Annotated in this window: 54 protein-coding genes, 1 tRNA gene and 1 pseudogene (1 of these 56 running past the window's edge); 37 read left to right on the top strand and 19 right to left on the bottom strand. The window is 68.1% G+C overall.

Annotated features, from left to right (window positions below):
- A protein-coding gene (locus F4Y45_10075; GenBank protein ID MXY24854.1) for a beta-propeller fold lactonase family protein crosses the window boundary here: on the top strand, positions 1–904 show its 3' portion. It extends 131 nt beyond the left edge of the window; the window shows 904 of its 1035 coding nt (coding positions 132–1035); its start codon lies beyond the left edge, outside the window; its stop codon occupies positions 902–904.
- 17 nt (positions 905–921) lie between these two features.
- Complete coding sequence (locus tag F4Y45_10070) at positions 922–1359, top strand: cytochrome c (GenBank protein MXY24853.1); 438 nt, start codon at positions 922–924, stop codon at positions 1357–1359.
- 52 nt (positions 1360–1411) lie between these two features.
- On the opposite strand, the gene F4Y45_10065 is transcribed toward F4Y45_10070, so the two are convergent.
- The gene (locus F4Y45_10065) at positions 1412–2740 is read right to left on the bottom strand and encodes a spore maturation protein (GenBank protein MXY24852.1); all 1329 of its coding nucleotides are present in this window, start codon (positions 2738–2740) and stop codon (positions 1412–1414) included.
- Here F4Y45_10065 and F4Y45_10060 point away from each other — a divergent pair.
- Positions 2655–3626, top strand: a complete 972-nt coding sequence (locus F4Y45_10060) for a sigma-70 family RNA polymerase sigma factor (protein ID MXY24851.1) — start codon at positions 2655–2657, stop codon at positions 3624–3626. The two genes, F4Y45_10065 and F4Y45_10060, sit on opposite strands and share 86 nt — an antisense overlap.
- Positions 3620–4402, top strand: coding sequence for a hypothetical protein (locus F4Y45_10055; protein MXY24850.1), 783 nt, complete (start codon positions 3620–3622; stop codon positions 4400–4402). The genes F4Y45_10060 and F4Y45_10055 overlap by 7 nt, the downstream gene beginning before the upstream one ends.
- 9 nt (positions 4403–4411) lie before the next feature.
- Here the strand turns inward: F4Y45_10055 and F4Y45_10050 are convergent, their stop codons facing one another.
- Genes F4Y45_10050 through F4Y45_10040 form a run of 3 tightly spaced genes read right to left on the bottom strand, consistent with a single transcriptional unit; the run spans position 4412 to position 8914 of the window.
- Positions 4412–6574, bottom strand: a complete 2163-nt coding sequence (locus F4Y45_10050) for a hypothetical protein (protein MXY24849.1) — start codon at positions 6572–6574, stop codon at positions 4412–4414.
- Entirely contained in the window at positions 6571–8463 is a 1893-nt protein-coding gene (locus F4Y45_10045; GenBank protein ID MXY24848.1) for a hypothetical protein, read from the bottom strand. Before F4Y45_10045 ends, F4Y45_10050 begins: the two co-directional genes overlap by 4 nt.
- 19 nt (positions 8464–8482) lie before the next feature.
- A complete protein-coding gene (locus tag F4Y45_10040) occupies positions 8483–8914 on the bottom strand; it encodes a cytochrome c (GenBank protein MXY24847.1) in 432 nt (143 codons plus the stop codon).
- Positions 8915–9080: 166 nt separating this feature from the next.
- Here F4Y45_10040 and F4Y45_10035 point away from each other — a divergent pair, with 166 nt between their 5' ends.
- From F4Y45_10035 to F4Y45_10005, 7 genes and pseudogenes are all read left to right on the top strand, one after another.
- Positions 9081–9626 (top strand): hypothetical protein, encoded by a 546-nt coding sequence (locus tag F4Y45_10035; GenBank protein ID MXY24846.1) that lies wholly within the window; start codon positions 9081–9083, stop codon positions 9624–9626.
- 48 nt (positions 9627–9674) lie between these two features.
- On the top strand, positions 9675–10193 hold the full coding sequence (locus F4Y45_10030) for a hypothetical protein (protein MXY24845.1): 519 nt from the start codon (positions 9675–9677) through the stop codon (positions 10191–10193).
- 36 nt (positions 10194–10229) lie between these two features.
- Positions 10230–10709, top strand: coding sequence for a hypothetical protein (locus tag F4Y45_10025; protein MXY24844.1), 480 nt, complete (start codon positions 10230–10232; stop codon positions 10707–10709).
- 282 nt (positions 10710–10991) lie between these two features.
- Positions 10992–11702, top strand: a pseudogene (locus F4Y45_10020) (hypothetical protein).
- 211 nt (positions 11703–11913) lie between these two features.
- Positions 11914–12345: a hypothetical protein gene (locus F4Y45_10015; protein ID MXY24843.1), complete on the top strand. Its 432-nt coding sequence runs from the start codon at positions 11914–11916 to the stop codon at positions 12343–12345.
- An 82-nt stretch (positions 12346–12427) separates the two neighbouring features.
- The gene (locus F4Y45_10010; protein MXY24842.1) at positions 12428–13993 is read left to right on the top strand and encodes a hypothetical protein; all 1566 of its coding nucleotides are present in this window, start codon (positions 12428–12430) and stop codon (positions 13991–13993) included.
- A 7-nt stretch (positions 13994–14000) separates the two neighbouring features.
- Positions 14001–14615 (top strand): hypothetical protein, encoded by a 615-nt coding sequence (locus tag F4Y45_10005; GenBank protein ID MXY24841.1) that lies wholly within the window; start codon positions 14001–14003, stop codon positions 14613–14615.
- On the opposite strand, the gene F4Y45_10000 is transcribed toward F4Y45_10005, so the two are convergent.
- A complete protein-coding gene (locus F4Y45_10000) occupies positions 14554–15225 on the bottom strand; it encodes a hypothetical protein (protein ID MXY24840.1) in 672 nt (223 codons plus the stop codon). The two genes, F4Y45_10005 and F4Y45_10000, sit on opposite strands and share 62 nt — an antisense overlap.
- Positions 15222–16910 (bottom strand): hypothetical protein, encoded by a 1689-nt coding sequence (locus F4Y45_09995; GenBank protein MXY24839.1) that lies wholly within the window; start codon positions 16908–16910, stop codon positions 15222–15224. The genes F4Y45_10000 and F4Y45_09995 overlap by 4 nt, the downstream gene beginning before the upstream one ends.
- Positions 16911–16936: 26 nt before the next feature.
- Between F4Y45_09995 and F4Y45_09990 the strand changes: the two genes are divergently transcribed.
- Genes F4Y45_09990 through F4Y45_09975 form a run of 4 tightly spaced genes read left to right on the top strand, consistent with a single transcriptional unit; the run spans position 16937 to position 21794 of the window.
- Positions 16937–17365 (top strand): VOC family protein, encoded by a 429-nt coding sequence (locus tag F4Y45_09990; protein MXY24838.1) that lies wholly within the window; start codon positions 16937–16939, stop codon positions 17363–17365.
- A gap of 51 nt (positions 17366–17416) precedes the next feature.
- Complete coding sequence (locus tag F4Y45_09985) at positions 17417–18088, top strand: ABC transporter ATP-binding protein (GenBank protein MXY24837.1); 672 nt, start codon at positions 17417–17419, stop codon at positions 18086–18088.
- Positions 18085–20670, top strand: a complete 2586-nt coding sequence (locus F4Y45_09980) for an FtsX-like permease family protein (GenBank protein MXY24836.1) — start codon at positions 18085–18087, stop codon at positions 20668–20670. Before F4Y45_09985 ends, F4Y45_09980 begins: the two co-directional genes overlap by 4 nt.
- Positions 20667–21794 carry a carotenoid 1,2-hydratase gene (locus tag F4Y45_09975; protein ID MXY24835.1) on the top strand — a complete coding sequence of 376 codons (1128 nt, stop codon included), beginning with the start codon at positions 20667–20669 and terminating at the stop codon, positions 21792–21794. Before F4Y45_09980 ends, F4Y45_09975 begins: the two co-directional genes overlap by 4 nt.
- Before the next feature lie 127 nt (positions 21795–21921).
- Here F4Y45_09975 and F4Y45_09970 read toward each other — a convergent pair whose 3' ends face one another.
- Together F4Y45_09970 and F4Y45_09965 are read right to left on the bottom strand one after the other, a co-directional pair.
- Positions 21922–22359 carry a VOC family protein gene (locus F4Y45_09970; protein MXY24834.1) on the bottom strand — a complete coding sequence of 146 codons (438 nt, stop codon included), beginning with the start codon at positions 22357–22359 and terminating at the stop codon, positions 21922–21924.
- Positions 22356–24281: a propionyl-CoA synthetase gene (locus tag F4Y45_09965; protein ID MXY24833.1), complete on the bottom strand. Its 1926-nt coding sequence runs from the start codon at positions 24279–24281 to the stop codon at positions 22356–22358. Before F4Y45_09965 ends, F4Y45_09970 begins: the two co-directional genes overlap by 4 nt.
- An 81-nt stretch (positions 24282–24362) precedes the next feature.
- On the opposite strand from F4Y45_09965, the gene F4Y45_09960 reads away from it, so the two are divergent.
- From F4Y45_09960 to F4Y45_09940, 5 genes are all read left to right on the top strand, one after another.
- Positions 24363–24776, top strand: a complete 414-nt coding sequence (locus F4Y45_09960; GenBank protein MXY24832.1) for a hypothetical protein — start codon at positions 24363–24365, stop codon at positions 24774–24776.
- Between the two features lie 149 nt (positions 24777–24925).
- Positions 24926–27490 (top strand): TonB-dependent receptor, encoded by a 2565-nt coding sequence (locus tag F4Y45_09955; protein ID MXY24831.1) that lies wholly within the window; start codon positions 24926–24928, stop codon positions 27488–27490.
- A gap of 14 nt (positions 27491–27504) precedes the next feature.
- On the top strand, positions 27505–27870 hold the full coding sequence (locus F4Y45_09950; protein MXY24830.1) for a copper resistance protein CopC: 366 nt from the start codon (positions 27505–27507) through the stop codon (positions 27868–27870).
- A gap of 42 nt (positions 27871–27912) precedes the next feature.
- The gene (locus F4Y45_09945) at positions 27913–28818 is read left to right on the top strand and encodes a hypothetical protein (protein MXY24829.1); all 906 of its coding nucleotides are present in this window, start codon (positions 27913–27915) and stop codon (positions 28816–28818) included.
- A gap of 67 nt (positions 28819–28885) precedes the next feature.
- Complete coding sequence (locus tag F4Y45_09940; GenBank protein MXY24828.1) at positions 28886–30166, top strand: DSD1 family PLP-dependent enzyme; 1281 nt, start codon at positions 28886–28888, stop codon at positions 30164–30166.
- 53 nt (positions 30167–30219) lie between these two features.
- Here F4Y45_09940 and F4Y45_09935 read toward each other — a convergent pair whose 3' ends face one another.
- From F4Y45_09935 to F4Y45_09920, 4 genes are read right to left on the bottom strand one after another with little or no spacing between them, the layout of a single operon-like run.
- A complete protein-coding gene (locus tag F4Y45_09935) occupies positions 30220–30585 on the bottom strand; it encodes a hypothetical protein (GenBank protein ID MXY24827.1) in 366 nt (121 codons plus the stop codon).
- A gap of 7 nt (positions 30586–30592) precedes the next feature.
- A complete protein-coding gene (locus tag F4Y45_09930) occupies positions 30593–32434 on the bottom strand; it encodes an acetyl/propionyl-CoA carboxylase subunit alpha (protein MXY24826.1) in 1842 nt (613 codons plus the stop codon).
- Between the two features lie 3 nt (positions 32435–32437).
- Positions 32438–34126: a methylcrotonoyl-CoA carboxylase gene (locus F4Y45_09925; GenBank protein ID MXY24825.1), complete on the bottom strand. Its 1689-nt coding sequence runs from the start codon at positions 34124–34126 to the stop codon at positions 32438–32440.
- Complete coding sequence (locus F4Y45_09920) at positions 34126–34347, bottom strand: hypothetical protein (protein ID MXY24824.1); 222 nt, start codon at positions 34345–34347, stop codon at positions 34126–34128. The genes F4Y45_09925 and F4Y45_09920 overlap by 1 nt, the downstream gene beginning before the upstream one ends.
- A gap of 59 nt (positions 34348–34406) precedes the next feature.
- On the opposite strand from F4Y45_09920, the gene F4Y45_09915 reads away from it, so the two are divergent.
- The 4 genes from F4Y45_09915 to pheA all read left to right on the top strand — a co-directional run bounded on the left by F4Y45_09915 (position 34407) and on the right by pheA (position 37070).
- Positions 34407–34946, top strand: coding sequence for a hypothetical protein (locus F4Y45_09915; GenBank protein ID MXY24823.1), 540 nt, complete (start codon positions 34407–34409; stop codon positions 34944–34946).
- A 65-nt stretch (positions 34947–35011) separates the two neighbouring features.
- Positions 35012–35308, top strand: coding sequence for a YtxH domain-containing protein (locus F4Y45_09910; protein ID MXY24822.1), 297 nt, complete (start codon positions 35012–35014; stop codon positions 35306–35308).
- Positions 35292–36179 carry a YihY/virulence factor BrkB family protein gene (locus F4Y45_09905; GenBank protein ID MXY24821.1) on the top strand — a complete coding sequence of 296 codons (888 nt, stop codon included), beginning with the start codon at positions 35292–35294 and terminating at the stop codon, positions 36177–36179. The genes F4Y45_09910 and F4Y45_09905 overlap by 17 nt, the downstream gene beginning before the upstream one ends.
- 3 nt (positions 36180–36182) lie before the next feature.
- Positions 36183–37070 (top strand): prephenate dehydratase, encoded by an 888-nt coding sequence (pheA, locus tag F4Y45_09900; protein MXY24820.1) that lies wholly within the window; start codon positions 36183–36185, stop codon positions 37068–37070.
- Positions 37071–37139: 69 nt separating this feature from the next.
- Here pheA and F4Y45_09895 read toward each other — a convergent pair whose 3' ends face one another.
- The gene (locus F4Y45_09895) at positions 37140–37808 is read right to left on the bottom strand and encodes a TetR/AcrR family transcriptional regulator (protein MXY24819.1); all 669 of its coding nucleotides are present in this window, start codon (positions 37806–37808) and stop codon (positions 37140–37142) included.
- Positions 37809–37894: 86 nt separating this feature from the next.
- On the opposite strand from F4Y45_09895, the gene F4Y45_09890 reads away from it, so the two are divergent.
- From F4Y45_09890 to F4Y45_09870, 5 genes are all read left to right on the top strand, one after another.
- Positions 37895–38833 (top strand): MBL fold metallo-hydrolase, encoded by a 939-nt coding sequence (locus F4Y45_09890; protein MXY24818.1) that lies wholly within the window; start codon positions 37895–37897, stop codon positions 38831–38833.
- Positions 38834–38913: 80 nt separating this feature from the next.
- On the top strand, positions 38914–41157 hold the full coding sequence (locus F4Y45_09885) for a thioredoxin domain-containing protein (protein ID MXY24817.1): 2244 nt from the start codon (positions 38914–38916) through the stop codon (positions 41155–41157).
- Positions 41154–41507 (top strand): hypothetical protein, encoded by a 354-nt coding sequence (locus F4Y45_09880; protein ID MXY24816.1) that lies wholly within the window; start codon positions 41154–41156, stop codon positions 41505–41507. Before F4Y45_09885 ends, F4Y45_09880 begins: the two co-directional genes overlap by 4 nt.
- Positions 41508–41518: 11 nt before the next feature.
- Positions 41519–41605, top strand: a tRNA-Leu gene (locus F4Y45_09875).
- A 23-nt stretch (positions 41606–41628) separates the two neighbouring features.
- Complete coding sequence (locus F4Y45_09870; protein ID MXY24815.1) at positions 41629–41808, top strand: hypothetical protein; 180 nt, start codon at positions 41629–41631, stop codon at positions 41806–41808.
- A 47-nt stretch (positions 41809–41855) separates the two neighbouring features.
- Here the strand turns inward: F4Y45_09870 and F4Y45_09865 are convergent, their stop codons facing one another.
- The gene (locus F4Y45_09865; protein ID MXY24814.1) at positions 41856–43946 is read right to left on the bottom strand and encodes a pyrroloquinoline quinone-dependent dehydrogenase; all 2091 of its coding nucleotides are present in this window, start codon (positions 43944–43946) and stop codon (positions 41856–41858) included.
- A 1-nt stretch (position 43947) separates the two neighbouring features.
- Positions 43948–44430 (bottom strand): hypothetical protein, encoded by a 483-nt coding sequence (locus F4Y45_09860; protein MXY24813.1) that lies wholly within the window; start codon positions 44428–44430, stop codon positions 43948–43950.
- A gap of 87 nt (positions 44431–44517) precedes the next feature.
- On the opposite strand from F4Y45_09860, the gene F4Y45_09855 reads away from it, so the two are divergent.
- The 4 genes from F4Y45_09855 (at position 44518) to F4Y45_09840 (ending at position 50943) form a co-directional block, all read left to right on the top strand.
- Complete coding sequence (locus tag F4Y45_09855) at positions 44518–44871, top strand: tRNA-binding protein (GenBank protein MXY24812.1); 354 nt, start codon at positions 44518–44520, stop codon at positions 44869–44871.
- 98 nt (positions 44872–44969) lie between these two features.
- Positions 44970–46757, top strand: a complete 1788-nt coding sequence (locus F4Y45_09850; protein ID MXY24811.1) for a PQQ-binding-like beta-propeller repeat protein — start codon at positions 44970–44972, stop codon at positions 46755–46757.
- Between the two features lie 199 nt (positions 46758–46956).
- A complete protein-coding gene (locus F4Y45_09845) occupies positions 46957–49698 on the top strand; it encodes a TonB-dependent receptor plug domain-containing protein (GenBank protein MXY24810.1) in 2742 nt (913 codons plus the stop codon).
- Between the two features lie 3 nt (positions 49699–49701).
- Positions 49702–50943, top strand: a complete 1242-nt coding sequence (locus F4Y45_09840) for a winged helix-turn-helix domain-containing protein (GenBank protein ID MXY24809.1) — start codon at positions 49702–49704, stop codon at positions 50941–50943.
- Here F4Y45_09840 and F4Y45_09835 read toward each other — a convergent pair.
- The 3 genes from F4Y45_09835 to F4Y45_09825 all read right to left on the bottom strand — a co-directional run bounded on the left by F4Y45_09835 (position 50940) and on the right by F4Y45_09825 (position 52046).
- Entirely contained in the window at positions 50940–51395 is a 456-nt protein-coding gene (locus F4Y45_09835; GenBank protein ID MXY24808.1) for a type II toxin-antitoxin system VapC family toxin, read from the bottom strand. The genes F4Y45_09840 and F4Y45_09835 overlap by 4 nt on opposite strands.
- The gene (locus tag F4Y45_09830; GenBank protein MXY24807.1) at positions 51328–51645 is read right to left on the bottom strand and encodes a hypothetical protein; all 318 of its coding nucleotides are present in this window, start codon (positions 51643–51645) and stop codon (positions 51328–51330) included. Before F4Y45_09830 ends, F4Y45_09835 begins: the two co-directional genes overlap by 68 nt.
- A gap of 116 nt (positions 51646–51761) precedes the next feature.
- Complete coding sequence (locus F4Y45_09825; GenBank protein MXY24806.1) at positions 51762–52046, bottom strand: hypothetical protein; 285 nt, start codon at positions 52044–52046, stop codon at positions 51762–51764.
- Positions 52047–52447: 401 nt separating this feature from the next.
- Between F4Y45_09825 and F4Y45_09820 the strand changes: the two genes are divergently transcribed.
- The 4 genes from F4Y45_09820 to F4Y45_09805 are packed head-to-tail and all read left to right on the top strand — an operon-like array spanning position 52448 to position 57000.
- Positions 52448–53575 (top strand): SidA/IucD/PvdA family monooxygenase, encoded by a 1128-nt coding sequence (locus F4Y45_09820; GenBank protein ID MXY24805.1) that lies wholly within the window; start codon positions 52448–52450, stop codon positions 53573–53575.
- Positions 53576–53587: 12 nt separating this feature from the next.
- Positions 53588–55216, top strand: coding sequence for a ferrous iron transporter B (locus F4Y45_09815; GenBank protein MXY24804.1), 1629 nt, complete (start codon positions 53588–53590; stop codon positions 55214–55216).
- On the top strand, positions 55207–55776 hold the full coding sequence (locus tag F4Y45_09810) for a hypothetical protein (GenBank protein ID MXY24803.1): 570 nt from the start codon (positions 55207–55209) through the stop codon (positions 55774–55776). Before F4Y45_09815 ends, F4Y45_09810 begins: the two co-directional genes overlap by 10 nt.
- Positions 55777–55779: 3 nt before the next feature.
- Positions 55780–57000 carry a GTP-binding protein gene (locus F4Y45_09805; protein MXY24802.1) on the top strand — a complete coding sequence of 407 codons (1221 nt, stop codon included), beginning with the start codon at positions 55780–55782 and terminating at the stop codon, positions 56998–57000.
- A gap of 90 nt (positions 57001–57090) precedes the next feature.
- Here the strand turns inward: F4Y45_09805 and folE are convergent.
- Positions 57091–57671: GTP cyclohydrolase I FolE (gene folE / locus F4Y45_09800; GenBank protein ID MXY24801.1), on the bottom strand; the 581-nt coding region annotated here is incomplete at its 5' end.

Below are 57671 nucleotides of genomic sequence, written 5' to 3'. Positions count from 1 at the left end.
CGTGATCGATCCGACGACCAACCAGGTGGTAGGCGAGATCAAGGGAATCGAGCGCGCGCACGGCGCGGTTCCGTCGCCCGACGGCAAGCTGCTGTACGTGGCGAACGAGTCCGACGACACCGTCGACATCGTCGACATGAGGTCGCTGGAAGTGATCGAGAAGGTCCCACTCAGCGGCCGCCCAAACAACATTGCGATCACGCCGGACGGGAAGAAGGTGTACACGGCGATCGCACAGGCGCCGGGCGCCCTCGACGTGATGGACACGTCGACCAACGAGATGATCGCGACGATCTCGGTCCATGGCGGCGTTCACAACACGTACGTCACGCCCGACGGCAAGTACGCGCTCGCCGGCATGATCGGTGCGCGGAACCTGACGGTGGTGGACACCGAGGCGGACCGGCCGGTCTGGACCACGTACTTCGACCGCGGCATCCGGCCGATGGCGATGGACGTCAACCCGGACGGCTCGACGCGGTACGTCTATGCGCAGCTTTCCAACTACAACGGCTTCGCGGTCATCGATTTCGCGACCCGCAAGGAAATCAAGCGGATCGAGTTCCCGACCCTTCCAATGGACGAGCAGACGCCGGGCCATGGCGGCAACACGGCGCATGGCCTCGGGGTCACGCCGGACAACCAGTACCTGGTGGCGAACTCCAGTCTGAACAGCAGCGTCTACGTCTATACGATCCCCGACCTGGAACTGGTCGGCGGCGTTCGCGTGGGCCACTCGCCCAACTGGATCACCATCACGCCGGACAGCAAGATCGCCTACATCTCGATCTCGGGTGAGAACCGCGTCGCGGCGGTCGACATCCAGAGCGTAGAGGTGGTGGCTGACATTCCGACCGGCGGCCAGGTGCCGAAGCGGAACGCCACCGTCGTCCTGGATCAGTAGCGCCCGGATCGGTTCGGATGCGCGTTGCCGCTTTCCTCCGCGGCGCGACCATGGCAGCCTGTGGTGTGGCGGGAGCCGCGTTCGCCCTGAAGATCCTGCCGACGTCTCCCGTCACCGCGCAGGATGGCATCTACGCCGATGCCCAGGCGGATGCCGGAGAGGCACTGTACGAGGAGCAGTGCACCGTCTGCCACGGCGAGTTGCGCGCCATCGTTCCGGAGATGGCCGCCCTGCTGGGTGACCACACTTTCCGGAATAACTGGCGAGGCCGCTCGCTCGGTGAGATGTTCGAGTACATCCAGGAAACCATGCCGCAGGATGCCCCCGGGACCCTGACTGCGGAGCAATCAGCCGCCATCGTCGCCGCCATCCTCCGGGGCAACCGTGTTGCCGCGGGGGAGACACCCCTGTCCGACGATCCGGCGGCGCTTCACGAGATTCCATTCGATCCCTAGGACGCCGAAATGGGCCGGCCTGGAGGCCGGCGCACCGTAGTGAAGCCGGTCGTCAGCCGAACAGCAGATTGACGATTGCCGTCGCGGCCAGGATGCCTGCGGCGTCCGCCAGCAGGCAGGCTGGCAGTGTGTGGCGCGTCTGCCGGACGCCGATCGCGCCGAAGTAGACGGCCAGCGTATAGAACGTGGTTTCCGTGCTGCCGTAGATCGTGCTGGCGAGATAGCCGATCAGGGAATCGGGGCCGTACGCGGTCAGTGTTTCCGACGCCACTCCCAGCGCGCCGGATCCGCTGAGCGGCCGGAGCAGCGCCACCGGCAGCACTTCCGCCGGGAGTCCAACGAGGCCGGTGATCGGTCCCAGCACCCCTACCAGCGCATCGATCCCGCCCGCGGCGCGGAACATGCCGACCGCGACCAGTATCGCCACCAGGTAGGGAATGATCCGCAGCGCGACGTCGAACCCCTGTCTTGCTCCCTCCACCAACGCGTCGTACACCCGAACCCGCCGCACCCAGCCGTAAAGCACGAACGCCGCGACGATCGCCGGCAACATCCAGAACGAGGTGATGCCGCGGATGGCCTCCGTCAGCGGTTCGGCGCCCAGGCGCGACAGCAAATCGCGTGCCGCCAGAGCCAATACGACGAGCCAGAAGCCCCGCGCGGCCCAGACGCGTGCCGGCGCCCGTTCCGGCGGTAGTGGAGGTTCGTCCACGGCGGCGTCGCCGGCCGGGTCGGCCACCGCGTTCAGCGCGGCGCCGCCTTCGGTGAGGGCGTCCGTGGCGACTGGAGGCGGCTCGCTACGCTGATAGCGTGGCAGTCGCGCCAGGAGGATCGCGGCGGTGATTCCGACCACCGTTGCCATCCCGCTGGCGAACCACGTGGTGGCGACGATTCCCGCCGGGTCGTTCGAGCCGAGGGCGGCGCGGACGCCGATCATCCCCGTCGGCAGCAACGCAAGCCCCGCGGTGTTGATCGCCAGGAACAACGTCATGGCGTTGGTCGCCGTCCCGGGACGGCTGTTCAGTCGGTCCAGCTCCTGGATCGCCTTGATGCCGAATGGCGTCGCGGCGTTTCCCAGCCCCAGCATGTTGGCCGAGATGTTCAGGATCATGGCGCTGATTGCCGGATGATCCGCCGGGATTTCGGGAAACAGCCGGCGCATCACCGGCCGGACCACGCGCGCGAGGGCCGACATCACCCCCCCCTGTTCGGCGACGCGCATCAGTCCGAGGAAGAAGGCCATCACGCCCACGAGTCCAATCGCCAGTTCGACCGCGCTTCGCGCGGACGTGACGATGGAACCGGTCAGCGCTTCCATCCGGCCGGTTGCCGCCGCAATGAGAACCGAGAGCAGCGTGACCGCGACGAAGAGGGCGTTCAGCATGGGAACTCACGCGCGGGCCGGCAGCCAGCCCGCCGGAGCGAATGGTATAGCAGTCGCTTCTCCAGCAGATCGCGCAAGAAGGTCGCGTGCCCGTCAGGGCCCCGAGACTTTCCGATCCGGCCGGTGTCCAACAATGAGGGGGGCACCGGCCCGAGCAGGCCCGCTGGGAGTTGCGCCGGCGCGCCCGCAAGGGCGCGCCAGCTTGCGCAAACGCGCGAGGCGTGCGACGCTTGCAGCGGGACGACGCTTCCGGGTCCAACGCGAGGACGAGCGAATGCGCACCACGTCGGCAGTCGAGTGGTCGGGCGTCACCACGGCGGAATCGTCGCTGGTCGAGCGGTGCGTTGCCGGCGACGAGGACGCCTGTTCCGAACTGGTCGAAACCCATCAGGGGATGGTGTTCCAGTTGGCGTGCGCGCTGCTGGGCGACCGGGAGGAGGCGCTCGACCTGTCCCAGGAGGTATTCCTGCGCGTCTTCCGGACGCTCCGCACCTTCCGCGGCGATGCCGCGTTGCGGACCTGGATCTACCGGATCACCATCAACCAGGCCCGAAACCGGCGGCGCTGGTGGGCGCGGCGCGGGCGCATCTCCCAGGTGTCCCTCGACGAAGCCTACGCCGAGACTAACGGCGAGCCGGCGGCTCCGAACGGAACGTGCGCCGATGTCCGCCTCGAGCGCCGGCGTCTTGCGGATCGGATGCGCGCGGCCATCGCGACGTTGCCATTCGATCAGCGGACCGCCGTGATCCTGCGCGAGCTGCACGGCATGCGCTATCAGGACATCGCCTTCTCGCTCGATGTTTCCGTCGGCGCTGTCAAGTCGCGCCTCGCGCGCGGGCGGGCGGCGCTTCGCCGCGCACTCAAGGAGGTGCGGCCATGCTGACCTGCTGGTTCAATCGGCGACGGCTGGCGGCGTACCTGGACGACGAATTGTCCATCCCTCGCCGGATCGCGGTGGACCACCACCTGGCGGACTGCCCGGGTTGCGCCCGCGTGGCGAGGAGGGAGCGCGCCCTCAGCCGGGCGGTTAAGCGGGCGGCGGGCGAACCGATCGACGCGAAGTACGCGGAGCGTCTTCGCGCATCGGGCAACATGGTGCTCAGCCGTGTCGCGGCCGAGCGGGAGGTGGCGCGTACGGCTGGCGTCCACCGTCTGGCGGAGTATCCGCATCTGGTCTGGGCGGCGGGTGCGGCCTGTGCGGTGACGCTTGTCTGCGCCCTGCTGGCGACGAGCATTGTCGGCTCGGTACCTCAGCCCGGCTCCCTTGCCGCGCGGCTGTTGTCGCTCTCGAACCCAGGCTCGAACGAGAATCCCCTCGGTCTGCGGACCGGCATGGTGACGCCGCAGCTGAGTCCCGACGCCCTGCTGTTGTCGCGGCCCGATCCGATCCCGCTGCCGGGGCATCCCACCGGGGTGACGTTCGCGCTCGTGCTGACGCAGGAGGGGACCGTTTCCGTCCTGGAGGTGCTCGACTCGAGCGGAGCGGAGCCTCCCAGTTGGGCCGGCCTGGTCGGGTCCGCGGCCGGCTCGCGGTTCGTGCCGGCGGAATACCGCGGCGCCCCGGTCGCGGTCAATATGGTCTGGGTGGTCGAAGAGGTGACCATCCAGGGTGATATGGCGGCCGACCTCGGGGCCGTTCCCGCGTCGCCGGCGGCGTGATCGACGCCGTCACCGCGCGCCGGCGGTCGACGTGTTGTTCATCCCGTCCGTGGCGCGCACCACCAGCCGATCGAGTTCGTCCACCGGCAGGGTGACGTCGAACTGTTCTTCGCGGCCATCCGGAATCCCGTCGATCGGGTAGATCGCTTGCCACGACTCCGCATCGAGCGTGTATTCCACGCGCGCGACGGCGGACTGCGCATCCGTGACGGTGACACGGACCACGGTCTCGCCACCGGCCGGCCCGTCCGTCGCAGCCACTTCGATCCTCGGCGGCGTGTTGTCGACATCGAACGGCGCCGTATCCCGCGTGGCGGTAAGCGCGTTCGCCGGGGCGTTGGCCGTAGCGTCGGAGGCGACTATCCGCACCACATACGTCCCGTCGGGCGTTGACGTGGTGTCCCACGTGAAGAGCCGGTCGGCCAGGTTCCGGGCGAGGACTCGCCAGGTGTCTTCCGTTTCAGCCCGGTACCGCACTTCGTAGCGGAGTGCGTCGTTGTTCGGGTCGGATGCTTCCCAGGCGAACGCCTGCAGGCCCTTGCGGTAAACCTGGCGGCCGAGCGGCGTCCCGATTGACGCCGCGCCGCCGTTCGGCTGCGCCGCGGGATCCCGGCCGCCATTCAGGCCGGCGATCGGCGGATCGCCTGCCGTCGCGGTCTGCTGGTAGACGCGTCCGGGTGCGTGCAAGGTCAGCCGCGTAATCTCCGGCGCGAGGTTGCGCGGGAGATAGGCGGCGGTGACGGAGCGCAGAATCGGCGTCTCACCCGATGCGCGCAGTTCGGCCCGCCATTGCAGGTAGCGCGCCCGGGGACTCGTGATCGCCGCGCCATCCGCTGCGTCATAGGGTTCGGACCACGCGCTCCACGTGTCCCCCGGAGTCGCCGTGTTGCCGGAGCGGGTCTGCAGCCGGATGCTGCCGCCCTCCGGCGTGGTGGCGCGCCAGCGGATCACTCCCCACGTCGCTATCGTCTCCGCGTCATGGACGGCGGAGAGATAGCTGCCCGTGCCGGCCAGTGTCGGCGCCATCCGGTAGACCGCCCCCGGGTTCGCGGTGGTCCAGGCAATGCGTCCGTCCGGCTCGGTGGCGAATCCGGTTACCTGCTGCGCCTCGGCGGTAGTGAGCAGGGTGGTGGTGGGCGGTTCGCCCACAACGCGGAAGAGCTTGCCGTCCGGGCCGGTGCCGATGACGATGCCGCCGCCCGCATCGTGCACCGCGTCGTAGGGCGTGGCCTCGGTCGAGTCCCAGACGATGTCCCAGACCCCATCCGGGGCGATCCGGTACACGGCCCCGCCGGGGCCGGCGTTGCCGGTCCCCCCGGCGGAGCTGGCGGAGATGACCGCCGTTGCCGCGGTGGCGGCGCTCGCCACGGCGCCGGGGGACGATGCGCCGCCGGCGGTCTCGGAGGCCTGGCCGGCTGCGGTGACCAGCATCACGCCGTCGTCACTCTCGCGGATCGACACGATCTCCTCACGTCCGGAGTCGAGCAGGACGAAAGCCTCTCCGTCGGCATCGATCCGGAACAGGTGCCCTGGCGAGCCGGCGCCGGCCAGCAGGCGTCCCGCCGAATCGATGGCAAGGGCGCGGACATGCGTCGCGCCCGTGTCGTAGAAGAGCGCCGCCGTTCCGTCAGGCGCTACCCGGTAGATGCGTCCCGGGTTGCCGGTACCGACGAACAGCGTTCCGTTGGACTGCGTGGCCAAGGCCCACACGTACGTCTCGTCCGGGTCGAACCAGTTCCGGGTCGAACCGTTCGCGTCGATGGCGAGGACCTGGCCGTCGGGCGACGTCGCGGCATACACGCCGCCGTCACCGTCAGGCGCGAGCGCATGCACATCGAATCCACTGTCCCGCCACGGCGTTTCCGCGCTGCCATCCGCATCGATCCGCCGGATCAGACCTCCGGTCTCGTCGCCCGATCCGCCTGCGATCCAGAGCACGTCGCCGGCACGCACCACCGTCCAGAGAAACGGCGCGTCCGCGTCGTGGATGGTCTCGGCGCCCGGACCGATCCGCAGGCGCCCGTCGGCATCGATGGAGATGTTCTCCGCATCTCCTTCCAGGAACTCCTCTTGCGTCGATACGCTCCAGAAGACCGGCGACGCGGCGTGGGCGGCGAACGCCGCGAAGACGGCGAGGAGCAAAGCGACTGGGCCGGCCGCGCGGTGGCTCATCCCGACCCGGCCGGCTCGACGGTCAGCGTGATCAGGCGAGAGCCGGAAACGACGTGGCCCGTCGGCACGTCCCACTCGCCGAGCGTGGCTTCAGTGAGCGGCGTCACGTCGCCGCCGGCGCGGTCGCCATCAAGAACGGCGCGCACCGACGAGGGGAGCGCCACCTGCGGCTGGCCGCGCACCACGGCGCCCGGCCGTGCCGCGAGCAGTTGCACGTAGAAGCGGTCCTGCTGGCGGGTCCGGTTCAGCGCACGGATCAACTGCGTTATCGAACGGGCTTGCTGTGGCTGCCGGCCGGCGGAAGCGTCGCGGGTCTGGAGAGTCTCCGCGTCCGCCACCAGGATCTGCACCCGGCCGGTCAAGTCGCGAGGCAGTCTTACGCTGACGGTCTCGACGATCAGCTCGCCCTCCGCGGTGCGGGCCGAGACCGTGACGGGCAGCGTGTCGCCCGCCCGCGGGCGGGGCGCATCGACGCGTACCCGCTCCAGCCGCGCGGTGCGGGGCGTTTCCCGCGTAGTGATGCCGAGTTCGATGCGGTCGAGCTCCACCGGCAGGAAGCGATTGCCGAGCAGCGTCGAGAGCGGCGCCGCGGCCGACACGGCGGCGCTGAGAGCGGCCCCGTTGCCGGCATAGACGTTGTGCAGCCGGATTGGGTCATGCCCGTCCCGGAGATGTATGGCGCCGGTAACCTCCAGCGTGCTGGCGGACGACAGGTCCTCCGTCCACGACAGCAGCGTGTTGAGCAGTCCGGTCAGCGCAAGCGTCGGCGTGAAGAAGGGGTCCTCGATCACTTCGAACGCGAAGGACTCGGTCAACTCCCGGTCCGCCGCGGCCAACGTGACGTCGATCGGAATCAGGGTCGGTCCGCCGCCCAAACTGCCGTAGATCCCGGTCGACCGGTCCTGATCGATGGTACCGACGGTGTCGCCGATGGCGGTGATCTTCGACGAGATCGCCAGGCTGGGCAGCACCGTGGTGACGCGGGCGCGCGTCATCGGCAGCGACGCGCGGCCCAGGTTGTAGAAGGGATGGCCGAAGGCATAGACACGGTCCTCGTCGACCATCGTGACGGTGCCGGTGCCGGTCATCGCGAAGTCGCCGCGCATCAATGTCGCCCCGACCGCGTCGCCCGGTTCGAGCGGCGCCCCGTCGCCGTTCGATTGCGTGGCCGCGCCCGCCGCGGCTCCGCCGATGGTGGTGACGAAGCCGCTGCCATCGAACGCGCTGGCCCACAGGTCGATCACTTCCGGGACGAATCCGCTCAGGAGCACTGGGGTCGCGATAGGCTGGAGCTGCGTGCCCAGCCGCGCGGCCTCGCCGGCGTTCAGACCCGTGGCGCGGACATCGTCCGGCCGCCCGGCGAACGGTTCGGTCCGCGCAAACGCCCGCCTCATGGCGGCCGCCAGATGCACGCGGTCACCGTCCGCGAAAGCAATGGCCGACGCGCGCCGCCGCGCCACCTGCATCGGCGTGGCGTCGGTGGCGACCATCTCTCCGATCGGCGTGATGCCGGCGATGGGTTCCTTCGCGAACGATCCGAGCGAGTAGGAAAGCGCTCCCGCCAGTCGTTCGTCGAAATAGACCGGGCTGCCGCTCATTCCCTGGATGACGCCAGTCTCGGCGAGCGGCCCGCCATCGAGGCGCACGATGATGAGCGATCGCCGGGGGCCCATCACGTTGTTGATGACGCCCAGCACCTCGACACCGAATTCCTCGCGCGCCGTGCCGCTGAAGACAGTGACGCCGACGCCCCGCATTCCCGGCTCGATCTCGTCGAGATCGATGCGTGGGGTGGCGGCGGGCAGGGCAGCTACCGCCAGCAGCGCGGCGACGACCATGCCGCCTGCCACGCTGGCGGCGTGCGGGACGCGGGCTGGTTGCGGTCTCATCGGTTGCCCGATGCCTCCGCTATTCGGAGGCGAGGTCGCGCAGGTAGTTGATGACGTGCCAGATCTCGTCGTCGGTGATCCGGCCTTCCCAGGCGTCCATGTCGTACTTCGGGGGCACGCCCTCGCGAATGACCTTGTACATCGCGGCGTCGGTATCGCCGTGATCCCACTGATCGTCGATCAGGTTGGCCGGCCGCGAACCCGCCGGCGCCGCCATCCCGCGTCCGTCTCCCCGCATGCCATGGCAGGAGCGGCAGAAGCGCCCGTAGACCTGCCGTCCGGCCGCAATCGACTCGTCCGTCGCCTCGACCGGGTTGTCCTGGGCGGCGGTGGTGGTCGCCGCGGGGGCATTCGCCGCCGCGAGCGGGGCCGATGACGCGGCCACCAGGATCAGGGCGAACGCCGCGCAGAGGGCGGCCAGAACAAGCACCTTACGCGTCAGATTGGACACGATCACGCCTCCTCGTTACCGGACGGACTCGCTGTAAGACTACACCGCACCGGTCCCGCTCCGCCAGCCGCCCGCGTTCAGGATCGTGTAAGTTGACCCCCTTTCGGAGGCCGGGGTACACTGCGCGCCGAGGCATCGGGCACAGTCTGTACGGAGGAGTCGACCAATGCGTGTACTGAGCGTGTTCGTGGTGTTGCTGCTGGGCGCCGTTCCGGTAGCTGCGCAGCAGGATCCCCCGCCGGAGGCGTCGGGAGATTTGGCCGAGGTGATGCGCAGCATCCTGTTCCCCAATTCCAACATCATTTTCGACGCACAGTCGGCGGATCCGGGCGCGCCGGTGGAGGCGGCGGCGGGGGATTCGACGACGGCACGCTTTTCCGGCATCTACACCGGCTGGGAGCAGGTGGAGAATGCCGCCATAGCCCTGGCGGAGTCGGCCAACCTGATCACGTTGCCGCGCCAGTGCGAGAACGTCGATGACGATCCGGCCCGCAACGGCGAGCCGGTTCCCATTGAGCGGGACGATTGGAAACAGCACACCGCGCGACTGCGCGAAGTGGGTCTGGCCGCGGCCGAGTGGGCGCGCCGCCGGGTATATGACGAAGACGAAGTGCTGTTCATTACGGGCGACGTCGCCGAAGCCTGCTCCAACTGCCACAGCGTCTATCGCGACAGTTATACGGATCCGCCGAAGGCGCGCTGCGTTCCCTAGCATCAACGCGATACTTCCCAGTTCCGCAGCGTTCCGAGAACACCCGACATGCGTGATCTCTTCGAATGGGCTGGCGCCCTGGAGTCGAGCGTGGCTCTCCGGGAGTCGCTCAATGCCTATCCGATCATGCTGACTTCGCATGTCATCGGCATGTGCATGTTCGCCGGTCTGATCCTGATGATGGACCTGCGCCTCGCCGGCATCGGCAACTTCAACAGCTCGGTCACCGACGTGCAGCGCCGCCTCTTCCCCTGGCAGATGCTGGGCTTCGCCATCAGCATCGTGACCGGTCTGCTGCTCCTCTACAGCGACCCGATGCGGTTCTATACGAATTTCTACTTCTGGATGAAGAACCTGCTGCTCGTGCTGGCGGGCCTCAACATGTGGTACTTCCACGCGACTACGTACCAGTCGGTGTCGCGCTGGGACAATGACCGGACGCCGCCGCCGGCCGCGCGAATGGCGGGCGCCCTCTCAATTGCGTTCTGGGCATCAATCATCGTCGTCGGCCGGATGATCGCCTACGCCGACCTCGTACCGCAGTGGTGGAAGGATCTGAACCTCTAGGGTTTCACCACGGACTCCCAGGGCAGGAGCAGGCGCATGTCACTCGAACCGTTCTTCTTCTGGATGCAGGAACACGCGTTCAGCGCGTACATCCTCAACAACACCTGGTTCGCGCCAATCGTGCAGGTAATGCACCTGGTCGCCCTCTCGGTGTTCGCCGGCGCGGTGCTGGTGGTCGACCTGCGGTTGCTCGGTGTCGGCCTGACGCGCGTTCCTCTCGCCAAGGTCGCTTCCGACGCCATGCCGTGGATGATCTGGGGGATGGTGGCGCTTCTCATCACGGGCTGGCCGTCCGTGATGTCGACCGCCCTCAAGCAGTACTACAGTCCCTTCTTCTGGTGGAAGATGGAGTTGCTCCTGTTGGGCCTGGTGTTCACCTTCACGATCCGCCGGAAGATCACGCTCACCGACGAGGCGAAGCTCGGGCCGGTCTGGCCGAAGGTGGCCGGGATGTTCTCGATTTCGATCTGGACCGGAGTCGCCATCGGCGCGCGGCTGATCGGCCTCCTGTCCTAGGGGGCGACGGGCGGCCTCGGGGCGGCCGGCGCGGCCTCGGGGCGGCCGGCCTTGACACTGGTCGGCCTTGACACTGAGGGAAGCGGTTTATATCGTTCACCCTGAACGAACACTGGGCGAGACATTCCGGCTGCCCTTGCGGGGCGCCGGACCAGCGGCTGGCGGCCGGCGGCATGATGCCGTCTGGTGGACTTGGCCGGGAGACATCCTGAGATGCGAAATCGGAGCAGTTTCAACGGTACATTGGCCGCGGCCGCGGTAGCCACCGTCGCGGCGGTGGCGATGATCTTCTCGGTCGGGACTACGGAGTTGGAAGGGCAGGACTACCAGGCGCCGCGGACGGCGTTCGGGACCCCTGACCTGAACGGGATCTGGCAGGCGATCGGTTCCCATCACTGGAACATCGAGCCGCACGCCGCGAGCCACGGGCCGGTCGTCGAGCTGGGCGCGGTCTTCTCGGTTCCGGGCGGCCTCGGCATCGTCGAGGGGGGTGAAATCCCGTACACCGCGGCGGCGCGGGCGCAGCAGCAGGAGAACGCGCAGTACTGGGTGGAGCGCGATCCCGCCGTCAAGTGCTACATGCCGGGTATCCCGCGGGCGACCTACCAGCCCTATCCATTCCAGATCGTGCAAACCGAGGAATACATCCTGTTCGCCTACGAGTTTGCCAGCGCCAGTCGCGTCGTCTACATGAACCGGCCCGATTTCGAGGCGCCGGTCGACGCGTGGATGGGGCATTCTCTCGGCTCGTGGGATGGCGAGACCCTGGTCATCGACGTGACCGCCCAGGTGCCGGACACCTGGCTCGACCGGAACGGCAATCACCACAGCAACTCGATCCACGTGGTCGAGCGGTACACTGCCGTCAGCCCGAACCATCTGATGTACGAGGCGACCATCGAGGATCCGGAGGTTTACACACGGCCCTGGACCATCTCGATGCCGCTCTACCGCCGAATCGACGAGAACATGCAGCTTCTCGAGTACAAGTGCGTGGAGTTCTCCGAAGAGGTGATGTACGGGCATCTGCGGAAGGATCCGGACCTGACGCCGACCTATCGGCCGAGTGGTTACGGATCGGCTTTCGAGGGTGAGGCGCCCGGTCCGCGGTAGTTTCCCGTTCAGGACCGGCGGGTAGTTGACGGAATCGAGGAGACCAGCCATAATCTCCAAGTCGTTCGTGATTACACAGGAGGCGAAACCGATGCGAGCAAAGACAATCTTGGCACTGGTTGCTGCGGCGGTGGCTCTGGCAGGAGTTCCCGCGGTTGCTCATCACGCGTTCTCGGCGGAGTTCGATGCCGATCGGCCGATCCACCTCGAGGGCGTGGTCGTCAAGATGGAATGGATCAACCCGCACGCGTGGGTCCACCTTGAAGTGACCAACGAGGACGGCAGCACGACCGTCTGGATGGTCGAGGGCGGCACACCGAACACTTTGCTGCGCCGCGGATTCACGAAGAATTCGCTGTTGCCCGGCACGGAGATCATCGTCGATGGCTACCAGGCCAAGGATGGCTCCAACAAGGGCAACGGACGCGACCTGACGTTCCGTGACGGCCGCAAGCTCTTCATGGGTTCGTCCGGCACGGGCGCGCCGCGCGACGGCCGCGATCCGACCGAGCCTGGCCGCTAGTCTGCCGCCGGTCGTTCGTCTCGAACGACAGCGTTTCTGAAAGGGCCCTGCGCGTCTCTGACGAGACGTACAGGGTCTTTTCTTGTCTGCACTAATCCCGGTGCCCGCTCTGCTGATCGTTTTCCTCCTGGTTCCCGCCACCGTCTCCGCCCAGTTCGCGCCGCCCGTCATTGGTGAAATCGAGGTCGTCAGCCACGAGGTTTTCGAAACGGGCGGGACCGCTCCCTACCGGCTCGCCAACCGCCTTCACGTGCGGACGCGCGAGCGGGTAGTCCGAAACGACCTGCTCTTCGAGAGCGGCGATCCGGTCGATTACGAGCTGATCGAGCAGACCGAGCGCAACCTGCGGGATCTCCCGTTTCTTCGCGACGCACGCCTGGAAACGACCGAGGTGGACAGCGACGGCGATGGCGCCACTGACCGCGTGGATGTCCGCGTCACCACGTGGGATCGCTGGACGCTTTCCCCCCGGGTCGACTTCCAGCAGGTTGAGGACCGCACCATCTGGGAGTTGGGCGCTTCCGAGAAGAACCTGCTCGGCTTCGGCAAGGCAATCACCTTCTCTCATCGCCAGAATCTCGACCGAACGATCGATCGCCTCACGTACGACGACCAACAGCTCTTTCACACGAGAAACCGGCTCACCGCAACGCTTTCACAGTTGAGCGATGGCTACGACCGCCTGTTCCTCATCGACCGGCCGTTCCTCTCACTGCGGGATCCCTGGACCTATACGATCGGCGCCGGCGGATTCCGGCGAACCGATCCGATCGTCGAGCACGGCGTGGAAATCGACCGCCTGCCGCATCGCGGCCGATGGAGCGACCTGGCTGTCGGCCGCGCCATTGTTCGTCGCGACGCACATGCGGTCCGGCTCCTTGGCGCGTACCGTTTCCGCTCGGACCATGTGGGAGCGGAGCGGCGCGAGTTCGGAATCGCGGAAGTGGGCCTGCAGGCGGTGTCGCATCGGTTCGTGCGGCTGACCCATGTCAATCAGTTCGAACGGACGGAGGACTTCAACCTCGGAACCGAGTCCCATGTGACGCTCGGCTTGGCCTCCGAAGCGTTGGGCGGCGCGGCGGGGGCGACATTCGTAGCCGCCGGCCATCAGCAGGGCGTGGTCTTCGACGACGATCACTTCGTCATCCTGAACGCCGCCGTCGGGGGGCGCCGCGAGGGAGCGTTGTGGCGGAACCTCAGCGCATCGGCGGGCGCGCGCTATCTGCTGAAGCCATCGCCGCGCACCGCGCTCATCGGACGGTTGGACTACGTCCATGGCCACAGGCTCGATCCGGAGGTGCAGTTGCGGCTGGGGATCGAGAGCGGGTTACGCGGGTACCCGGTCCGGCAGTTTACGGGCGATCGATCGCTGCTGCTGTCTATCGAGGAACGATGGTTCGTAGCGGACGACGTCTGGCAACTTCTCTCGCTTGGCGTCGCCGGATTCTTCGACAGCGGGTTCGTCTGGCCGGAGGGAGCGCCGGTTCGTATCGGCGACCTGCGGAGCGCGATCGGCGTCAGCCTGCTCGTGGGAAGCCACCGGCTTGCGGCGCGTGGGGGTATCCGGTTCGATTTCGGGTACGCTCTGAACCCGATCGACGGCGTGAAGCGTTGGGTAGGCTCCGCTTTCTCCGATATTGGCTTCTGAGCATCCGTTGGCTCGTCGGCGCGGCGCGGCCCGGTTTGCTGCCGGGACGTTGATACCCGTTGCCGTCTGGCTGATCGCGTTGCCGGCGCTCGGCGCGGCCGGTTTCTTCACCGGCTCGTCGTTCGCCCGGCCGATCGGCCTGCTGCTGATCGCCAGCGCGGCGGGCGGCGCGGTGGCGGGCAGTGCGACCGGCCCCGGTTGGCGCGGGCCGCTCGCATTCGCCCTGGCGTTCGCGGCGCTGATCTGGGCGCCGTTGCTCGTGGTGAGCAGCCTGCCGGCGCTCGCCGGGAGAGAGTCGCTGCGGGAACTGGCAATCGGTCTGCCGCTCGGCTTCGTGCTTGCCTACGGTCTGATCGGCGCGTTCGGTTCGGCCCTGAGCGGCCATGGTGGCGGGGAGCCCCATCCTGGTAGTGGATGGGCACGGATCGCCATTGCGAGCCTCGTCTTCGCGGCCGCCGGTCTTCTGAGCGGGTTGCTGGTCGCCGTCGTCTCCTCGCTGGCCCCAGGCGCATCGGGGCTGGCCGGGTTCGCGATCAATCTGGTCGGGGGCGCCGCCTGCGTCACCGCGTCGGCGGCGGGAGGGTGGTGGATTGCCGGAGGGTCCGATCCATCCGGCAGATGATCATGCACGCGATCGCCGATGCGACGTGCCAGATCACGTGCGGCTGCACGATGTGGGTCGCGGCGCCGGTCACGCAGCCGATCCCCAGATGTCCGAGGCCGAGCAGGATGCTGCCTGGCAGCACGAGCCCGGCGATCCACCGGACGTCGTGCCGGACGGCGGGTGTCGTACCCGCCAGGCGCTGCCAGAGCGCCAGCGCGGTGAGCGCTTCGACCGCACCGATCACGTAGCCGAGCCAACTGAAGAGGAATCCGGCCACGGCGGGGATCGCCGCGATGGCAACTTCCATCGCGCGCCTGCGTTCCGCCGCGCCATGGCCGCTGCGGATCAGCGCCCACACCAACAGGTGACCGTTCAGCAGTATCACCGCAGCCAGGTCGAGGCGTTGCATGAAGTCGGTCCCGGTGGCGTGGAATCCCACCGCCATCACGCCCACGAGCGCAACTCGCGCGGCGATGGCGGGCGCAAGGCGCCGCGCGAGGATCGCAGTCAGCAGATAGGCGAGGGCCGAGACGGTGTCCGCCGGGTGCGCGATCCAGCCGGCGACGGCCGGCTCGCATGTTGTATGGACGGCCGGCGCGAATGCGCTCCAGGGACCGCTCGGCGTCACGGTACGCTACGCATCCGCGCTTCCAGCAGGTCGCGCCAGGCGCGGCGGACGCCTTCTCCGAACCGGGCGCCGATCGTCACCCATTCCTCGTAGTGGTTCGGGTGATCGAAGTTCCACCAACCGGTGTTGTCCGACGGCGGCATGAGGTACGACAGGTAGTCGTGCGCCGATCCGATGAATGCATGATGGCGGCCCGGCATGAGATGCACGACGCCGTCCATGGCGGGGAACTCCCAGATGCCCCATTCGCCGTAGTCCGCCGCGCTCGCGGGACGGCCCAGCGCATAGGCAGGGTCGATCTCGCCCGGCGCGGTGAGCATCGCGAGGTCGCCCACCTCGATCAGACTCACCTCGGCGCGTACGCATCCGAGAAGCCCCCAGCAGTCAGGCCAGGCGTAACGGGGGCGATCCTCCGGCTCGACGCCATGATGCCAGACCGGCCACGTGCCGAGCAGGTGGATGACGTTGTCGACCGGCGTGTAGAACGTGCTCGACGAAACGGCGACCCCGGGTGATGGCAGTCGTTGCGCCCCGGCGAGAGCGGTGACCGCGGCGTGGCCAATCTCGTAGCCGGTCGAGCGGATCTTCGCCCAGTCCTCCGTTACCAGCACCGGCTGGCGGCCGCCGCCGGGCGCCGGCTCCGTCACCCGCCGCCCCGCCTCGTCCCACAACGGAACCGGCGTGCCGCGCAGGCCGCTGATCTGGTTTCCGACCGTCCCGGCGACGAAGATCGCGACGCCGCCGCGCTCGCGCTCCACGTACGCGCGCAGGTAGTGCGGGTAGTCGCTCGAGATCAGCCGGTTCGCGCTGCCCAGGGTGTCCGGATGGTTGTGCCAGTTGATGAATGTCGCGATCGTCGCTCCGGTATCCGCGTCGTCGAAACCGGCGGCGACGATGTTCGTGTTGCCCACGATCGGATCGCGCAGGTCACGCTGGATCACGAAGCGGTCCCACGCGTCCGGCGAGTCGTTCATCTGGTGACTCGCGGCGGGGAGGCGGCAGTCGCGCGCGTGCTTCAGTCGTCCGGTTCGACGGTCGGCGCAAGCGACGTGCGTCGTCGTGGCGGTGGTCAGCGTCGCCGGCCGAAGCGCCGCGACCGCCCCGCGGATGGCTTCGGTGACCCGCTCGCGCAGCCAGGCGACGTAGTGATCGTTGTGATCGGAGCGGAGGGTAGACCAATAGCCGCTGGCGTCGGGCGCGGAGTGCGTGTGTGTCGAGTGGATCACCACCTGTTCGACCGGGATGCTCAGCTCGCGCTGGACTAGCCGTCGGATCGGGCCGGTATGTTGTCGGCCGATGCCGGGCAGGTCGAGCGCCACGAGCACCAGCGTGTCGCCTTCCGCATCCCGCAGCGCGAGCGCGCGCGCCCACAGGGGATCGTGAATCCCCGTCGCCAGGCGGATGTCCCCGCGGAACGGAACGAAGGGGGAGAATCCCGCCAGGTGGACCCAGCGAAAGCAGCCGCGCGTCGTATCGTACGGCTCCGGCGTCGCGTCGGGCGCCGCGTCGGGACAGAGCACCGGTGTGATTTCCACCGCCGCCGCGCCCGCTTCGAAACCCGCCGGCTGGGCCGCTCCCGCGGCCGGGAAGCTGGCGATGGCGGCGATGGCTGCCAGGCTCCACATCCGTCTCATTGCCCTATCGTAGCGCTCCCGCGTATCCTCCTGGCCAACGCGGACGTCCATCCTTACCACCAAGGAGTTTCCCGGTCATGCCTCTCGCGCTCAACACCTACCTCACCTTCGACGGCAACTGCCGCGAAGCCTTCGAGTTCTACCGGTCCGTCTTCGGCGGCGAGTTCGACACGATCGATACCTTCGGAAATGCGCCGGCGGACATGCCCCTTCCTGATGACGAGAAGGATCGCATCATGCATGTGTCGCTCCCGATCGGTTCCAGCATCCTCATGGGGAGCGATCGGGCCACGGGGTTCGGGTCGCCGCCGGTCACGGGCGACAACTTCTCGATCTCGATATCGGCGGAGACCCGCGAGCAGTGTGACGCTCTTTGCGCGAAGCTCTCCGAGGGCGGCGCCGTGACGATGCCGCTCGGCGAGCAGTTCTGGGGCTCGTACTTCGGCATGTGCACGGACCGCTTCGGCATCAACTGGATGGTGAGCTGCCCGCTGTCCCACGACTAGGCGGCCGTTATATCGTGAACTCATGACGCGGGGCTTCACCGCGGGCTGCTAGTGCCGGTCCTCGAGGCGCGCGGGCTGACGAAGCGGTACCGGCGGGGCGACGTCGAGGTGACCGGCGTCGATGGCCTGGATCTCGCGCTCGACGCGGGAGAATTCGTCGCGCTCGTCGGACCGTCCGGGTGCGGGAAGTCGACGCTGTTGCACCTGTGCGGCGCGATGGATCGTCCGACGGCCGGCGACGTGCGGTTCGAGGGCCGGTCAATCGGCGACCTCGATGACGACGCCCTGACCCGTCTGCGGCGGGCGCGCGTCGGTTTCGTCTTTCAGTTCTTCAATCTGCTGCCTTCGCTCACGGTGGGCGAGAACATCGCGCTGCCGCTGCTCCTGGCTGGCGTGGATCCGGCGGCAACCGCCCAGCGGGTGCAAACGTGGGCCGAGCGGGTCGGTATCGGCCACCGGCTGGATCATGTGCCGTCGCAGCTCTCGGGGGGCGAGGCGCAGCGGACGGCGATCGCGCGCGCGGTCGTGCACGAGCCGGCGCTCCTCCTCGCGGACGAGCCGACCGGCAACCTCGACAGCGCGAACGGCGCGCGCATCGTCGACCTCCTCCACGATGTCAATCACCAGTCAGGGGCGGCGATATTGCTCGCGACGCACGATGCTGCGGTCGCGGCCGCGGCCGGACGCGTCGTGACGATGCGTGACGGGCGCATCGTGTCGTGACCCTGTTCCGCGCGTTTATCGTCCGGCCGCTCCGCCGCCAGCGGCTGCGGACTATAGCCACCATTGCCAGCCTGGCAATCGGTGTCGGCGTTGTCGTCGCTATTCAGCTTGCCAACGCCAGTTCGGTGAGTGGATTCGCGACGGCCCTCGACGCGGTGGCGGGCCAGACGTCGCTCGAGATCACCGCGGACGGCGGGAGCGTCGACGAAGCGCGGCTCGCCCGGATGGAATGGCTGCGCGAGTATGGCCGCGTAAGCCCCGTGATCGATGCCGACGTGCTGCTTTCCGTCGGCGCAACCGCCGAGACGGTTCGTCTCCTTGGCGTCGACATTCTCCGCGACCGGCCGTTCCGTGACTATCCGCTGGTCGACGACCTGGCGGATGGGGCCGAGCTGAACCAAACGACGGACGACTTCCTGAACCGGTTGACGGATCCCGAGGCGGTGATGCTGACCCGCCGTTTCGCGGATCGCCATGGTCTCGGGATTGGCGGCGACGTCGCCCTTCTGATTGGTGACCGGACCGTGCCTCTCGGCGTCACCGGCCTTCTCGGGAACGGCGGTCCCGCCCAGGTGCTCGACGGCAACTTCGCCCTGATGGACATCGCCGCCGCGCAGTGGGCGATCGACAGCCTGGGTTACGTCGACCGGGTCGACCTCCGGTTGCGTGAAGGGGTTGCCGTCGCTGACGCCGAGCGGGCGATCGCGGCGCGGCTGCCGGCCGGCCTGAGCGTCCGCCGCCCGTCGTCGCGCGGGGCCGAAGTGGAGCGCATGCTCGGCGCGTTCCACTTCAACCTGACGGCACTGAGTCTGATTGCTCTGCTGGTGGGGTTGTTCCTCGTCTACAACACCGTGTCGGTTTCGGTGATTACGCGCCGGGCGGAAGTGGGCCTTCTGCGGACGGCGGGAGCGACGCGCGCGACGATCCTGGCGCTGTTCCTCGGCGAGGCGGCGGTGCTGGCGCTGATCGGTTGCGCGCTCGGCGCGCCGCTCGGCTGGCTGATGGCGCATGGCGCGGTGGGCCTGACCGCCTCCACGGTAAGCCAGTTCTGGATCGCGTCGGCGGCGCGGGTGCCGCCGCTGGATCTCCCGATGATTGCGCTTGCGTTCGGTGTCGGCGTTCCGCTGGCCCTCGTAGCCGCAGCGGCGCCGGCGCTGGAGGCGGCGGGTGTCCCGCCCCTCGCCGCGGTGCGCGGCGACCGGGACGTGGAAGCGCGTGCCCGTGTTCCCTGGCGGCCATTGGTGGGCGCCCTGGCGCTGTTCCTTCTCGGGGCCTGGCTGGCGACCTGGGCGCCGGTCGGGGGGCTGCCCCTCGGTGGCATGCTGGCGGCCCTGGCCGTCGTGCTGGGCGCGGCGTTCCTGATGCCTGTCGTTCTGTTCGTGTTCCGCCGGGTGGCGGGGCAGTCGATGAGTCGCTGGCTCGGTGTCGAGGGGCGTCTGGCGCACGCCAACCTGGGTAGTGCGATTCCGCGCCTGTCGATTTCGGTCGCCGCGCTCGGCGTCAGTCTGGCCATGATGGTGGCCATCGCGGTGATGGTGGGCAGTTTCCGCGAGACCGTGGCCTACTGGGTGGGGCAAACCCTGCAGGCGGACCTGTTCGTCTCCGCTGCGCGCGGCGGCCCGGTCGCGAGCCGCGGAGCCCTCTCGGAGGAGACCGAGGCGATCCTGCGGGCGCATCCGGCGGTGGTCGCGATCGATGGCTTCCTCGGGGTCGAGGCGCGGTACGAGGGATCGCTCATCACGGTCGGAGCGGGGCGCTTCGACGTGCTGCGCGAGCATGGCGCGCTGCAGTTCAAGGCGCCTGCCGACGGGCACGGTGCTCTCTCGCGGGCGGCCGGGAGCGGTGGCGTCGTCGTCACCGAGTCGTTTTCGCTGAGGCACGGCGTGGCGCCCGGTGATCGGATCACGCTGCCGACGCCGAACGGTCCGGCGACGTTCGGGGTCGAGGCGATCTACTTCGACTACTCGAACGATCGGGGCATCGTCGTGATGGACGACGCGACGTTCGCGCGCCACTTCGACCCGCAGCGTCCTGCCGGCTTGACGTTGTACCTGCGGGCGGATGCCGATCCCGACGCGGTGCGCGGCGAACTGCGGACCGCACTCGGACCGGAACGCCGGGTCTTCATCACGACGAACCGCACGCTGCGAGCCACCGTTCTGGAGATCTTCGATGCGACCTTCGCCATCACCTGGGCGCTGGAGGCCATCGCGATTGCCGTCGCGATGTTCGGCATTGCGGCGACCCTGCTCACGCTGGCGCTGGAGCGCCGGCGCGAGATCACCATGCTCCGCCTCGCGGGCGCCGAGCGGCGCCACGTCCGGCGGATGGTCGTGATCGAGGCGGTCGTGTTGGGTGCGGTGACCCAGGGCGTCGGCCTCGTGGTGGGTCTGGCGCTGTCACTCATCCTCATCTACGTGATCAACGTGCAGAGCTTCGGCTGGACGATCCAGTTCCACCTCCCGTTGGCCTTCCTGGCGCAATCGACGGTTGCCGTTATCGGCGCCACGGCCCTGGCGGGTCTCTGGCCGGCGCGTCTGGCCGCGAGCTTCGCTCTGGCCGGTCTGCAGGAGGAAGGATGATGCGGATTGCGAGGACGCTGGCAGCGGCGCTGCTGGCGGGAGCCGTTGCCGTGGGAGCGCAGGACGCCCCGGCGACCTGGCTGGCGGCCGATCCGGGCTACCGGCTCGCGTTCCCGCGCGACCACGCGTCGCATCCCGACCACCGAATCGAGTGGTGGTACTACACCGGCAACGTCGAGACGTCGAGCGGCCGGCGCTTCGGCTACCAGTTGACCTTCTTTCGCGTTGGTGTCGACCGGCGGCCCGTCAACCCGTCGCGGTGGGCGGTGCGGGATCTGCACATGGCGCACCTCGCGGTCACCGACGTCGCGGTCGGACGGCACCATGTCGCAGAGCGGCTGAACCGTGACGGCGTCGGCTGGGCGGGCGCCAGCACGGAGACGCTTCACGTCTGGAACGACGGCTGGTCGGCGCGGCTTGACGACGCCACCGGAGCGGGCGCCCACCTGCTGAACGCGGCAAGCGACGACGCGGGGCTCGCGGTTGACTTCCGCCTCGTACCGGAGCGGCCGCCCGTGCTGCACGGCGCCGACGGCTACAGCCAGAAGGGCGCCGAGGCGGGCAATGCGTCGCACTACTACTCGCTCACGCGGCTGCGGACGACCGGGCGAATCATGGTTGACGGCGAGGCCTTCGACGTCAGCGGCCTGAGTTGGATGGACCACGAGTTCGGCACCAGCTTTCTGGAGCCGGCGCAGGTGGGTTGGGACTGGTTCTCGCTGCAGCTCGACGACGGGAGTGACCTGATGGTCTACACCATGCGGAGAGACGACGGCATTCCCGACCCGCGTTCCAGCGGGACGTTCATCGCCCCCGACGGCTCCATCACGCGGCTTGCCGCGGGCGACTATGCACTGGTTCCCGGACGGCGGTGGACGTCGCCTTCGACCGGGGCGGCCTACCCGGTCGCATGGACGATCCACGTGCCTCCACTGGGGATCGAGATCGACGTGGAAGCGACAATCGACGCCCAGGAGCTGGAGACGGGGGAGTCGACCGGTGTGACGTACTGGGAAGGCGCGATCGACGCGCGCGGCACACGGGACGGCGCGTCCGTGTCGGGGCCGGGCTACCTGGAAATGACGGGGTACGCCGGGCAGCCGATGAGCCGCGTGCTCCGCTAGGAGACCGCGTGCTCCGCTAGCTGGGACCGCCGGCCGGATCTGGTCCGCCGGCCTCCAGGCCGGCAAGAGAACGACAGCCGATGCCGGCGCGGACGCCGGGGCGGCGCTGACGATTCGACGCGGATCTTCAGCGACCCTGTGCCCGGGCTCGCCGGGCCAGCTCGTCCGGTGGCACGTCTTCGATGTGGGTCCCAATCCACCACTGGTTGCCGAACGGGTCCTTCACGCCGGCGTTCCGGTCGCCGTAGAACGTGTCCCGCGGTTCCTGAACGGACGTGGCGCCGGCGGTCATCGCTTGCTGGTAGAACGTGTCGGTATCCTCGACGTAGAGATACAGCATGCACGGCATGGCGGGGTACTCCGGCGCCCTCGCCTGACCCATCATGACGTGGCAGTCGCCTATGACGACGTCGGCGTGGCTGGTGGCTCCGTCCTGCCCGCGGGACTGTTGGTGCACGGTGGCGTTGAAGGCCGCGCCCAGAAAACCGAGCAGCCGGTCGACGTCTTCCACCAGGAGATAGGGGACTACCTGCTGGTAGCCCTCGGGGATCGGCTTGACGGTCATCCATTCTCCTTCCCGGAACGCTTCGGATAGCCGAGACCGGCGAGCGCTTCCGTGATTTCCTCCAGGATCGCCGGATCATCTATCGTCGCCGGCATGGTGTACGGGTCGCCGTCGGCGATCTTCTTGACGGTCCCGCGCAGGATCTTCCCGGAGCGGGTCTTCGGCAATCGAGGAACGATGGCGGCCTGCTTGAAGGCGGCGACCGGACCGATGGTGCTACGGACCCGTTCGACCAGCTCCGGCACGAGCTCGTCCACACCCTTGGTGACTCCCGCTTTCGTGACGACGAAGCCGATCGGGACCTCGCCCTTGAGTTCGTCGGCCACGCCGACGACGGCGCACTCGGCGACATCCGGGTGGTAAGCAAGTACCTCTTCCATCGCGCCGGTCGAGAGGCGGTGCCCGGCGACGTTGATGATGTCGTCGACCCGGCTCATGATGTAGAGATAGTCGTCATCGTCGCGGTAACCGGCGTCGCCGGTAAGGTAGTAGCCGGGGTGGCGCGAAAGGTACGACCTCACGAAGCCGTCGTCGTTGTTCCAGAGGGTCGGGAGGCAGCCGGGCGGCAGCGGCAGCTTCACCACGATCGCGCCGATCTGGCCTGCCGGCATTTCCCCTCCGTCCTCGTTAAGGATCCTGACGTCGAAGCCCGGCACCGCCCGCGTCGGCGATCCCGGTTTCACCGGCAGCATGCCGAGACCGACACAGTTGGCGGCGATTGCCCAGGACGTCTCGGTCTGCCACCAGTGATCGATGACCGGCACGCCGAGGCGGTCGCGCGCCCAGATCAGGGTGTCGGGGTCGCACCGCTCGCCCGCGAGGAAGAGGGTGCGGAACCGGGACAGGTCGTAGCGCTGCATATGCGCGCCATCCGGATCCTCCTTCTTGATGGCCCGGAACGCGGTCGGCGCGGTGAAGAAGACGTTGACGCCGTGTTGCGAGATGACGCGCCAGAACGCGCCAGGATCCGGCGTTCCGACCGGCTTGCCCTCGTACAGGATCGTCGTCGCGCCGCGCAGGAGCGGTCCGTAGACGATGTAGGAGTGGCCGACCACCCAGCCGATATCGGAGCCGGCCCAGTACACCTCGCCGGCGCCGACGCCGTAGACGTGTTCCATGCTCCAGTGGAGGGCCACCGCGTGGCCGCCGTTGTCGCGCACGACGCCCTTCGGCACGCCGGTCGTCCCGGACGTATAGAGGATGTAGAGCGGATCGGTCGACGCCACGGGCACGCAGTCGGCCGGCTCCGCGCCGTCCACCGCGGCGTTCCAGTCGAGATCGCGGCCGACCGTCATCGCCGCTTCCGCCTGGGGCCGCTGCAGGATGACGGTGTGCGCCGGCTTGTGCGACGCCAGATCGATCGCTTCGTCCAGCAACGGCTTGTACGGGATGACGCGATTGACCTCGATGCCGCACGACGCGGAGAGGATCAGCTTCGGCTTCGCATCGTCTATCCGTTTCGCCAGCTCGTTGGGGGCGAAACCGCCGAACACGACCGAATGCACCGCGCCGATCCGGGCGCACGCGAGCATGGCGAAGACCGCCTCGGGCACCATCGGCATGTAGATGATCACCCGGTCGCCCGCTGACACCCCCTGCGCGGCGAGGGCGCCGGCGACGCGCGCCACCTCGTCGCGTAGCTCGATGAACGTGAACTGGCGGATGGCGCCGGTAACCGGGCTGTCATACACCAGGGCGAGCTGGCGGCCCCGGCCCCGGTCGATGTGACGGTCGATGCAGTTGTAGCAGGTGTTGAACCGGCCGCCGGCGAACCAGCGATGGAACGGCGGGCGACTGTCGTCCCGCACCGTTTCCCAGCGCCGGTGCCAGTAGAGCGGTTCGGCGGCGGCGGCCCAGAACGCTTGCGGGTCCGCCTGCCAGCGGCGGTACGCGTCATCGTAGCTGCTCAATGTCGGCGGCATGGGGGCGATCCTACCGCAGCCGCCGGGCCGGCGGCGCCGGGGGACCGAGAGCGCGGCCAGCGCGGTATAATCAGGTAGCGCATGGGATCACTCCGCAACCTGAGGGCCGGCACCGTCGCGGGCGTCATCGCCTGGAAACTGACCGCGCTGGCGTTGCTGCCCGCCGCACTTTGCTGTCAGGCAACGTTGATTGCCGCCGAGTCGCTGCCTTGTTGCGAGGGGGAGAGCCATGGCGCCATGTGTCCGATGGACAAGTCGCCTAACCGGGCCGCCCATGCGTCCGGCGGACCGGAAACCGGTCAGCCCGGCCAGGCCCGGATGATCGGCTGCAACTCGCTCGACGACGCGTTGATCGGTCTGGTCGGCCTGACTGGATTCACGCCTGACGCATTCGCGCTTGCAGCCGACCCGGCGGTCACCGGTCGCGTCGTTCCGACGCACGATGCCGCCGCCTCGTTCGCTGGCGCCCCCCACGCACCCCCGCCGCGCGCCTGATCACGGTCGCACGCCGGTACCCGGACTCCGTCGGTCGGAGCCTCTTCGGCGCCGATCCGGCCGGTCCGGAGGTACCACGCGCAGGATGCGGCGTCGGTCCGAGGCGTCGCACGAGGGTTTGCGGCGATTGATAGGCAGGGGGTGTTTTGATGAGTGGTTGCATAACATCGGCCCGGGCAAGGGGTCGGTGGTCGTGGCGGATGGCGGCGATGCTGCTGGCGGCATGGGCTGCGCTGCCGGCGGCTGCGCAGGCGCAGACGGCGAGTGTGCGCGGGACGGTAGCGGACGTGCAGGGGCTGCCGCTTCCGGGCGTGACCGTCGTGCTCCGGTCGGAGGCCGGACAGTTCGTGGCGTCGACTCAAACGGACCGGGACGGGACGTTTGTCTTTGCGAATCCCGAGGGCGGCGCCTATGTGGTCGAGGCGACGCTGCTCGGTTTCGTTCCCTCCGAGACGCCGGTCAATGCGCGCAGCAACGCACCGATCGCGATCACGCTCGACGTGGGGACGTTCGCGCAGGAAGTGACGGTCGTCGCGCTGATGCCGGAAGTGGCGACGGAGATGGTCGTGCCGGCGTCGGAGATCGAACGGCGGGTGACGCAGGATCTGGCGCAGTCGCTTCGCAGCCACGCCGGTGTTACGGCGCTTCGGCGTGGCGCCATCAACCTGGATCCGTCTATCCGAGGATTGTATGCGGAACAGATTGGCGTCTTCGTGGACGGCACGCGGACGTTCGCGGCCGGACCGGCCAGGATGGATTCGGGGCTGAGTCACGTCAGTCCGCATACGCTGCAGTCGCTTCGCGTGGTGCGCGGCCCCTATGCGCTCACCTGGGGGGCCGGGACGCTGAGCGCGATTCAGGCGGAGACGTTCAAGCCCGCTTTCGGATCGGGCCAGTTCCGCCTCGGTGGGCGCGTCGGCGCCAATTACGGCAGCAACGGCGCGGCGGGTGACGGTTTCGCCGGTCTGTGGGGAAGCGGCGACCGTCTCCGCTTCGCATTCCAGCACAACAGCCGGACCGGCAGCGACTACACCGATGGCAACGGCGACCTCGTGCAGGGCGACTACGAGTCGTTCGATACGCGCTGGGGCATCGGCGCCCGGCTGGGAACGCGGACGCTGCTGGAGTACAGCGGCGGGTTCCAGCGCCAGAACGATCTCGACTACCCGGGGCGGATACTCGACGCCACTTTCTTCGAAACGCAGTCGCACGCGCTTGACGTCACGCACCAGGCAGCGGGTGGAGTCCTCACGGAACTGGCGGGGCAGGTGTACTTCAATCTCAAGGACCACTTGATGAACAACGACGCCAAGCCGACGGCGCGGCCCAACCCCCACCGGACGCCGCCGTTCCCGATCCGGGTCGACCTGCCAACGTCGGCAGACACGGTCGGTGGTCGGGTGCACGCCGCTCTCGAGTCCGGAGCATTCCGCTACAAGCTGGGGATGGACGCCTATCGGCTGCAGCAGTCGGCGACGCAGACGGTGAGCGACCGCAGCACCGGCCAGATTCACCACAATATGCACCCCGTCTGGCCGGAGGCCGACCTGACGAACCTGGGTGGCTACGCCCAGGTGCTGTTCGAACAAGGGCGCAGCACGATCGGCGGGACGGTGCGGGTCGATCGGGAGCGGGCGCAGATCGGTCAGGTGACGTCCTTCTTCGCGCACAACGCGATTCCGGCCTACGACCTGCACGAGGCGCACGGCCACTTTCATTGCGTCACCGCCGTCTGCATGGGGCACACCGGCCATGGGACGGATGCCGGGCACATGACCGACCCGCATGCGGGGCATGGCGCCGCTACGCCGATGGGCGGTCAGGGCGCGACGACGGACCACGGCGCGACGCACGATGGGTCGGCCTCCCACGGTCAGGGTACGACCATGCTGGTTTCGGGCGAACGGTTCGCGCAGACCAACACGAACATCAGCGCCGCCGCGAATGCCAGCCTGCGCGTAACCGATACCTGGCTCGTGACGCTGGGCGTGGGCCGGGCCGTCCGCAACCCGTCTGCGCTGGAGCGCTACGCCGACCGCTTTCCGGCCGTGAAGTTCCAGACGGCGGCGGAGTTCGTCGGCAACCCTGGCCTGCGGCCGGAGAGGAGTCTGGAGTTCAATGTGGGCACGACGTTCCGTGTGGCGGCGGCCTCCGTCGGCCTCGATGTCTTTCATCGGCATATCGACGACTACATCACTGTTGCGCCCGATCCGAACCTGGAGAAGCGGCTGCCCCTCAGCCCGGACACGCTTTACCGCTACGTCCAGGCAGACGCGGCGCGGTTCGCCGGCTTCGATCTGACCGCCAGTTCGGCGGCCGGCCCCTGGATCGACCTGCGCGGCGGCTGGTCGTACGTCCGGGCCGAGGATTTACTGTTCAGCGAGCCGCTCTTCGGCGTGCCGCCGTTCGAGCAGCAGTACGCGATCGAGTTCCACGATCCGGCCCGGCAGGCCTGGTTCGAAGTCCAGGTGACGAATACCGCCCCGCAGGAGCGGGTTGCCGCGCGACGCCTCGAGCGGGCGACGCCCGGCTGGACGACGATCGATCTGGCGGCCGGCGTGCGCGTCGGCGAGGGCCTGACCTTCCGCGCCGGCGTGCAGAACCTGACGGACGAGTACTACGTCAACCACCTCAATTCGCTGAATCCGTTCAGCGGTCTGCGGATTGCGGAGGTTGGGCGCAGCGCGTACGTTGGGCTGGAGTACGGATTCTGAGACGGGGGACGACGATGCGGGTCTGGAGAATCGCGGCGTGTGCCGCCCTGCTGATCGCGGCTGCCGTGGCGGCCGTGTCCGCGCACATGGCGGTGTCGAAGACGATGCCGGAGGCTGATGCGGCGCTGTTGACCTCTCCCTCAGCGATTCAGGTCTGGTTCACGCAGGCGCCCGATCCGGCCGTCAGCCGGTTGGCGCTCAATGGCGCCGCGGGTGAGATCGCGTTGGGCGAACTGGACATACGGAGCGACAAGTCGCTGCACGCGGCAGTGCCGTCGACGCTGGCCTCCGGGTCCTACACCGTCCGCTGGCGGGCGGCCGGTGACGACGGCCACACGCAGCGGGGCGAGTTCTCGTTCACAGTTCGCGCCGCGAACTGACGCCACGGCGCCGGCATTGATCGGCGGACGGGCATCGATCTGATGGAAGATACTGTTTTTGTAATCGTCCTCCAGACGGTGGCCGCCTGGATCACTTTCCTGGGGCTGGTAGGCCTGACCGGCGCGGTCACCTGCCTGCCGCTGATCTCGCGGGCCTGCGAGATTGGTGAGGAGGTTGAACGGGTTCTCGGCGCCTTTGCGACCGCGTCCGCGCTGGCGCTCGTGCTGGGGACGGGGATGCGCCTCTACGCGCAGACGTGGTCTGTCTTCGGTCTGGACGAGGCGGTGACCATCGAGCTCGTACGCGTAGTGGCTTTCGAAAGCCGTTGGGGCGGGTTCTGGCAGCCGCAGGCGGGGATTTCCGTACTGGCGTTTATCGCCGTGGTGGGCTGGCGCCGCTGGCCGAGGCTCGGGTGGGGCAGTGCGGCCGTGGCGGTTGTCGCGGGCTGGTTGACCCTGCCGATGACGGGGCATGCGATGAGCTTCGATTCGTCGCTTCCAGGCGCTGTGTTGGCCGTGCACGGTCTGGCGGGCGGCCTGTGGATCGGTACGCTTACGGCGATAGTGGTAGCGACGCCGAAACTGATCCTGATCCTGGGGGGGCACGGATACGTCGCCCGACTGGTACGGAGCTTCTCGCCTCTGGCCATCGTTGCGGTGACCGCGGTGGCGCTTTCCGGCCTCGTCGCGGCCGTCGTCAATCTGGAGACGGTCGATCAGCTCTGGACCACGCGCTACGGCCAGGTGTTGCTGGCCAAAGTGGGACTGTTCGTGCTGACCGGCGCCATCGGCCTCCGCAACTGGCGCTGGGTCACGCCGCGTCTCGGGAACCCTTTCGGAACCTACGCTCTACTTCGGTCAGCCGGCGCCGAACTGGCAGTCGGCGCCCTGGTGCTTCTGGCCGCCGCCCTCCTGATTCACCTGGCGATGCCCTACGTCCCGATGTAGGCGCGGGCTGGCGAACCGGGGCGACTTGGGGTACAACACCTCCATGACTGCACAAGCTGCCGCCCCGATGCCGTCGTCACCCCAGCCGTCGTCCCTCTCCCGGCGTCGCTTCCTGCAGGCGTCCGCCGCCGGGGCGGGCGCCGCCGCGGTCTGGATTCCATCACCCGTGAAGGGTTACACCGCGGCCGAGATGGCCGGATTGGCGGCGGCAGCGGCCGAGCTGGGGGCGCCGCACGACCTGGGCGTCGCGGTCGAGGAAGTCGACACGCCGGCCCTCGTCGTCGATCTCGACGCGATGGAGGCGAATATCGCACAGATGCAGCGCACGGTCCGGGCGAACGGCATCGCCAGCCGGCCGCACGCGAAGACGCACAAGACGCCGGCGATTGCGCGGCGGCAGCTCGAGACCGGCTCGGTCGGGATCTGCGTTGCCAAGGTGGGAGAAGCGCAGGCGCTCTTCGATCACGGCATCGAAGAGATCCTGATGACGACGATCAACGTCACGCCGTTCAAGATCAACCGGGCGATGCATCTGCGCCAGCAGTGCCCGACGTTCATTCAGGCCACTGACACGGCGGACAACGCGCGCGACCTCTCGGAGGCGGCGGCCGCGCTGGGCATCGAGGCGGACGTCGTCGTCGACGTCGATCCGGGTGGCCACCGGACCGGCATCACGCCCGGGGCGCCGGCGCTGGAACTCGCGCAACTGGTCGACCGCCTGCCCAACCTGCGGCTTCGCGGGATCCTCTGCTACGACGGGGGATCGCAGCATGTGAAGGGCTTCGACGCACGGCAGGCCCAGACGCTCGAGCGGCTTGCGGCGGCGGCGGACACGCGCGGGCAGATGGACCGGTCCGGGCTCAATACCGAGATCTTCAGCGGAGGGGGGACCGGGACGTACAACATCGATCACCAGACACCCGGGCTCACCGACGTCCAGGTGGGCAGCTACGTCTTCATGGACGCCCAGTACATCGGGATCGGCGGCGCGGACGACCCGGAGGTGTACAGCGACTTCCAACCCGCCCTGACGATTCTGGCGACGGTCGTCAACGCGCAGTACGAGGGGCGGGCGACAACGGACGCGGGGGCGAAGGCCTGCACGATCAATCGGCCCTGGGCCATCGTCAAGGGTGAGACCGGCATGAGCTACACCTCCGGTTCCGACGAGTTCGGCACGATCCGCTACGAGGACGACGCCAGCCGCAGCTACCGGGCGGGGGAGAAGCTGGAGTTGATCGTGTCGCACTGCGATCCGGTGGTGAATCTGTACGACCAGATGTACGCGGTCAGGAACGGACGGGTCGAGGCGATCTGGCCGATCGCCGCGCGAGGACGGTCCACGTAGACGGGTAACCGGAACCTGGCGAGAGACGCGTCGCCGCCGTCGAGGGAACGCGCCTATGCGGTCGCGCCGCCCGCGGCCGGGGCGTCGCCCTCGGCCGGCTCCTCCGGCTCCGGGGGAACCACCTCGTCGTAGGCGTGCATGTCGATCGCGTCGTAGTCCGGCGGGCAGCCGAAGTCACGCGGCTGCGGCGCGGTCGGGTTGCCGACGGTCACGCACAGACCGCAACCGATGCACTTGTCGAGCCGCACGTCGCAGACCATTCGCCCGTAGGCGTCGGGCACCTCGATGATGCAGTCCTCCACCGGGCAGGCGGCCTGGCAGATGGAGCAGGCGAACGCCCCGAAGCACCGCTCCGGGTCGATGACGGCGATCTTCTTCGGCGGCCTCTTGCGAGGCCGGTTCATCATCTTGGTCCACATGACGGCGTCATTCTACCCGATCCAGCGTCACGAGCGGGCGGCCCGGCTGCACCAGATCGCCGACCGCGCAGTGGACGGCGGTGACGTGCCCGCCAGTCGGTGCGCGGATCGCCAGCTCCATCTTCATCGCCTCGAGCCGGATCAGCGCGTCGCCGGCCGTTACCGTATCGCCCGGCGCGATTGCGACGGCGGTCACCGTCGCGGGCATCGGCGCACAGAGCGCATCCTCGTCCGGTCGCGGCGCCGAATCACCTGACGTCCCGTCGAGCGCATCCGCGGGGGGCGGGCCGACTCGGCCGGCGCCGCCACCGGCGCCAGCTACGCCGCTACTGCCACCGGTTCCGCCGCCACCCAGGCGCCACCCGGCGAGGCGGCTCCAGACGTCTTCGCCGCCGCGCGGTCCGGTCGCCCGGTCCGCAGCCCGCTCCCGTTCCGCGAGGGTCTCGACCTTATCGGCCTCACCGGCCAGCTCTGCCGCTGCCGTCGCCAGCGCTTCGGCGTGGTCCTGAAGGAAGCTCGTCTGGACGTCTCCGGCCTCGAACGCGGGGTGCGCGAGCGCCGCGCGCAGGAACGGGATGTTCGTCGTGATTCCGGTCAGCACGAATTCGCCGAGCGCCGCCTGGGCGCGGCGCCGTGCCTCGTCCCGCGTCCGGCCGGCGGTGATCAGTTTGGCGAGCAACGGGTCGTAGTGCACGGGAACGTCGCTCCCCGCACCTACGCCCGAGTCGACGCGAACGCCGGGTCCGGACGGCTCCATGTAGCGGTCGATCCGGCCGGCCTGGGGAAGGAACCCGCGCGCGGGATCTTCCGCGTAGATGCGGCATTCCATCGCGTGGCCCCGCGGGGCCACCTCGCTCGCGGACCACGGCAGGGCATCACCGGCGGCAATCGCGAGCTGCGCCGCCACCAGATCGATTCCGGCCACCATCTCGGTCACCGGATGCTCCACCTGCAGTCGCGTGTTCATCTCGAGAAAGTAGAACCGGCCGTCCGCGTCTTCGCTACCGCCACGCTCCACCAGGAACTCGACGGTGCCCGCGTTCTCGTAGCGCGCATGACGCGCCAGGTCGGCTGCCGCCGCCGCCAGGCGCCGGCGCAAGGAGTCCGTCAGACCGGGCGCCGGCGTCTCTTCGATCACCTTCTGGTGCCGGCGTTGCAGCGAGCAGTCGCGTTCACCTAGGGTCACCACGCGGCCACCGCGATCCGCAACGATCTGGACCTCGACGTGCCGCGGCCGCTCCAGCCGCCGCTCGACGTAGAGGGTGCCGTCGCCGGTGGTCGCGACCGCTTCGCGCCGCGCCCGCGCGATCGACTCGGCCAGTTGATCGGCGGCATCAACCACCACCATTCCCTTGCCGCCGCCCCCGGCCGACGGCTTCAGGAGCACGGGCACGCCGACCGCGCGGGCGGCGGCGGTGATTCCGGCGGGCGTCTGATCGTCCGGAGCGCTGCCCGGCACGACCGGCACGCCTGCTTGCTCCGCCGCCTGCCGCGCCTCGATCTTCGAGCCGAACCGCGCGACTACACCGGCCGGCGGACCGACCCAGACCAGTCCCGCGTCGCTGCACGCGCTCGCCAGCTCCGGGCGTTCGGAGAGGAACCCATAGCCGGGGTGGATGGCGTCGGCGCCGCTCGCCCGTGCCGCATCGATGATCCGCTCCACCGACAGGTAGCTGGCGCCGGCGGGCGCCGGGCCGATCGTCACCGCCCGGTCGGCCGCACCGACATGCGGTGCGTTCCGGTCTGCGTCCGAACAAACCGCCACCGTCTCGATGCCGAGGGCGCGGCAGGTGCGGATGATGCGGACGGCGATCTCGCCGCGGTTGGCGATCAGGACACGCCGGAGCATCGCCTACATCCGGAAGACGCCGTAGGCTGGTGGTCCGCCCGGCACGCGTCGCGCGACGGCGAGACCGAGGGCGAGGGCGGCGCGCGTCTCGGGAGGCGTGAGGATGCCGTCGTCCCAGAGCCTCGCGGTCGCGTAGTAGGGAGAGCTTTCCTCGGCGTACTTGGCGAGGATCGGGGCGCGAATCGCCTCGATCGCCGCCTCGCCCAGGTCGCGCCCCTCGCGTCGGGCGCGATCGGCGGCGACTGTCGCGAGGACGTTGGCCGCCTGCTCGCCTCCCATCACCGAGATCCGCGCGTTCGGCCAGCTCCAGAGGAAGCGCGGATCGTAGGCGCGGCCGCACATTCCGTAGTTGCCGGCGCCGAACGAGCCGCCGATGATGACGGTCAGCTTCGGCACGACGCTGTTCGCTACCGCGTTCACCATTTTCGCGCCATCCTTGGCGATGCCGCGCTGCTCGTAGTCGCGGCCGACGATGAAACCGGTGATGTTCTGCAGGAACACAAGCGGCGTGCCGCGCCGGTTGCAGAGCTGAATGAAATGGGTTGCCTTGAGGGCCGATTCGGAGAACAGCACGCCGTTGTTCGCGACGATCCCCGCGAGCTGGCCGTGGATGCGCGCATGGCCGGTCACCAGCGTCGGACCGTAGCGCGCCTTGAACTCGTCGAACCGGGAGCCGTCCACCAGGCGTGCGATCACCTCGCGCACGTCGTACGCGGTTCGGGCGTCGGGAGGCGTGACGCCGAGCAGCTCGTCGGGGTCGTAGGCGGGATCTTCCGGCGGCGCGTCGGTCGCCGACGGATCCCACGGCGACGCGCCATGAGCCGGCGTGTCCGCCGGCTCGCCGGCGCTTCCCGCCGCCAACCCCGCCGACGGCGCGTCGCCGGGTCCGTCCGGCAGCGTTGACACCACAGTGCGGGCGAGCCGGAGCGCGTGATCGTCGTCCTCCGCGAGGTAGTCGGCGACGCCGGAGATCCGCGTATGGACATCGGCACCGCCCAACTCCTCCGCCGTCACTTCCTCGCCGGTCGCCGCCTTCACGAGGGGCGGGCCGCCGAGGAAGATGGTCCCCGCGTTCCGCACGATGATCGTCTGATCCGACATGGCCGGGACGTAAGCGCCGCCGGCCGTGCACGAACCCATGACGACCGCGATCTGGGCGATTCCGGCGGCCGACATCCGGGCCTGGTTGTAGAAGATCCGGCCGAAATGCTCCCGGTCGGGAAAGACCTCGGCCTGCAGCGGAAGGTAGGCGCCGCCCGAGTCCACCAGATAGATGCAGGGCAGCCGGTTTTCCGCCGCAACCTGCTGTGCGCGCAGGTGCTTGCGGACGGTGATCGGGAAATAGGTGCCCCCCTTGACGGTCGCGTCGTTCGCGATGACGAGCACCTCGCGTCCGGCAACCCGCCCGATGCCGGTGACGAGCCCGGCGCCGGGGGCCGCGCCGTCATACATCCCGCCGGCGGCGAGCGGCGAGAGTTCCAGAAACGGCGAGGAGTCGTCGAGGAGCCGATCGATCCGCTCGCGCGCCGTCCGTTTGCCCTGCCCCCGCTGCCGCGTCGTCGCGTCGTCGCCGCCGCCCGCCCGCGCCGCGGCGCGGCGTTCTTCCAGTTGGCGCACCAGCGCCGACATCGCCGCATGGTTCGCGCGGTAGTCGTCCGATTCGGTCCGGATGGAAGAGCGCAGCCGGTCCATCACCAGCCGCAGCAGTCGGTCTTGTACCGGCAGTTGGGGCAGCGCCAGACCGCGTGCATCCGGAACATCTCCGCGCCGCACCGCTCGCAGATCACCGCGTCGTCGGACGGCGCCGAGCGCGCCACGGAACGGATTGGCGTGACCTGCCGGCCGGGACGCGCCGGATCGACGGCGGGTGTTACGGGGGCGGAAGGCTGCGCGAGCTTCGGCGGACCCGGCACACGTCGATTATACCGGCCGCTCGGAGCCGCCTAAGTCCGACATGCGGTAGGCTCTTTACGTGCGCCGTCGCACTCGGTTTGCCGTAGGGACTGTCGTCCTGCTGGCGTGGACGCTGGTTCCGGCGGCCGCGGTCCATGCCGACACCATCTTCACGCCCTACGTGGGGCGGTCGGCGGGATCGGACGATCAGGTCCAGGCGGAGACGCTCGGCATCTCCGTCGCAGCGATGGCGGGCGGCATCATCGGTTTCGAAACCGACTACGCTCGAATTGCCGATGCGCCCGATACCGGGGTGTTCGCCGGCCAGGGACGTGTCACCACCGTCTTCGGGAACCTGATGCTCGGCCTGCCGTTGGGTCCGGGGCGCCCTTATGTCGCGGGTGGCGTCGGCTGGTTGCGGGCGGAGTCGCCCGATCAGCAGACGGACGGTGTCGCGTTCAACGCCGGAGGCGGCGTGATGGGGTTCATCGGTCCCGTGGGCGCGCGGTTCGATATCCGCTATGTCCGCGGCCTCTCGACCGGCGGTGGCCTGCGCGACTTTGAGCTTACCGAGTTGCAGTTCTGGAAGACCTCGGTCGGACTGGCCATTCGGTTCTGACGCGCGTTCCGACACGGCGCGACCGGCCGCAACAGGTATCATGCGTAAGGACATTGGAGGCAAACGTGGATGAACGCTCGCGGGTACTGCTTTCGGTTGCACTCGGCGCGGTGGCCGGCGGACTGGTCGGCTTCCTGTACCTGACGCGGCGCGGCCGCGACGTGCGGGAGCAGATGGAACCGGCGCTCGACAGCTTCGTCGACGAGATCAACTGGGCTCGCGCCACGGTCGAGAAGGCGCGCGACGCGGTAGCGGAAGGACGCCGCGCCTTCGACGACATGATGGCCGCCGCACGGGCGCCCGAGCCGGCGTCCGGGGAACCCGCCGGGATCGAACGGCCCCCGGCTGGTGTGGTTCAGTAGCGCGGGGGTGGCGCGGAGGGTACGCCGCTTCGCGCGCGCCTTCCGGGTGGCGGCAATCCGCCTGGTTTCCGGCAACGACCTCACCTATGCCTCGTCCATTGCCTACTACGCGCTGATTTCCCTCTTCCCGCTGCTGCTGCTGTCGGCCGCCGCCCTCGGCCGGTGGACGACGGATGAAGCGGCGCGCGCGGACGTCTCACGGTTCCTGATTCAGTTCTTTCCGGCCCAGATCGACCTGGTGCGGACCCAACTCGATGCCGTCGCCGGGGCGACCATCGGCATGAGCGTCGTGAGCGTGATTGTCACCATCTGGGTGGCGGCGGGCATTTTCCGTGCGATATCGACCGCCGTCAACGGCATCTGGGATCTCGAGAGCCCACCCTCGCTGTTGCGCCACCACGGGGTGGCCTTCGCACTCTTTGGCGCGGTCGGAACCGTGTTTGTCGTCTCCGTCGTCTGGCTCAGCCTCGGCGACCTCGTGCGGGCCAGCCGGATCGGCGAGCGACTGGTCGACGGGCTGCCGTTGCTGGAGACGCTGCTCTCGATCCCGAGCCGGTACCTGCCTCTTGCCGCCGTCATCCTGATCGCGGCGTTCGTCTTCGCCTTCGTGCCGAATACCGCCGTCCGGGTGCGCGAAGTGTGGGTCGGCGCGATAGTGACCGGGCTGTTGTGGCAAGCCGGACTGGCCGGCTTCTCGTGGTATCTCCGCGCCCTCTCGGAGTTGACGCTGGCCGGGTCCATCACCGCGGTCGTGGCGTTCCTGTTCTGGGTCTATACGTCGGCCGCCATCTTTCTCTTCGGCGCCGAGTTCACCCATGCGTGGATCCGGGAGGCGCGCGCCGATGCCGGCGTGGACGCCGGCGCACCGTAACCGATGCCGGCGCGGACGCCGGTGCATCGTGGGAGCGCGAGCGCTCCTGTATTCTTCTCGCAAGGAGCGAAGATCTTGCGTATCGCCTACCAGGGAGAGCCGGGCGCCTATAGCGAAGCGGCGGCGCTCCGCTTCAATCCCAATACCGACACGCTGCCTCTTTCGAAGTTCGGGGACGTGTTCAAGGCGGTCGAGGCGGGGGAGGCGACCCACGGCATCCTGCCGATCGAGAACACCATCGGCGGCAGCATCCACCAGAACTACGATCTGCTGCTTGAGCACGAGCTGCCGATCGTCGCCGAGGTGAAGCACCCCATCGTCCACAACCTGCTGGTGCGGGAGGGGACCGGCCTCCGCGACATCAGGCGCGTCTATTCGCACCCGCAGGGGCTGGCGCAGTGCGAGCGGTTTCTCCGGACCCTCGACGACGCCGAGATCGTCGCAACCTACGACACCGCGGGCAGCGCGAAGATAATTCAGGAGCAGGGGCTTGCCGACACCGCCGCGATCGCTTCCGAGCGGGCGGCGGAGCTGTTTGGCCTGACGGTTCTCGAACGCGCCATCCAGGACTACGCCGGGAACACCACCCGCTTCCTGATCATCAGCCGCGATCCGACTCCGCTCGGCGACCCCGACAAGACGTCCATCGTCTTCACCGTGGCGGACATTCCGGGCGCGCTCTTCAAGGCGCTCAGCGTCTTCGCGTTGCGCGACGTCGCGTTACTCAAGCTGGAGTCGCGCCCGATTCCGGACCGGCCGTTCGAGTACCTGTTCTACGCCGATGTCGGCGCCGACCGGGAGGACATGGCGTGCGCGCGCGCCCTGATGCACCTGGCGGAGTTCGCGCGTTCGCTCCGCACTCTCGGTTCCTACCAGGCCTGGCGGCAGTAGCGGCGGCCCCGCGGGACCGGGCCGCTACCCGGTGCAGGCGGATGAATCCCCGGGCGAATCCGGCTCAGCTCAGGCGCGGAGCCCCTGGAGGAGCATCCGCGCGTAGAGGTCGGCGACCACGTGGTCGGAGTGTGCGGACGGCAATGCCGAGAGCTTGGTCCACAGGGCGTGTGACTGCGGCAACCCCAACACCGCGGTCGCGATCAGATACGGGTCGCCGGGCCGGAACGCGCCCTCCTCCTGGCGTTGCAGAATGTACCGTTCGAGGAAATCGTAGACCGGCATGTGTTGCATCTTGTCCGTGATCTGGCCGTGGCCGGACGTGCCCCGTTCGAGACCGGCGTACAGCACCATGCGGTGCAACGCGCGGTCCTTTTCATACCCCTGGAGCATCACGGTATAGAGGGTTCTCAGCAGTTCCAGGTCGTCTCCGCGGTCCGCGTAACCCTGCAGGATGTCCACGAACTGGTCCGTGTTCTTTCCGCGCCACCGGTCGAAGGCGGCCGCGTACAGCTCTTCCTTCGACTGGAAGTGGCGGAAGATGATCGCTTCGCTGACGCCGGCCGCCCGGGCGATCGCCTTGGTGGTCGTGCCCGCGAAACCGTGCTCGCCGAACAGCGGAATCGCGACGTCTATCAACTGGGCGCGCCGCTCCGCCGCAGACAGGCGGACGCGTGCCGGCCGCGCCCGGCGCCGCGCCGTTTGTTTCGGCTTCCGTGCTGTGACAGAATCGCCCATAGTTAGCGTTCGCTTACCTAAACGGGGCCGCGAGGGGCCGAGGAGATTCTAGCAACAGTGCGATTGGTCGCGCAGGAGGGAGTGCGATGTTGCGTGTGATCTGCCTGGCGGGGCTGGTGACGGCGGGCGTCGGAATGACGCTGACCGTGGCGGCGTTCGAGGCACAGGAAGAGAGACCCGCGATCGAGACGATCCGGGTGACCGACAACCTCTGGATGCTCGGATCGGAAGGGGACGCCGGCGAGGGAATGCGGACCGGCGGCAATACGGCGCTGTTCGTGGCTGACTCCGGCGTCGTGCTGGTCGATACCAAGCTGGAGGGCTACGGCGAGGCGATCATGGCGGAGGTGCGGCGCGTCACGGACCGGCCGGTGACCCACATCATCAACACGCACACCCACTTCGACCATTCCGGCAGCAACACCGAGTTCCCGGACACGGTGGAATTCGTCGCGCACGAGAACATCCGGCGCGCCATGGCCCGCGACGACTGCCAGCCGGTGCCGACCAACTGCGACGACTTCCAGGGCGAGAACGCGAAGTACCTCCCGTCGACCACCTTTTCGGACCGCCTGACGCTGTTCAGCGGCGCGGACGCCATCGACCTCTACCATTTCGGCCCGGGGCACACCGACGGCGATACGTTCATCGTCTTCCGCGAGTCGCGCGCGATGCACACCGGGGACATGTTCCTCGGGAAGTTCGCGCCGTTCATCGACGCGCAGAACGGCAACGGCGGCAGCGCCAGCGAGTTCGGGCAGACGTTGAACAAGGTGCTCGCCAACGTGCCCGACGTCGACACGATCATTACGGGGCACTGGCACACGCCGCTGGTGTGGAGCGATCTGGAGGACTACGCGCGGTTCTACAACGACCTCGTCGATCAGGCGCAGCGAAGCCGAGCGGCGGGACGTTCCGCCGACGAGGCGGCGGCCGCCTACGCGCTCCCGGACGATCTCGAGGAGTACTCGGTCACGGGGCAGTCGGTGCGGCCCATCATCGGGTATCTGTACGAGGGTCGCTGACGCGCCGCGCGGAGTCGGCCCGCACGGTGCGCGCCCTATAATGGACGTCTACCCGGTGCACGAGACACCCCCATTACCCGATGCCGAACCGTCTGGCCGCCGAGCCCAGTCCGTACCTGCAGCAGCACGCCGAGAATCCCGTCGACTGGTATCCCTGGGGCGACGAAGCGTTCGCGCGCGCCCGGACGGAGAGCAAGCCGATCTTCCTGTCGATCGGCTACTCCACCTGCCACTGGTGCCATGTGATGGAGCACGAGTCGTTCGAGCACGCCGGCATAGCGGCGCTGCTCAACGAGCACTTCGTGCCGGTAAAGGTGGACCGCGAGGAGCGCCCCGACGTCGACCGGGTCTACATGGCGTTCGTCCAGGCGACCACCGGCTCGGGCGGCTGGCCGATGAGCGTCTGGCTGACGCCCGACCTCAAGCCGTTCTTCGGCGGCACCTACTTTCCGCCTGACTCGCGCTGGGGACGTGTCGGCTTCGCCGATGTCCTTCGCGAGGTGGCGTCGCGCTGGTCATCGAACCGGGCCGAGCTGGAGCAATCGGCCGACACCATCCTCGACCGGCTGCGGGCGATACAGTCGCCGACGGCGGCGGCGCCGTCAGCCGGCACCACGGGCGGGATCATCATTCCGGGCGGAGCGCCGCCGGTCAGCTTGCCGCCGCCAGTACCTCCCGGCGCCGACGCGCTCGAAGCGGGGGCCGGCCAGTTCCTCTCGTCGTTCGATACGACCCATGCCGGCTTCGGCGGCGCGCCGAAGTTTCCCCGGCCGGCCGAGCTGCTCTTCCTGCTCCGTGAATCGGTCCGTTCCGGCGACGCCAACGCCGGGCGCATCGCCGTCGCCACGCTCGAAGCGATGGCGGCCGGCGGCATCCGCGATCACGTCGGCGGAGGTTTCCACCGGTATTCGGTCGACGCCGCCTGGCGCGTGCCGCACTTCGAGAAGATGCTGTACGACCAGGCCCAGCTTGTGCTGGCCTACCTGGAAGCGGGGCAGGCAGTCGATGCGCCGTCGCTGTTCACGGTGGCGGCCGACACCATCGACTACGTCCTGCGCGATCTGACGCATCCGGAGGGAGGCTTCTACTCGGCGGAAGATGCCGACAGCGTCCCGCCGGAGGCCGCGGCGGCGAGCCCGCGCCCCCGAAAAGCCGAAGGCGCGTTCTACCTCTGGACCCTCTCGGAGATCGACGAACTGCTGGGAGACGACGCCGATCTGGTCGCGCGCCGCTTCGGCATCGAGCCGAACGGCAACGCGCCCGAGGATCCGCTGGGGGAGTTCCGCGGGAAGAACATTCCCTACCTCCAGCAGGATGTCGCGCAGATCGCCCGGCTGACCGGCCGTCCGCCGGAAGATGTTGAGAGCTCCCTCGTGGCGGCGCGGCAGCGGCTGTTCGACGTCCGGTCCGAGCGGCCGCGCCCCCACCTCGACGACAAGGTGCTCGCCGCCTGGAACGGCATGATGATTGCCGCCCTTGCGCGCACCGCCCATGTGCTGGGCGGCGAGGCGGCCGAGCGCAGCCTGCAGGCGGCCATCCGCGCCGCGGGGTTCGTCCGCGAGCGGCTCTGGGACGCCGGGCGCGGCGTGCTCGCGCGCCGCTGGCATGCGAGTCAGGCGACCGGCGGGCAGGCGTCGTCGATTGACGGTTATGCCGAGGACTACGCCTGCGTCATCTGGGGGCTGCTGGAGCTCGTGCAGACGACCGGCGACGCCGCGTGGCTGGACTGGGCGCTCGAGTTGCAGGCGCGCCAGGACGCTCTGTTTCGCGACGAAGCGAACGGCGGGTGGTTCGCGACCACCGGCGACGACCCGTCGGTCCTGCTCCGCGTCAAGGAGGAGTATGACGGGGCCGAGCCGGCTGCCGGATCGGTGGCGGTCGGCAACCTGCAGACGATCGCCCATCTCACGGGCGACCGCGCCGCGGCCGCACGGGCGGCCGAGGTGCTTGCCGGCTTCGGCGGACGTTTCGGCCAGTCGGCCCGTTCGTCGCCGATGATGATGGCGGCGTTGACGCGCCACCATGCACCGCGTGACGGCGTGACGCAGGTGGTGATTGTCGGTGAACCCGGCGATGCCGCGACGCGGGAGCTCGAACGGGTCGTCGCCGCGTGCTACCTGCCGTTTGCCGTCCGCGTGGTTGTGGCCCCGGGCGAGGCGCAGGCGCGGCTGGCGGAACGCGCGCCGTTCATCGGTGCGATGCGGCAGATCGACGGCAGGCCGACGGCTCACGTCTGCGCCGACTTCGCGTGCCGGGAGCCCGTAACCGAGCCGGCCCGGCTCGAGGCGCAACTGAAGGAGAATGGCAAGGTGGCAGCGCGATGAAGTTCATGGTGGAAGTGCTCCTGAAGGGGCAGGACGAGGTGGTCGAGCGCCAGGTGGAGTTCGACGGCCCCGAGCCGCTCGCCTGGGCGGACGACGACGTCCGCCGCGTGCTGGAGTCGACCCTCGGCGCGTTCGACGCGGTGCAGCAGCCCGATGGGGCGGAAGAGCGAACCGTCACGCTGCACGGCTTCAGTTGGATCGTCAACGAGGTAGAGGGCGGCGTCGCCATCTTCATCGAGATCCCGAGCGGCGCGGTGGTGGCCGGACCCTTCGACGCCGACGCGGAGACGCTGACGGCCACCATCAGCCGCGTTCTCGCCAACGCGCAGGGGAGCACGCAGACCCACTGAACGAATCATGTGCCGAGGTGGCGGAATCAGGCAGACGCACGGGACTTAAAATCCTGTGGCCCCCAGGGGCCGTGTGGGTTCAACCCCCACCCTCGGCACAACTCTGGAATAGAATGGAGACATGGGCCTGGACGTGGTCGCCACCGTTTTGACCGGTGCTGCGGTTCTACTTGGCGTGTGGCGGATGGTCGAAGGTGTGCGACGTGATCTGACCACGCAGCTCGGTGACGTACGGGCGCAGATTCGAGACGTGAATACGCGGATCGACAACATCCTTCTTGCAGATCGTCGGCAGGCCTGACGGTCGACTTCCGCTGGCCGGCCGCCGATTCCTGGAGAACGGCCTTCCTACTCAGGCAGGGCGAACGCTATCAGGCGCGGGCCCGCGCCCACGGTCAGGGCGATGTGCTGGCGCCCGTCGACCAGGTAGGTCATCGGGGTCCCAATCGCGCCGGTGGGCAGGTCGACCGACCCGACGATCTGTCCCGTCGCCTTGTCGCGCGCGACCAGCCGGGGACCGTCATCCGTGCCGCCCGCCGTCAGCGCGCTGATGAGCAGGGTTTTCGTCACCAGCGGCCCGCCCCGACCGTCGCCGCCCAGCGGCGGGAGGTCGAGGTCGCGCAGCATCGGGTGGTTCCGAATTCGGTTCCCGTCGCCGTTCGGCTGCATCCAGGCGATGTCGCCGGCGTTCAGATCCACCGCGGTCATCCGGGAATACGGCGGCTTGAACAGGGGCAGCCCCTGGGGCATCGCCGGCTGGCGTCCGCTGCCGAAGGCCGCCTGCGTGATGGCCATGGTGGCGCCGGTGGTCGACGGGTCCGGCGTGTAGAAGTGCAGCACCGAGGAGCGGTTGTTCGAGGGCACGTAGAGGACGCCGGTCTCCGGGTCGACGCCGGCGCCGCCCCAGTTGGCGCCCCCGTCGATCGCGGGTCGCTGGATTGTGCCCTGCGTCACCCCCTCGACGATTTGCAGCGGCGGCGTGAAGATGGGGCCGAGCGTGAACTCGCTCACCGCCTCGAGCGCCATCTCCCGGACTTCCGGGGTGAAATCGATCAGATCGTCGATGGTCACGCCCTGATACTCGAACGGCGGAGGCTTGGTGGGGAAGGGCTGCGTCGGCGACGGCACCTCGCCCGGGAGGTTGGTTTCCTGTGGGACCGGGCGTTCCTCGATCGGCCAGACCGGGTCGCCGGTGACCCGGTCGAACACGTAGGTGAAGCCCTGCTTGCTCACCTGGGCCAGGGCCGGAATGTCGCGACCGTCGACGGTGATGTCGATCAGGTTGGGATGGGTGGGGAAATCCCAGTCCCACAGGCCGTGGTGCACCGCCTGGAAATGCCAGACCCGTTGTCCGGTCTCGATGTCGACGGCGATTATCGACTCCGAGAACAGGTTGTCGCCCAGGCGGTCCGCCCCGTAGTAATCGTTGGTGACGGTGCCGGTAGGCAGATACACGTAGCCCAGCTCGTTGTCGCCGGCCAGCATCGACCAGACATTCCCGTTGCCCGAATAGCGCCACGACTCGTTGAGCCAGGTGTCGGCCCCGAACTCGTCGGGGCTGTTGGGGACCGTATGGAAATCCCATTCGTGCTCGCCGGTCCGGACGTTCCACGCCCGCACCCACCCCGGGGGGGCTTCCTTGGTGACGCGCACGTCGGCGATGTGGGAGCCGTGGATCACCCGATCGCGCACGACGATCGGCGGCGAGTTGATCGAGTAGAGCAGGGCGTTGAGGTAGTCGCGCGCCTCCCGGTCGACCCGCGGGATGCCGACCATGGCGTCGACCATGCCGCTGCCGTCCGGCCCGAAATCGGCGCACGGGCGCCCGGACCTCGCCTGGACACAGACGAGGTAGCCGGCGCCGGTGCCCCAGAAGATCCGTTCGTCCCTCTCGCCGTCGGTCCAGTAGGCGACGCCCCGCTGGGTCCAGGGGCCGGACATGGACGGAGTGCCCTCCTCGTAAGTCTTCGGATTGAAGACCCAGAGGGTCTCGCCGGTCTCGGCATCAACCGCCACGCCCTGTGAGAGCGGCGTGTTGAAATAGAGCACGCCGTCGATCATCAACGGCGTCGCCTGGAACCTGGACGGGTTCGGCGACTGGCGTTCCCGGTAGAGATTCGGGGTATCGGCGACGAGTGATTCGACGATCGTGTCCAGCGGCGCGTACCACTCACCGCCTCCGGGGCTGGTGCGGCTCAGGTGCCGGTCGACCGACATCCACTCCCAGGCGATCTCGAGCTGGCCGAAGTTGCCGGCGTCTATCTGGTCGAGAGGGGAGTATTTCTGACCGGCGATGTTGCCGGCGTAGCTCCGCCACTCGCCGTTCTCGGTGCCGTAGCTCTGCCAGGGTCCGTTCGACTGGGCGCGTGCGCTACCGGCCGTCAGGACGAGCGCCGCCAACGCCGCTGCGGCGGCGGCGCGTCCGATCTTCCTCGTCATCTTACTCTCCGCCCGGTGCGGGCTGATACAGCTCGAATTCGTAGCCGTCCAGGTCCGACAGGAACAGGATGACGGGGCCGTCCGGCGGCCCGACGTCTCTCAGCATCTTCGCCCCGGCGGCCACCGCCCGCTCCGCCAGCCCTCGCGCGTCGCTGGTGAAGATGATGATCCGGCCGTAGGCCGCCTTTCCCTCGGGGAGCGGATCGTCGTTGAAGTGCGCTAGCAGCAGGCCCATGCCGCCCGGCTGATCGGGCCGTCCCAGGCCGACTTCGATGGGTTCGCCCTCTGGCGGAAACTGAAAAGTCCGCACCAGCCCGAAGACCTCGGTGTAGAACTTCTCCGCGCGGGGAATATCGGCCACGTTGAGAGCCACGCTGCTGAAACTGATCTCGGATGCCGGGGCGCCACTCTGGGCATTGGCCGTTCCCGCCACCGCGAGGCCGATGAGCGCGGCGACAAGCGTGCTGGGAATACGAGGCGTCATGTGATCTCTCCTAAGGGCGGGCTACAGTTAAGTGAACGCTTACCCTAGCGGCTCACCCCCGAACGTTGCAAGAAGCGAGTAGAAACCATGAAGCCCGCACCGGTGAAGCCCGCCATAAAGCTCGATATCGTCAATCAGGTTGACGCTCGCGTCGGCACGATCGAGCGTGTCAGCGAGGTCGACGGCTCGAGAAAACTCGTTCGACTCACGGTCGATTTCGGTGACCACACGCGGACGATCTTCGCGGGAATGAAGCAGGAGCGCGAGGATCCGATCGAAATCGAAGGCCGACAGGCCCTGTTCATCATCAACCTGAAGCCCAGGAAGATGATGGGGGAAGTCTCGGAGGGCATGCTCTTCGACGTCGGGTATGAGGACGGCCTTCAGCCGGCATTCCTGACCCCGGAGCGCCCGGTCCCGAATGGCACCCGCGCCGGGTGAGCACCGCGCGGGGAAGAGCTGGCCGAGGTTGCCGGCGGCGACGTCGGGGGAACGGCTGGGCGATTGAACGCGCCCCGCATCCCGGCTAAGCTGCCCGCATGAAGCTCCAGCCCTTCGTCCGGACGCCGGTGTTCCTGTTTCTCGCATCGCTCGCCGTCGCCTTGTTCCTCTTCGCGCCCATGCAGGCGCAGCAGGCCGATCGCGAGTTCGTCCCCGTCACCGACGCCATGCTCCAGGATCCCGATCCCGAGGATTGGCTAATGTGGCGCCGCACGCTGAATACCTGGGGCTTCAGTCCCCTCGACCAGATCGATCGCGACAACGTCGCCGGCCTCCGCATGGTCTGGACGCGCCCGCTCGGCCCCGGCCTGCAGCAGGGGACACCGCTCGTCTACGACGGCGTTCTGTACATGCCGAACCCCCGCGACATCATCCAGGCGATCGACGCGGTGAGCGGTGACCTGATCTGGGAGCACCGCCGCCAGCGGCCCGACGATCTGGCCGATTACATGATCGGCAGTCTGATCGACACGAACCGCAACATCGCCATCCACGGCACTTACCTGTTCGACAGCACGTCGGACGACTGGGTGATCGCCGTAGACGCGCGGACCGGCGAAGTGGCGTGGGAGACGATGGTGCTCGACTACACCGTCAATCCCGCCAACCAGACGTCGGGTCCGATCGTCGCCGACGGCAAAGTGATCTCCGGCCGGAGCTGCGCCCCGAAGGGCGGTCCGCACGCCTGCGTCATCGTCGCCCACGACGCCGCGACGGGCGAGGAGCTGTGGCGCCGGCGCCTCATTCCCGGCCCCGGTGAATTCGGCGACGAGACCTGGGGAGGCGTCCCGTTCGAGGAACGGAAGCATGTCGGGGCGTGGATGGTCCCGAGCTACGACCCCGAGCTGAACCTCGTCTACATCGGCACGTCGGTCACGTCGCCCGCGCCGAAGTTCATGATCGGCGGCGTCGACAACACGCACCTCTACCACAATTCGACGCTCGCCCTGAACGCCGACACCGGCGAGATCGAGTGGTTCTACCAGCATCTGAACGACCACTGGGATCTCGACCATCCGTACGAGCGGCTGTTGGTCGACACGGCGATGACGCCGGACCCGGAGCATGTCTCGTGGATCAACCCGCGGCTGCGGCGGGGCGAGACGTACCGCGTGATGACCGGCATCCCGGGGAAGACCGGGGTGGTCTACACCCTCGACCGCGCCACCGGCGAGTTCCTCTGGGCGACGCCGACAACCGCGCAGAACGTCATCACCCACATCGACGGCTCGACTGGAGCCGTCACCGAGAACCCGGAGCTGATCTTCACCCGCGAAAACAACGAGATGCTCATCTGCCCGTCGTTCGTCACCGGCGGCAAGGATTGGGAAGCCGGCGCCTATAGCCCCATCACCAACATGATGTACTTCCCGCTCCGCAACGCCTGCGCGCGCATGCTGGCGACGGCGGACGGCAGCCTCTACAACCTCTCGCAGCGGATCGTGCATGCCCCCGGCACCGATCAGGTCGGCACGGTGCGGGCCATCAACGCCTCCACCGGCGAGACCGCCTGGCTCTACGAACAGCGGGCCGGCACCACGTCGCTGGTCGCCACTGCGGGTGGACTCATCTTCGGCGGCGACAGCAACGGCCGTTTCCGCGCCTTCGACCACGAGACTGGCGAGGTGCTGTGGGAAGTCAACCTCGGCTCGCAGGTGACCGGTTTTCCCGTCACCTACGCCGTAGACGGCATCCAGTACGTCGCCATCAGCACCGGTTCGTCGCTCAGCACGCGGGACAACCTCCGCCTGACGACGGAGTTGCAGCCGGGGACGGGTAACAACCTGTTTGTGTTCTCGTTGCCGGAGCGTGATCGTGCTCCGTAGTAGTCCGTAGCGGGCGGGAAGACTCCCATTTCTTGGCGGGCCCCGACGTAGCGCCGTGACGTTGTCACGCCCGACACCGATGCAGAAAGTGACGTCTACGCTCGTGTGAGCCGAAGGGACACCCATGAATCGAGAGGAGGCGGACCTACAGTCTTGCGAGCGCCCGGGGGCGCGATTCCCCCGGGCGACTCACCTTGCGGTGCTCGGCCGTTCCTCGGCAGCGGTAGTGCTGAAGGCGTGGCTGTTGCCGGCGCTGGTCCTTTGCGTCCAGGTCTTCGCGCAGGCGCAGGACCGGCAGAACGAGCCGCCACCGGCCGCCACGCAGACCGAACAGGACGAAGCGGGTCGGAACACAGCCCCGGAAGCGCCGGCCGAGCACCTTGGGCCGGACGATCCGGCACCGCAATTCGACGAGGAAGTCGTCGTCGTCGGCAGCCGCGCCCGGCCGCGGTCGGTCACAGACTCGACCGTGCCGATCGACGTCATCCCGGCCACCGATTTCGTTCGGGGCGACTTCAATCTGGCCAATCAGTTGCGAGTCCTCCTTCCGTCCTTCCATGTCAACCCGCAGGAGGACGGCGATCTTGGCGCGGTGGTCCGACCTGCGAGCCTGCGGGGCTTGGCGCCCGACCATCTGCTGGTGCTCGTCAACGGCAAGCGCCGCCACCGTGGGGCGGTCATTAACTGGCAAGGCAGCGGCGTGGCCGACGGGGCGCAGGGCCCCGACATCTCGACCATTCCCGCCATCGCGCTGCGGGGAATCGAGGTGCTGCGCGACGGCGCATCGGCGCAGTACGGCTCGGACGCCATTGCCGGGGTGCTGAATCTGTTGCTCAAGGACGACCGCATCGGCGGCGTCGTTGAATTGCACACCGGCCTGCATGGCGCAGGCGACGGCGGGCAGTACGGCGTCGCCGCCAACGTCGGCCTGCCGCTCGGCCGGACCGGCTTTGCGAACCTCAGCCTGGAATACGGCAACACCGCGTCCACCGACCGCAGCGTGCAGCGGTCCGACGCGGCAGCCCTCATCGCGGCCGGGAATCTCCACGTCGGCGACCCGGCCCAGCGGTGGGGAGCACCGGATGTCGAGGACGACCTTAAGCTCTTCGCCAACCTTGGCTACCTGTTCGCCAACGGCGTGCGGGCGTACGGCCACGCGAACTACGCGAGCAGGGACGTGCTCACGTTCTACTACTACCGGAATCCCAACACCCGGGGTGGCGTGTTCAGCAACGACGGCGGCCGGACCCTGCTCGTTGGCGACGTGCTCGCCGCGCGCGGCGACGGTTCGGCGCGCTGCCCCACGGTGGCCATCACGAACGATGTACCCGATCCGGCTGCCCTTGGGCAGATCTTCGATGATCCGCACTGCTTCTCGTTCCAGGAGCGGTTCCCGGGTGGCTTCGCGCCGCGCTTCGGCGGTGTCGAGCGCGACGTCTCGGCGGTCGGCGGCTTGCGCGGGCGGCTCGCCGGCAACGTGCTCTGGGATGCGAGCGTTGCCGCTGGCGCGAATAGCGCGGACTTCTCGATCCACAACACGGTCAACGCCTCGCTCGGTCCCGAGACGCCCACGACGTTCGATGTCGGTCTCTACGGGCAGCGGGAGATCGGCGTCAATCTCGACCTCAGCCGCGCCTTCGGCGACCGGGTCCATCTCGCCGGCGGCGTCGAATGGCGCAACGAGCAGTTCCGGATCGGCCTCGGCCAGCCGGAGTCATGGCTCCAGGGTCCGTACGCCGCGCAGGGCTTCAGTGTGGGTTCCAACGGCACGCCGGGATTCAGCCCCATCGCCGCCGGCCGCTGGAGCCGCGCTAGTGCCGCTGTGTACGGCGACGTCGAGTTGCGCGGCGAGCGCAGCTGGGTCGTCGGGGCGGCCACCCGGATCGAGCGCTTCGCCGACTTCGGCGCGACCGTGAACGGCAAGCTCTCGGGCCGCGTTCCGCTCTCCGGGCAGGTTGCGTTGCGCGGCAGCCTCAGCAGCGGATTCCGCGCCCCGACTCCCGGACAGCAGAACGCGTTTAACGTGGCGACCCAGTACGTTTTCGCGCTAGACGACCTGGTCAACAACGGCACGATTCCCTCGACCTCCGCAGTCGCCCGGTTGCGCGGCGGCCGCCCCCTCGAGCCCGAGCGGTCCGTCAACATCAGCGTCGGCGCCGTGGCCGGTGGTGAAGGCACGTTCACGCTGACCGCCGACTACTTCCGGATCGATCTCTCGGATCGGTTGGCGCTCAGCAGGCTGTTCGCGCTCGATGCCACGGAAGTCGACCGGCTGCTCGCGGAGGGAATCACCAGTGCCCGCAACCTGGCGAACTTTCGATTCTTCACCAACGACCTGGAAACCCGGACGCAGGGGCTCGATGTGGTCACCGCCTGGACACCGCCGTCCCTCGGGGGGAGAACGGCGATCGGCGCGCTCTTCAACTACACGGACACGGCTGCCACCGACTTCAATCCGGCGCTGCTGAATCCCGATCAGCTCGCCGACAGGATCCGGCTGCTGGAGGAAGCGCTGCCGAACACCCGTTGGAGCGCTACGGTCAACCAGGTCGTCGGCCGCGGCACGCTGCTCGGCCGGCTTAGCTATTACGGCGGCTGGTTCGACCGGCGGGACGTGCGACGCTACGCGGGCAGGGCGATCCTGGACGTCGAGGCCACGTGGCCCGTCAGTAGCGCCGTCTCGCTCACGATAGGCGGCGGGAACGTCCTGAACACCCATCCGGACGAGAACCCCGACCCAGGCAGGCTCGGTAACCGCTATCCGCCTTCCACGCCGTTCGGCTTCAGCGGCAGCTTTTACTATGTACGCCTCGGCTACCGGTGGCAGACGGTGGGTTCTCGACGAAGACGGCTGGACCCGGCGCGAGGTGGCGGTGGTGATCGACGGGTTCGCCATGCAGATTGTTCTATTCGACCTCGCCACGGCGGTAGTGAGCGGTGAGTTGTGGAGCCGCACGCGGCGCGTGAGCGTCCGCGGGCGGACGTGACCGGGACCCGCCGGAGCCGTCCGAAGTTCACCCGGGAGGCGGCAACCCGATTGTGGTTACACCGCCAGGGGTTCGACCGGCCCCGTGGGTCGACTACACTGGGCGCCGCGGCCTTCGTCGACCACCTGGAACGGACGGGCGCCCTCCAACTCGACAGCGTGAACGTCGTGGACCGGGCCCACTATCTGACCCTCTGGAGCCGGTTCGGCTCGTACGACCGCTCGACAGTGGATCGGTGGGTGTACGGGGATCGCCTCGCGTACGAGTACTGGGGACACGAAGCCTCGATCCTTCCCATTTCCCATCTCCCTCTCGGGCGGCGGCGGATGCGACGATTCCCTCCCGAGAGCTGGTCGGGACGCGTATGGTGGGACCGATACGCGACCTCGACGGCGTCGAAGCGGCGAGTGCTGCGGCGGCTGCGCACGGAGGGGCCCCTGGAGAGCGTCGACTTCCAGCCGCACCCGGCCGAACGCGGGGAGAAGACGGACTCGCTTGCGTGGCGCCTGAAGGAGGACAAGCGCTCGCTCAATCTGCTATGGCATGACGGCCGGGTCGCCCTGAGCGGGCGGCGGCACTTCCGGTGCATCTACGACGTGGCGGAGCGGGTCTACCCCGACGGGCCGGTCGCGTCGCTAACCGAGTACCATGACAGTTGGCTCCTGATCGGCCTCTCAGGGTGCGGGATCGCTCCGGAACGACACCTCGTCAACTACTTCACCGGGCCGGAACTCAGCGCGGCAGAGCGGGACCGGGTCATCGCCCGTAACCTGCGGAAGAAACGGATCGTCGAGGTGGAAGTGGAGGGACTGCGGGGGCCCTGCTACGCCCTGCCTGAATATCTCGAAGCGATCGACCATTTGCTCGAGCCGACCGGGACCACGCTGATCTGCCCCTTCGATTCCCTCCTCTGGCAGCGAAGGCGCGCGGCCGAACTTCTCGACTTCGAGTACACCGTCGAAATCTATGTCCCCGCCGCGAAGCGGAAGTACGGCTACTACGTGTTGCCGATCCTTCACGACGGACGCCTCGTCGGACGACTCGATCCGAAGCTCCACCGCGACCGCAGCCTGCTCGAGATCCGGGCGCTCCACGTAGAGCCCGACTGTGCGATGACTCCGGATTTCGGTGTCAAACTGGACGAGGCGATCGCGGATCTCGCGAACTTCCTCGGCGCCACGGACATCCGAATGCCTTAATCGTGATCATCGGCACCGGCGCCACGGACGGTAAGTCCGCATGAAACGGCCGCCGTGGCTTGACGCTCGTCGTGTGTCCAGAACTCCAGTGCGTCCCCGTCGGCCGTAGCGGCCAGCAACTCCGCCGTTGCTACATGGATCGCATCAATCGCACGGAGATTGACGGCAAACGAGCTCTTCGCCCGGTCGATCACCAAGCCGTCAACGGGCGCGAGATCCATCATCGCAAGCAGTTCGGTCAACTCCTTGCGCTTGATGGCTGTCTCGGCATCATTGAGGTTGCCGAGCAGTCGCTCGCGATCGACGGCCCGGAACGCTTCGATCTCAACGAGTCGGGAGGACACCACGTGGTCGCCGGCCATCAATGACACGGACAGCCCGGGCTCAACGAACAGGGCTCGCAGCACCGCGCTTGCGTCGACGTACTTCACCTGGATCCTCGCGGACCGCACGGAGCGACGACTGGATGTCGACGCGCCGCGGGATGTTCGAGATCTTCAGAGCGCTCCAGTTCTGAGTTCCGGGCCGGAGCCGACCCTCGCGCACCAAGCGGTCACGCCAGGAAAGCGGTTCTCCGCGAGCGGGCCCCAGCTCGGCGATCGGGTCGTCCCGGTCTCTGACGGTGATCCGCTCCCCACGCGAGGCCCGTCGCAGATAACGGCTCAATTGGGCCTTGAGTTCGGTCACCTTTATGGACTGCATGACCACATTATAAGGCCATAATGGTCTTAACTGCCCAGGACGTTATCCGGGCGGCTCCGCAGCCGAGGGCGGGTGCCGAATACGCGGCGGCCCTTGCGGCCCTGGGGCGATCTCTGCTAGCGTGAAAACCGATGGTCCAGCGAGGACGCGCCCGCACGAGGCTCGTATTTCGTAACAGTACGTGGCGCGCATGGATCGTCGTTCTGGTTATGGCGGTGGCCGGCGCCGCCGCCGCGGAGGTCTTCTGTCACGAGGAGCACGCGGCCGATCAGCATTGCGCCGTCTGCCAGCTCCGACACCAGTCTGCCGCCGAGCTTTCCGGCTCGTGGCAGATAGGATTCGCCGAGGTTACGGAGCCGCTTGAGCAGGCTGCCGACGGCGAATGGATCGCGTCCGGTCACATCCGTCGCCTCCCCGCCCGCGGCCCGCCCGCCTAGTTCCCGTCACACGCTGCGTTTCATCCATCGTTGGTCGACGGCGTATTGCCGTCAGCGCATGAGCCTGCGCGCTACGGCAATGGCGCCTGTTTCCGGCTGACTGCGTTTCAGGATGGCGTCTCCCGACACTGCTGAGCGGTGTCGTGCCTTGCGCGCGTTCAGGGTGCTGTCTCCTGGCGCGTTCTCGGCTGCCCTGCACGATGGAAAACAGAACCAGGGTCGCGAAGAGTGGGTCTCGGGAGGGGGAAGGTGATGGACCGATTGACTGCAAATGGCATGAAAGACACACGGGACTGGAGAGCGCTCAACAACCGCGCGATGGCGAGCGACGCCTCGGCGGAGACGAAACGGGTCGGGTGAGCCAAATGACGAAAGGAGCCCGCTCGTTCGACATTGTCGTCGTCGGCGCCGGCGCCGCCGGTCTCGGCTTTGGTGCGACGCTGCGCGACCTCGGAATCGAGAACTTCGTGATCCTCGACCGTGCCGCCATCGGCGCCTCGTTCCTGCTTTGGCCGCGGCAGATGCGCTTCATTACGCCGTCGTTCAACAGCACCCAGTTCGGCGCCCTCGACCTGAACGCCGTCTGTCTGCACACCTCGCCGGCCTACTCGATCGGCGTCGAGCACCCCACGGGGGAGGAGTACGCCGGCTATCTGCTAAGGGTCGCGGAGCATTTCGACTTGCCGGTAGAGACCGGGGTCGACGTTCTCTCGGTCGCGACGGAAGGTCGACCCAAGCGGTTTCGGGTGGCGACGAGCCGCGGCGACATCCGCGCGCGGTTCGTGGTCTGGGCGGGCGGAGAAATGCAGTACCCGCGGATTAACGGCTTCCCCGGCGCCGAGCTTTGCCTGCACAACTCCAGGGTGACCTCGTGGGACGATGTCAGCGGCGACGAGAGATACATCATCGGCGGCTCCGAGAGCGGCGCCGACGCCGCTGTCGCGCTGGCCGCCGCCGGTCGACGAGCCGTCGTCTTCGACCGCGAGGAGCCCTGGACGCGAAGCAGCTCGGACCCCAGCCAACTCTTGTCGCCCTTTACGAAAGCGCGTTTGGATTCGGCTGTCGACTCGGGTCGGGTGACGCTGCGCGGCGACTGTCCGGTCGTCGGCGTCCGCCGCAAGGACAACGGCTATCAGTTGGCACTCGTGGACGGTGACGTCGTCGACTGCGCCGAGAAGCCGATCCTGGCCTCTGGATTCGTCGGTTCGGCAAGCCTCATTCACTCGCTGTTCGATTGGCGCGATGACGGTTTTCCGCTGCTGACGGAAGACGACGAGTCCACCGTGACGAAAGGGCTGTTCCTGGTCGGGCCGCAGGTGCGTCAGGGCGATGTCATCTTCTGTTTCATCTACAAGTTCCGCCAGCGCTTCGCCGTGGTGGCCAACCAGATCGCCCGTCGCCTGCGGGTCAGCGTGGAGCCGCTCGAGGAGTACCGCCGCTACGGAATGTACCTCGACGATCTGTCGTGCTGCGGCGATGACTGCGCTTGTTGAAGGGGCCGTGAAATGCTCCCGTCGCCAAGTCGCACCGTGGTTCTGTTGGGTAAGGAAAACGTCGGCAAGACGCAACTGGCCGCGTCGCTGGCGGGAACGCCCAGCGCCGCCTCGAACTTCCGAGGCGCCACCGTCGGCTGCGACTCCTACCGAGTGGACGATTGGGAGCTGATCGACACTCCTGGGCTGCTACGCAGCTCCGACGTTGAGACCACCCGACTGGCCCTGGAGCGGCTGGGCGACGACGATACGGTCCTGCTGGTCGCCCAGGGAACCGCACTGGACGCGGACCTGGCCGACCTGCTGCCGCTCGCGGCAGGTCGACGCGGCGCACTGGTCGTGACCCGCAGGGACCGACTCGCCCGGCTACAGGTGGAGGCGCGGCTGCGAGAGTTGGCGCTCCGGACGGGTTTGCCGGTGGTCGCGGTGGACGCTCGGCGGCTGGACGCCGACGATCGTCGAAGGCTGATGCAGGCGCTGGAAGCGCCCAGCCCGGTCCCTGCCGAAGCCGGTTTGGACTTCGGCGATCTGAGCGTCCGTCCGCGCCCGCTTTTCCTGGAGCGCTCCGCCCTTGGGCCTTTCTTGGCGCTGCTGCTGTTGTTGATGCCCGCCTGGGTCGCGGTGGACGCCGCCAACCGTCTCGCGGATCGAATCGAACCCTGGGTCAGCGCCCTGACCGGGCCGCTGGCCGGGTTGCTGACGAGCTGGCCGCAGCCGCTTGCGGAGATCCTGGCCGGCGACTACGGCTTTGTCACGATGGGGCCGCTGCTGTTGGTGTGGGCAACTCCGGTGGTCGTGCTCCATGCGCTGCTGATGAGTGCGTACAAGGCGAGCGGCCTGCTCGATCGCCTGACAAACGCCATGAATCCGTGGCTGCGGCCGTTCGGCATGACGGGCCGGGAGTTGGCGCGGGTCGTGATGGGTTTCGGCTGCAACGTGCCCGCCGTCATCAGCGCGCGCTCGTCGTCGGCCTGCTCGCGGGGCGTATGCGTCTCGGCCATTGCTTTCGGTTCCGCCTGTTCGTATCAGTTGGGGGCCACGCTGGCGGTCTTCGCCGCGGCGGGACGACCCGATTTGGTCTTGCCCTACCTGCTCTATCTTGGCGCCACCACGCTCGCCTACGCTCGGCTCATCGCGCCGCAAGCGGCTCGTTCTCCCTTCAATGCGCTGTTGACGGAGGGCCGGGTCTTCTTGACCTGGCCGCGCCCGAGGGCCATCTGGGTTGAGGCGCAGGGCGTCGTTCGGGAGTTCTATCGCAGGGCCTTGCCGGTCTTCTTTCTGATCACGGCCGCGGCTTCTCTGTTGCATTGGCTGGGCGCGTTGCAAGCTGCGTCGGCGGTCGTCGAACCGGCGATGGCCGTCTTTCGATTGCCCTCGGAGGCGGCCCTGGCGGTGGTCCTGGCGAGCGTGCGCAAGGACGGCATCTTGCTGCTCGCGGAGCCGGGTGTCGCCGCAAGCATCAGCGCCGTCCAACTGTTGACGGCCGTCTACCTGGCCGGCGTGCTGCTGCCTTGCCTGGTCACCTGCTTGACGATTGCACGCGAGCAGGGCCGCGCGTTCGCGCTGCGGCTGGTGGGCCGGCAGGCGGTGGCGGCCGCCGGGTTCAGCGCTTTGCTGGCTTGGGGCGGAGCGTGGCTGTAAACTCGATCTCCGACGCCCGCCGACGCAAGGGACAACAGCTGCTGGACCGGCAGTGCTGGAACTGGGGCCGGGACATCGTGCGTCCGGAAGGCAACCTCCTGCTCGAAGCAGGCTTCCTCCGACGACGGCCACCCGAAGGAGAAACGGGGTCGAGCTGCTACACGCTCGCGCTGCCCGACGGCGACAGCCTCAAGTTGTGGGGTTTCGGCCTCCTGTACGGAACGTCGCGGAAGGGCGGCGTCTTCCTCAACCGTTACCAGTTTCGACCCGTTTGGCTGGCGTCGGAGACGACCGAAGAGCCGATTTGGAAGCCCGACGCAATCCCGACTGCACAGACGCCCCCGTCGCCCCGCGTACCGGTTGACTTGACCGTCGCCGCCATTCGACGCATCGCGGACTACGAGGAGTGGGCGCTCGCGCGTTGCGGTCTGGAGTATCGCCGCACCGTCCTGCGCCAATGGAAACGGCCTTCCAAGCGCCTGCCGCCCCAGGCGCTTCCCCAGGCTTGGCGTGCGCTCGCCGACGCAATCGACGGCCAGCCGCATCCTGAGCCCGTGTGAGGAATCGAATTGAACGACCCACGCCTTCCGGTAACCGTACTCTCCGGCTTCCTGGGCGCCGGCAAGACGACGTTGCTCAACCACGCGCTGCACAACCGCGAAGGTCGCCGCGTCGCGGTCATCGTCAACGACATGAGCGAGGTCAACGTCGATGCCCAGCTCGTTCGCCACGGTGGCGCCGAGCTCAGCCGCGTCGACGAGCGGTTGATCGAGATGTCCAACGGCTGCATCTGCTGCACGTTGCGTGAAGACCTGCTCGACGAGGTTGCACGGCTGGCGCGGGAGGGCCGCTTCGACTACCTGCTGATCGAATCAACCGGTATCTCCGAGCCGCTTCCCGTCGCGGCTACCTTCGCCTTGTCGGACGAGCTTGGCGCCCAGCTCGGCGAGCTGGCCCGGTTGGACACGATGGTCACCGTCGTCGACGGCCCGCGTTTTCTACGCGACTTCGGCTCCGGAGAAGACCTGCTCGATCGCGGGCTGGGGGTCGACGGCGAAGACGACCGCTCCATCGCCGAGCTCCTCGTCGATCAGGTCGAGCTCGCCAACGTTCTCGTGCTCAACAAGACCGACCAGATGAGTCGGACAGAAGTCGCACGGTTGACCGGGATCCTGCGCAAGCTCAACCAGACGGCGACGTTCGTCCCGGCGATCTATGGGCGGATTCCGCTCGACTTGATTTTCGATACGGGCCTGTTCGATTTCGAACGGGTCGAGCAAACGGCGGGTTGGCTTCAGGAACTGCAAGGCGGCCATACGCCGGAGACCGAGGAGTACGGCATCGGCAGCTTCGTCTATCGGAGGCGACGGCCCTTCCATCCGGCGCGGCTGGCGGCGATCTTCGAAGGTTGCTTCGAAGGCGTGCTGCGGGCGAAGGGCGTCCTCTGGCTGGCTACCCGCCATGACGTGGCCGGCGCACTCTCGATCGCCGGAGACTCGCTGACGTTGGATCCCGGAGGCCGTTGGTTCGCCGCGCTGGACCCGGCAGAACTCGCCGACGACCCGGAGACCCTGGAGTGGGTCAATCGGGTATCGGAGCCCGACCACGGCGACCGCCGTCAGGAGATCGTCTTCATCGGAATCGAGATGCAGCAAGAGGCCATAGAGGCAGCGCTGGACGGCTGCCTGCTGACCGACGCCGAGATGGCCTCCGACGCTTCCGGCTGGGCTTCGTTGGACGACCCGCTGCCGGAGTGGATGGAGGCAGAAGAAGACGAACCGTAGTCCGTCTGCTTCGACGAAGAGATCCACAGCCGGTTTCGCCGGGCAGCGCCCGCCGGAGAGGGAACCCGCGAAGCCGTCGGGTCGGTACGCTCAGCTCTCATGCAGAGCGCTCCCGTGGCTACCGATCATCGACAGGAACTCTCGCCGCGTGGTCCGGTCGTCGCGAAATGCTCCCAACATACGGCTGGTGACCATGCTGATACCCGGCTTGCGGATGCCGCGTGTGGTCATGCATTGATGCGCCGCCTCAATGACGACGCCGACACCGCGCGGCTCCAACACCTTCTGGATGGTCTCCGCGATCTGCGACGTCAGCGCCTCCTGGATCTGCAACCGCTTGGCGAACATCTCGACAACGCGCGCCAGCTTGGAACTGCCGACGACGCGGCCTCTCGGCAGATAACCAATATGCGCCTTGCCGAGGATGGGAACGATGTGGTGCTCACAATGGGACTCGATGCGGATGTCGCGCAAGACGATCATCTCGTCATAGTCGGCGGGCTTCTCGAAGGTCGTGGCCAGCAAGGCGACCGGGTCTTCGGCGTATCCGGCGAAGAATTCCTCGTAGGCTCGCACGACACGTTCGGGCGTTTCCTTCAGTCCCTCCCGGTCAGGATCGTCCCCGGCCCACTCGATCAGTGTGCGAACGGCGGCCTCCGCCTCGGCGCGGC

Source organism: Acidobacteriota bacterium, assembly GCA_009838525.1.
Taxonomy (GTDB): domain Bacteria; phylum Acidobacteriota; class Vicinamibacteria; order Vicinamibacterales; family UBA8438; genus VXRJ01.
Note: the sequence above shows the minus strand (reverse complement) of the source record. Positions and strands in the feature narration are given on the sequence as shown.

Excerpts from the sequence above, each read along its gene's own strand:
- F4Y45_10070 (MXY24853.1), top strand. The coding sequence starts at position 922 with ATGCGCGTTGCCGCTTTCCTCCGCGGCGCGACCATGGCAGCCTGTGGT.
- F4Y45_10060 (MXY24851.1), top strand. The coding sequence starts at position 2,655 with ATGGAACCGGTCAGCGCTTCCATCCGGCCGGTTGCCGCCGCAATGAGA.
- F4Y45_09820 (MXY24805.1), top strand. The coding sequence starts at position 52,448 with ATGACGAAAGGAGCCCGCTCGTTCGACATTGTCGTCGTCGGCGCCGGC.
- F4Y45_09945 (MXY24829.1), top strand. The coding sequence starts at position 27,913 with ATGGAAGATACTGTTTTTGTAATCGTCCTCCAGACGGTGGCCGCCTGG.
- F4Y45_09815 (MXY24804.1), top strand. The coding sequence starts at position 53,588 with ATGCTCCCGTCGCCAAGTCGCACCGTGGTTCTGTTGGGTAAGGAAAAC.
- F4Y45_10045 (MXY24848.1), bottom strand. The coding sequence starts at position 8,463 with ATGAGACCGCAACCAGCCCGCGTCCCGCACGCCGCCAGCGTGGCAGGC.
- F4Y45_09925 (MXY24825.1), bottom strand. The coding sequence starts at position 34,126 with ATGGACCGGCTGCGCTCTTCCATCCGGACCGAATCGGACGACTACCGC.
- F4Y45_10015 (MXY24843.1), top strand. The coding sequence starts at position 11,914 with ATGCGAGCAAAGACAATCTTGGCACTGGTTGCTGCGGCGGTGGCTCTG.
- F4Y45_10025 (MXY24844.1), top strand. The coding sequence starts at position 10,230 with ATGTCACTCGAACCGTTCTTCTTCTGGATGCAGGAACACGCGTTCAGC.
- F4Y45_09895 (MXY24819.1), bottom strand. The coding sequence starts at position 37,808 with ATGGGCGATTCTGTCACAGCACGGAAGCCGAAACAAACGGCGCGGCGC.
- F4Y45_09955 (MXY24831.1), top strand. The coding sequence starts at position 24,926 with ATGAGTGGTTGCATAACATCGGCCCGGGCAAGGGGTCGGTGGTCGTGG.
- F4Y45_09890 (MXY24818.1), top strand. The coding sequence starts at position 37,895 with ATGTTGCGTGTGATCTGCCTGGCGGGGCTGGTGACGGCGGGCGTCGGA.
- F4Y45_09970 (MXY24834.1), bottom strand. The coding sequence starts at position 22,359 with ATGACCGTCAAGCCGATCCCCGAGGGCTACCAGCAGGTAGTCCCCTAT.
- F4Y45_09830 (MXY24807.1), bottom strand. The coding sequence starts at position 51,645 with ATGCAGTCCATAAAGGTGACCGAACTCAAGGCCCAATTGAGCCGTTAT.
- F4Y45_10055 (MXY24850.1), top strand. The coding sequence starts at position 3,620 with ATGCTGACCTGCTGGTTCAATCGGCGACGGCTGGCGGCGTACCTGGAC.
- F4Y45_09865 (MXY24814.1), bottom strand. The coding sequence starts at position 43,946 with ATGACGAGGAAGATCGGACGCGCCGCCGCCGCAGCGGCGTTGGCGGCG.
- F4Y45_09885 (MXY24817.1), top strand. The coding sequence starts at position 38,914 with ATGCCGAACCGTCTGGCCGCCGAGCCCAGTCCGTACCTGCAGCAGCAC.
- F4Y45_10035 (MXY24846.1), top strand. The coding sequence starts at position 9,081 with ATGCGTGTACTGAGCGTGTTCGTGGTGTTGCTGCTGGGCGCCGTTCCG.
- F4Y45_09935 (MXY24827.1), bottom strand. The coding sequence starts at position 30,585 with ATGTGGACCAAGATGATGAACCGGCCTCGCAAGAGGCCGCCGAAGAAG.
- F4Y45_09960 (MXY24832.1), top strand. The coding sequence starts at position 24,363 with ATGGGATCACTCCGCAACCTGAGGGCCGGCACCGTCGCGGGCGTCATC.
- F4Y45_09860 (MXY24813.1), bottom strand. The coding sequence starts at position 44,430 with ATGACGCCTCGTATTCCCAGCACGCTTGTCGCCGCGCTCATCGGCCTC.
- F4Y45_10050 (MXY24849.1), bottom strand. The coding sequence starts at position 6,574 with ATGAGCCACCGCGCGGCCGGCCCAGTCGCTTTGCTCCTCGCCGTCTTC.
- pheA (MXY24820.1), top strand. The coding sequence starts at position 36,183 with ATGCCGGCGCGGACGCCGGTGCATCGTGGGAGCGCGAGCGCTCCTGTA.
- F4Y45_09950 (MXY24830.1), top strand. The coding sequence starts at position 27,505 with ATGCGGGTCTGGAGAATCGCGGCGTGTGCCGCCCTGCTGATCGCGGCT.
- F4Y45_09995 (MXY24839.1), bottom strand. The coding sequence starts at position 16,910 with ATGGACGTCCGCGTTGGCCAGGAGGATACGCGGGAGCGCTACGATAGG.
- F4Y45_09880 (MXY24816.1), top strand. The coding sequence starts at position 41,154 with ATGAAGTTCATGGTGGAAGTGCTCCTGAAGGGGCAGGACGAGGTGGTC.
- F4Y45_09975 (MXY24835.1), top strand. The coding sequence starts at position 20,667 with ATGATGCGGATTGCGAGGACGCTGGCAGCGGCGCTGCTGGCGGGAGCC.
- F4Y45_09930 (MXY24826.1), bottom strand. The coding sequence starts at position 32,434 with ATGCTCCGGCGTGTCCTGATCGCCAACCGCGGCGAGATCGCCGTCCGC.
- F4Y45_10030 (MXY24845.1), top strand. The coding sequence starts at position 9,675 with ATGCGTGATCTCTTCGAATGGGCTGGCGCCCTGGAGTCGAGCGTGGCT.
- F4Y45_09870 (MXY24815.1), top strand. The coding sequence starts at position 41,629 with ATGGGCCTGGACGTGGTCGCCACCGTTTTGACCGGTGCTGCGGTTCTA.
- F4Y45_09855 (MXY24812.1), top strand. The coding sequence starts at position 44,518 with ATGAAGCCCGCACCGGTGAAGCCCGCCATAAAGCTCGATATCGTCAAT.
- F4Y45_09990 (MXY24838.1), top strand. The coding sequence starts at position 16,937 with ATGCCTCTCGCGCTCAACACCTACCTCACCTTCGACGGCAACTGCCGC.
- F4Y45_09940 (MXY24828.1), top strand. The coding sequence starts at position 28,886 with ATGCCGTCGTCACCCCAGCCGTCGTCCCTCTCCCGGCGTCGCTTCCTG.
- F4Y45_09850 (MXY24811.1), top strand. The coding sequence starts at position 44,970 with ATGAAGCTCCAGCCCTTCGTCCGGACGCCGGTGTTCCTGTTTCTCGCA.
- F4Y45_09965 (MXY24833.1), bottom strand. The coding sequence starts at position 24,281 with ATGCCGCCGACATTGAGCAGCTACGATGACGCGTACCGCCGCTGGCAG.